Source organism: Fuscovulum sp., assembly GCA_035192965.1.
Lineage (GTDB): Bacteria > Pseudomonadota > Alphaproteobacteria > Rhodobacterales > Rhodobacteraceae > Paragemmobacter.
Genome location: CP136571.1, coordinates 3,213,805 through 3,271,475, shown reverse-complemented (window position 1 = coordinate 3,271,475; position 57,671 = coordinate 3,213,805). Strand labels below are relative to the sequence as shown.

The following is a 57,671-nucleotide window of genomic DNA, read 5'->3' as shown; positions in this document are numbered from 1 at the left end:
ATACGAAGCGCTGATTGCTGAGCTTCGACCACGGGCATCAGAGGGCGCAGGCCGGACATCAAGTTGGAATGCATGCGCGCGTGGATCACGCGCTGGATGCGCGCCAGCGCTGGGTCGCGCGGCACCTGCGCGCAAAGCGAGAGCCAAGCGTAGCAAATCGCGGGCGTGAAGATGTCCGGCTCAAAATTCCCCTCGATAATTGCGACCAACCTCTCCTGCGGTGTAGTCGCACGGGCCAAACGAGCATTCACTCGGTCCCGCAGCACCAGATTGGCCTCGCGCATCACATGCTCGAACAACTCGGCCTTGGAGCCGAAGTAATGCAGCACGATCCCCTTCGATGCACCGGCTTCCTCGGCCACTTTCTCCAGGGTGGTGCCCTGCACGCCCTCGCGTTGGAGCACGCGAAACGCCGCCGCACGCAATTCCTGTCGCCGGATGTCGCTGATCGATCTCAGGGCCAATGGAAAACTCCTTTTCCAACAGGTCAAACATCCGGCGGAAAAACTCAAGGTTTGACTTTCTGGATTCTATATTGTCCCATCGGTCAATAATGAAACCGTTCAGTCAAACCCAAAGGGAGACGCCCAATGCTTCGCCTGATGACCACCACCAGCCTGCTTGTTTGCCTTGCCAGTGCCACCCATGCCGCCGAACCCGAAAGCTGTGCCACGGTCCGTCTGGCGGAACCGGGCTGGAACGATCTGGCACTGACAACCGGCGCGGCCTCAGTTGTTCTGCAGGCCCTGGGATATGAGGTGAAATCCGACCTCCTCGGCATTGAGGTGATCTATCAATCGCTGAAGGAGAACGAGCTTGATGTCTTCCTCGGCTATTGGGACCCAGCGATGCAGACCTATGCCACCCCCTATGAGGCGGAAGGTTCGGTCGAACGTGTCGGCGTAAACCTCCCAGATGCGAAATACACCTTCGCCGTTCCCTCTTATGTGGCCGAAGCAGGTGTCCGAGACTTCAAGGACCTTGCGAAGTTCGCAGATGAGTTCGGCAAGGAGCTGCATGGAATCGAGCCCGGTTCGAACCAACTGATGTTCGACGTGATCGCTGATCCTGCTTTTGCATTGGACGGTTGGGACGTGGTGGAAAGCTCGGAAACGGCGATGCTCCTTGAGGTTCGCCGGAAGGTGGACCGCGAAGAGTTCGTCGTCTTCCAGGCCTGGGCTCCGCACCCAATGAACGCCGCCTTCGACCTTGTCTACTTGACCGGTGGTGACGCTCATTATGGACCAAACTTCGGTGCCGCTACTGTCAGCACCCAAGTGCGCAAGGGCTACCTGGCCGAATGCCCGAATGTAGGCCGGTTCCTGCAGAACCTGAAATTCGAGATCGAGTTTGAGAATGAAGGCATGGGCTACCTGATCAACGACGGCATGAGTCCCGTGGAAGCTGGTCGTGAGATCCTGATTGCACGCCCTCAAGTGATAGATGGCTGGCTCGACGGCGTTACCACGCGGGACGGTGCACCAGGGGCTGAAGCGGTGAAGGCCGCACTTGGTCTGTGACGGAACTCGCTGTTATGCCCCCCGCACGGCGGATACTTCTGCCGGGCGGGGGTTGGCTGAATATTCACGAACAGTCAGGTATTGGCCCGCCAATTCTCTTGCTTCACGGCTTTACCGATTGCGCGCACAGCTACCGCCTGATCCTCCCCTACCTGAAGGGTCGGCATGTGGTGATCCCTGACTTGCGGGGGCATGGGCAATCCGCCCGCACATCCATCAGCGGCTTTGATGATTTCTGTCGCGACCTTGAGGTAATGGCTACCGAGCTGAGACTCGAGCAAGCCACTGTTGTAGGACACTCTATGGGAGCGCTCATCGCGGTGCTCCTGACAGCGCGCGCATGTCTTTCGGTGTCGTCCCTCGTCACCCTGTCCGGCAGCCTCGCACCGGCAAGCGCCGCCCTTGCGCAGGTCAGGGCGCAGTTCTCCGCCTTGCCACATCCGCTACCGATCGATCACCCCTTCATTGACGACTGGTATGCCTGCCAGCGCCCGGTGCCAGAGGCGTTCCTCCAACCGCTCCGCAGGTCGTGCGTGGATATGCGACCCGAGGATTGGGCGTCATGTCTAGGCATGTTGCAAGTGGCAGACCTTCGAGAAGCGGCAAGGCAGGTGGGTGTATCCTCCTTGGTTATCGGAGGAGATGCCGACCCTCTCTTTCCTGAGAGCCACCAGATAGCCCTCGCATCCGCCCTGCCGAAAGCGCAAAGGCTGAACCTAACTGGAGTGGGTCATAACCCGCATTGGGAAGTCGCCTCTGACGTGGCGAACACGCTCTTGAAGTTCGAAGCGGAGGCGCAGCAAGTCAAAATTGGTAACAGGGCAGAGGCTGTCATTGCAAGACTCTAGAATGCGGCATCGGCGCATGAGCCGGTCGAGTAGCGCCGCGGTCAACTTAGCATCGCTGAGAATGGGCGTTCACCTGGGTCAATTCTAAATGGACAACCCGGGTCACTTCTCAATGGAAATCAACACCCTCTTAGCAGAAAAGGGCGGATAGCGGACATTCGCCGCGGTCGCGAGGGGCTATCCGATCTACTCGGAATGCGGACTTCGGCCCGAAGCTCAGGCCAGCAGGATTAGCATAACAGGCGGATTCCTGAGCTCCCGCACATCGAAAATTTGCGTTGCTGACGGGGCGCAATTCAAAAGACCGCGGTTACTTCCTCTGAGAAACCAAGAAGACATAACTTAGAAAACAATCGAAATTGTTCGATATTTACGCTATCGCGTAGATCAACTGCAGGATTGATTTGAAGACGACCGAAGCGATGAGCCCTTCCCCCGAGGAAAGCACGAGTTCCGAACAGAAAGGCTCCAGTCCGGTCGGGCGCGGGGGCGCCGGCACTTATATTGAGGGCCAGCTTGGCGCCTATTATCTCCTGCAGATGCTCGCTGGCAGCGACGCGCGCGGCCTCCCCAACGCCATGATCGAGCGGGTGCAGCTTCAGGGCGACAACGAAGGCTATGCCCTCGACGACCTAATCGTGCATGGTGTTTCGGACAAAGGCACTGCGCTTCTCGAGATCCAGTCGAAACGCACAATCCGCTTTTCGCCCAAAGACCCTATCTTTAAGGGCGTTTGCGAACAGATCGTGCGCAGCAACCCCGCTCAGAAGCCGACGGACCGCCATTTACTAGCGGTTGCTACCCAGCGAACCAGCTATTCTATCTCTGGCCCCTATCAGGACGTGCTCGAATGGGCGTATAGAGCGGAAAGCGGCGTTAAATTCTTCGCTCGGTTAGCCCTCCCAGGTGTTGCCAGCGAGGAGATGCGCAGTTTCGCCAAAGCGTTCCGCAGCAATCTTGTGGCTCACGGAGTGGCGGACGAGGACGAAGCCGTCTGGGCCATAATCCGCAGGTTCATGATCCTCGAGTTCGATTTCGAGTCTGCTGCACCGGAGGCGAAGGTCCATGCCCTGACACTGGCCCGTCAGGTCCTCGCGCCGGACGACGCTACACGTGCCGAGGCTCTTTGGGGCAATCTCATCGAAATCGTCATCGAGACCGGTAAGGCCGGTGGCTCTGTCACGCGCCAATCGCTCATCGAGAGGTTAACGACACGTGGCTTCCACCTAGCCGGCGATCAAAATTTCTCGCTCGCCCGCGCCAAGCTGGCGGAGATGTCGCGCCACGCACTCATGGAGATCGGGACCACTGTCGGCGGCGTCAATCTTCCCCGCCTCGGCGCGCTTGCCGATCTCGAGAAAGCGCGCGACGTCCATCGCTTCATCGAGATCACTGGTAAACCGGGCGTCGGCAAGTCCTGGGTCCTGAGACATCTTGCTGAGCGGATAGGCCGTGAGGGCCATGTCATCGTCCTTGATCCCGTAGGCACGCCAGACGGGGGATGGTCAGCGCTTGCGCAACGTCTCGATATGCGTGGGACCGCTAAGAGTTTCTTGTGGGACCTCGCGGCAAGTGGCGGCGGGATCATGTTCATCGACGGCCTCGAGATGTTCACGTCCGACGAGCGCCGCCGCACGGTGAATGACTTGCTGCGCGAGATTGCGGATGTCCCAAGCTTCTCAGTAGTCGTGTCCAAGCGGCCCGATGTCGGCGTCGAAGACACTGACTGGGTCGCACAAGACGCGCTCGCTAAGTTGGGTACGCCTTGCCAAGTGGTCGTAGACGAGCTGAACGACGACGAGGTTGAAGCTCTGAGCACTGCCGCCCCGGAATTGCGCGCTCTGCTGTCGCGGGATCATCCGGCCGCGAGCATTGCGCGCAATCTCTATCGGTTGGCACAATTGCTCAAGGTCCCGAGCTCGGCCAACATCCGTACTGAAGCGGCGCTCGCCGACCGATGGTGGAAGAGTGCCGATGGTGCAAAGCCAGATGATGTCCGCCCGGCGCAACGGCTCTTGGCCCAGCTAGCAGAAGCGGCGCTGGCAGGACAGGACCTAGTAGAGGCGTCGACGGACACACCGGCACGAGCTCATCTAATGCGTAGCCTTACCCTGTCCGAACCCAAACGCGACCGTCTCAGCTTCTACCATGACGTGCTGCGCGACTGGGCGATAGGCGCGCGCCTCAACGAAGGTATGACGTTGCTCGACGGCGTCGATCTTTCCGTGCCACCATCGCCGCGGGTAGCGCGTGGTATCGAATTTGCTGGCCGCTTCACGCTCGAACAGGGACAGGATGGCTCGAATTGGATGACCCTCCTTGGCGCTCTGTCGCGACCAGGCGCTCATGATGCTTGGCGCCGCCAAGCGCTCATGGCGATCGTTCGGTCCGAGCTGTCGTCGCAACTTCTGAACCGCTGCAGCGCTGCTTTGCTTGCAGACGGGGGCGCGTTGCTCGTCGAGATATGTACCGCCATCGTCGCAACCGAAACGATATCGGCGGCATCTGTCTTCAAACAGATTGCCGCGAAAGGCGTTGAACTTCCGTTCGAGGCACCAGGCTCCCTGCGCATCGCTACGACCTTATCTGCGCCAACTGTTCTCACGTGGTGCGCGGTGCATGCCAGCGAAATTCCAATGCAAGCGATCAGCGCTGTCGTGAAGCTCGCTGAAGTCCAGACTCTCATGATTATGGGCGTTCGCGAGCTCGCGCAGCCTACGGCGAAGATGCTCTTTGATTGGTTGATGCAGTTGAACTTGCGTGAAGCCACGATCACGATCCCAGGCGCCGGGGCTGCGCCATGGCAAGAACGCCAGGCACGCACGTCGATGATTGAAGACCTTCGAAACATGGCACTTCTCGTCGCGCCACATGCGCCGGATGCCACGAAGGCCTATTTGACAGCGATCGCGAAAGAGGACGATCACTACAAGGTCAAGGCAATTCGGCACTTCAGCAAAACCTTGGTCAGCGTCGCTCCGAATGAGCTGGCGGCGCTTATCAAGTCCAGCCTCATTGAACAGTCACGTCGAGGGAAATCCCGGCAAGACTCTCTCCACGGCGCGTTCGGTTTTGCGGATACTGACTACATGCCTGTATCGCCTGCGCAGCCACCTTTTCTTGACTTGCTCGACGCAGACCCCGAGATCGGACTTGACCTTATCCGTACACTCGTCGACGCGGCTGTCGAGCCCCACGCGGATGGCGTGAAGGCAGGAACGGACGGCTTCACGATCGTATTCGACGGAAAGCCGCGCTTCTTTCCATGGGTGCAGACCTATTACTGGTCACGCTCCAGCCAAGCTCGGGAATACGCTGCGTCTTCTGGCCTAATGGCGCTCGAAGCGTGGTCACACGAGCGCCTCGACAGGGGCGAAGATGTTGACGCGGTACTGAAGGACATACTCGGACCTGAAGGCAGCTGTGCCGCTTTTCTGCTGATCGCGCTCGACGTGCTGCTATCGCATTGGCCGGCGACGCGCGATGCGTTAGTCCCATTTGTGGCTAACCCCAACCTGCTTGCCAATGATCGCACTCGCTTGACCTTGGAGAGGCTTGGCGGCGCGTTGATGCTGCAGAAGGAGCCCAAAGGCCGCGTCATGCTCGCCGATCTTGCGAAGCGCCAGTCTCGCTCCATCTCGCTTGAGCGACTAATCCCCTATTACATCAGCGAGGATGACCCCGGACAGAAAGTGCGCTCCTTGTTGGCTGAGGCAGTCAATGCAACCGGCGCTTATGGCGACGAAGCGGACTTCGGCGATCCCGCCTTCATAGGGTCCTATTCACTCAACACGCTCGACCAAACGAACTGGGTCCAGGTCGAAGGCGGCTTCGCTTACAAGTCGCCACCTGCTGAGGCCGAGCATCTCGAACGCCTAGAGGCCCGCCGAAAGGCCCATGAGCGTTCCAGCACTATTGAGGTGAGAATTCAGCTGGCTATCAGCGAACTGGCGAAAGGCTCGCCGGAATTGGCAAGCGAGGCCGTCGAGTATGCCGCCGGCGATCTCCCCGATTACAGCGATACAGATTACCTCAAGTCGCGATCGACGCGCTTGATTTCGACGGCCATGCTTGTTGCGCGGGACGGCGACGATGCCCTCCTTGACGAGCATGAGGACTGGGTTCGAACAGTGATTGCCGCGGCCTTGGCGGAAGATGTCGACCATTACGGCTCGAACGAACGGCTGGACTTCAACCGATCAGCGCAGGGCATATGCGCCCTAATCCATCTTTGGCGCCGGCGGCAGCTTGTCTCAGACCGCAACGAGCTGCTTCGCACAGTCACTCGTCAAGATCACGCCGCCGCAATTGCGATCACCGCAGCGCGTGAGTGCATACACGAGGTCAACCCACAACTGATCAAAGCCGCGCTGCGTATCGCTTTCACCTCGTGTCGTTGGCGTAGGCATCCCTATGATGAGGACAAGTCGACTAGACAGGCTTACGAGAAGGAAAAAGCCAGACAGAACAATGACGCGATCGCTGCGGAGATCACTTGGCTTGATGGCGGGCCCGAGCCGGACTGGCCAGACCTGCCCGAAGAGAAGCCTTCGTTCTCGCGCCAACCCCTTGCGGTGATCTCACCGAACGGTACACGCACCGAGCTCAACCGTGATGATGGCTCTTTCAGGCGTCGGTCTAAGGAGGCCGTCACTCATGTTGACAGCCAAGGGCTCGCAAAGTGGGTTAGTCTCATCAGAGGCGAAGGTTGCGCTTTGCCAAGCTGGTATATAGAGATTGTCGATACCTACGCTCTTTGGTCAGCAAAGCTGATCGGTCATGGTTTTTCCGCTGATGCCGAAGTCAGCCAGACGCCCGACGCATGGATTGATCAATTCTATTCATTAGTTGCCTCAGCACTGATGGACACTCCGCAGGATCGTTTTGAGTGGATGCTGCAGCCGATCATTGAACTACCAGATCGGTCCTTCTGCGATGTGACCGAAACGCTCATTCACGCCGCCGATGTCACTTACTTTAACGAGCCAGACCGGCCGTCAGATCGCGCGGTTGCTCTGCGGCAGCGACTAGTAACGAGGACACTCGCGCTTAACCGTTGGTCCTGGGACCGTCGCCGGGGAAGCCTTGGGATCGACATCGAAACCGGCCCGACAATCGGCATGCTGCTGATGAACTTCTACAATTCGTTCTCCGGTACAAAGAGCTACCTCGTTCGCGGTGTTTTTGACCGGATTGATCCTCTTCTTCAAACGGTGCGCCCTTTGATGCCAGGCGGCCCGACAGCCTTCATCGCGCTCTGTACGATGAACACTTTGAACGTGGCGCCAACCGCGCGGCATCTCGACTTCCTCCTGTTCGCAGTCGAGACGTGGCTCGAAGTAACGAATGGCGACGGTGCAATGTGGAATGAGCTCGGTATCGGTCGCAAAGTCGCCGAATGGTTGAAGGCGGCGGCGGTCATTGACCCGTCTCTGTATAGTCAGTCCCACCCATCACGCAGTCGCATCGATACCATCCTTGGGCGCCTCGTAAGCTTTGGCGTATCAGAAGCCCACGAGCTGGAAGTAAGGATCCAAACGGAAGCGAACGGTCAAACCCCACGTTGATAAACGTTCAGACTGGACACTACGATGTTGCTGGACCAGCCCCACGAGGGATGGGCTATAAACCTTCCCCCATCCGCTACAAAAGTTCGTCCTCTCCGTCACGGTACTTCGACGACGAAGCCCTCGGGTGGTTTGTAGAGCAATGAGCGCTTGATGCATGCTTCGTCGATGTTGGTTCGCGCGACGATCTCGTCCTTGAACTTGCAGAATTTCTTGTAGCACATACGCGGGTCGATCATGAACTGGTCAAACGCGGCATGCGGGTCGAGTGCGTATTTATAGACGCCGCCGTCATGCTTTTTGTGTTGCCCTTCGAAATAGATCAGCCGGACTTCGGCCTCGTGTTCGAAGGCATCCCGTTTTTTAAGCAGGGACCTAGCAACGGCTTCGGCGGTTAGACCGTCCTTGAAGACCGTACGCGCGAATTCCTTGAGTTTGAAATCAGGCGGATAGTCAACCTTGCCGATGAAGCAGCTATCGTTGGTCACACTCTTGCTGGCAGCGCAAAGGCTGTCGATCAGTCTGCCAACCGTTGTCCTGACTCGGACGGCATCCGTTTTCGGCGAGTAGATACGCCACATCGCATCCGATCTCTTCTTGAGCGTCCAGCACTGGCCATAGACATCCTCGTGGAAGGCGAATTCTCCGGTATCGCCAGCGGCAGTGCGGACAGGCGATCTCAGGATGAAATTCTCGAACGGGTCTTCCCACATGGTCGGCCTGACCAAGGCGTTCTTTTGCTCGTCAAAGAGTTCAAAGAAACGATTGCGCGGGAACACCCTGTAGATGTTGGTGCGCCGCGTGATGTCGCCGATAATTGTGCTGATTTTTGCCATTCAGGCTCCTTTCACATCGAAGCCGAGGAATCGCAACGCTTTGGCCGTGCGTCCGTTCATCGGCGGGCATTCAGGAACTTGCTACGAGCACCTCCGTCACGTGGCTATTCTATGTGGGATATATCCATTCGGCAAAGTGTGAAGCCTTCTTGCTATTTGCTATGGAATTAACGAATGCAGCGAATGGCAGGTTCGGCATGCTGCATCGCAGCATCCTGAAGGTCAGTCGAAAGTCCGGAATGGGCCGAGTGCAACTGACCTGTCACTGATGCGCCGGCTTTACTCAGTTTCCTTTTCAATCAAATCAGATTGAATCCTCGAACGAAACACATCCGGCATAACCCAGTTTGGCTGATGCCCAAGAAGCATTTGCAGGAAACCCGAAGAAAAGCTGGCGTCCTTTGTGGTGTTTTCCTTGAATGACCACCACTGCCTTAGGTCATCTATGGACGGATCTAGTTCTGCCAGAACATCAAACTCCTGCGCCATCGCGGCACTATGCACGGACAGACAAAAGGTTGTGCAGCAGTAACCTTCGGGCCAGAAAGCCGCCGCTGAATCTGCCTTGGCAAGCCGCGCCGGACCCTCTGCCTGGATCGGCATGTCGGCGGTCAACTCCCGAAGCATCAGCGCTGCCGCGAACTCAAAGAAATCGCGGCGTTCCGCCTTGTTGGCGGGCTTTTGCTTTTCGATTGCCGTCAACCAGCGCATGAAGGCAGCCGCAAGCTTGACGTCATCCACCGCGAAACTGCAGCCCAGTTCCTGTGCCGTGGTTTCGACATAGCGCAGAAAAGCTGACTTGAACCAACGCATACGCCGCACCGCGACCCGCAGCGGTTCGTTCGTCGGCGGCAGCGCTTCTTGGTGCAGCCTTACCTCAGACATGTGGGACATACTTGTTATACAGCGCCGCGATCTGGGGCACGTCGCGCTTTGCAAAAGCGGGCGCGATTTCACCGGCCAATGCTACTGCCATATCCATAGCCGCGGCCAGAACAGATTCATTATCGGCATCTGTGCGCTCGGATTGCAGCCACAAGATCACTGCGAAAAGGCTGACCGGCTCCAACGCTGCACCCGGAACACGCGCTGCTTGTTCGGCTGTCGTCCCGCGCATTACGCGCGCCTCCAACAGCCGCAATGTCAGTTCTGCGGCGTGCAAAGCGGTTGGCACGTCTGCCTCTTGCGGGTCCATGCTGGCAAAGACCCGCCTTGCGGCCGCTTCGCTGACAAAGACCGACTCGGCCCCCAAACGGCGAAGCACGGCGGTCATGGCCACATAGAAGGCAGTGGCAAATTCGGCATCCGATTCCGGGCGTTCGATCAATTCCTGCAAAGGGGCCGCTTCAGCCACCTGTCCGCCCAGCATCGTCTTGACCACATCAGATGCTATCCCGTCCACAGACCGGGCCAGACCCTCCACTTCACGCAAGACGGCGCCGGCAAGGTCGGATGCAGGTTTCGGCAGCGTTTCAACATTCAGCGTATCGGCAATCGTTTCGCCTCCACGGCGCATCAGAAACCGAAGCCCGCGCAACGCTTCGCGCAGGGGCATCGTATCCGCGGGAATGAACTTGTGGCGCGACAAATCCGGCTCTCCGATCCTCGCCTTCAGTCTAGCTCAAGCCGATGCCGATACCAAGTTGTCCTTTGTGGCGCGCAGCGGTGTGGCCTGGATGAAGGCGAGCGTTGTGGCGAAATCCTTGACGCCTGCCTGGCTACCCAAGCCCATCGCATTCTGCGCCGATGACGCCTGCGCAATCTGCACTGCCTGAGGTAGGGAGACGCCCTTGATCAGGCCGGTCGCAAAGCCGCCGTTAAAGCAATCCCCGCAGCCGCAGGTGCATTTCACATCGACAGCAAAGGCCGGTGTCCGGAACTCGGTCCCGTCCCGATGGCGATAGAAAGCGCCCTCTGCCCCCAGAGTCAAGATCACGCAACCGGCCCCCCGGTCGATCAGGAACTGCGCCAGATCGCGGTTGTCCGCCAGCCCCGACAGGGCCTGCGCCTCTTCCTCGGATGGCAGGAAGTAATCGGTGTGGGGCAGCAACCGCGCCACCTTTGGCAGGTCATCTGCGGTCGAGGCAAAGACATCCAGCGTCGTGATCACACCACGAAGCTTGGCTTCGGCCATGATCTCCTCCGTTCGGCCCTGATCCATGCGATTCATCAGGCCCACCCCGCCAACATGCAAGATGCGGGTGTCCAACAGTTCATCGATCTGACTGTCTTCGATATAGAAGCCATCCGTCGCACCGCGCTTGTGCAGGGCAGGCCGCGCACCATCCGGGCGCGTCGTCACGATGGAGGAAGAGGTGGCGAACCCGTCACAGCGCGCCATCATCCGGGTGTCGATGCCGAACCGCTCCAGTTTCGCCAGCACCCAATCACCCATGTCATCGTGGCCAACCCCCCCGACAGCCCGCGATTTCAGCCCGTGCTTGGCCGCGACGATCACCGCGCTTCCCGCCGCGCCCGAAACGGCCAGCGTAAAATCCTCGACAAAATAGGTGCCGCCCCCGGGTGGTATCTGCGTCACCGGCCGGCAAAGCGCGTCAAAGGTGATGAACCCCATCGAGGTGTAATCGAATGACGCCGTCATCTTGCCCCCCGGATGCGCTTACCAGTTTCGTCAAAGAAATACAGATGCGCGGGATCAAGGGAGATTCCGATCGGAACATCAATGTCCGACCGATAGTCGCGTGCTGCCTTGACCTCCAGCTTCTTGCCACCGGCCAGCACGGTCAGATAGGTGACATCGCCGGTCGGTTCCACGCCATAGACAAGACCCTGCACATGTTCGCCGCCAACATGGCAATCCTCTGGCCGTACACCCAGGGTGACCTTGCCAAAGACCTGCGGCGGACAGGGCACGGAAATTCCGTCGGCGGTGAAACGGCCATCCCTTGCCACCCCGTCGATAAGGTTCATGGGGGGGCTGCCGATAAAGCCCGCCACAAAGGTATTCGCCGGATCGGAATAGATCTCGTCCGGGGTGCCGACTTGCTGGATTGCGCCTTTGTTCATGATCACGATCCGGTCGGCTAGAGTCATCGCCTCGATCTGGTCATGCGTCACATAGACGGTGGTGACCTTCAACTGCCGCTGCATATGCTTGATCTGCACCCGCATCGACTGGCGCAGCTTGGCATCCAAGTTAGACAGCGGTTCATCCATCAGGAACACCTGCGGCTGCCGGACAACCGCCCGAGCAAGCGCCGCCCGCTGGCGCTGCCCGCCCGACAGGGCAGCAGGTTTGCGGTCCAGGAACGCGCCAAGTTCCACCATGTCGGCGGCCTTCCGTATACGCCCATCATGCTCTGACGCCGGTATCCCGCGCATCCGCAAGGGAAAGCGGATATTCTCATAGATCGACATGTTCGGGTATAGGGCATAGCCCTGAAACACCATCGCAACGTCGCGGTCCCGCGCGTCGATGTCGTTCACCACCTCCCCGCCGATCACGATTTCGCCCGCGGTAGGTTCTTCAAGGCCGGCAATCATGCGCATTGTCGTGGTCTTGCCACAGCCCGATGGGCCAAGCAGAACCAGAAACTCCTCATCCGCTATGTCGAGCGAGATGTCCTGAACCCCCACAAAGCCACCATATCGTTTGACGATATTCTGAAGTTGGATCGAGGCCATGGCTTATCCTTTCACTGCGCCCATCGTCAGACCGCGCGACAGGTGCTTTTGAATCAGGATCACAAGGATCAGGATCGGCACGAAGGCGATGAACGAAACGAGGGCGATTGCATTGTAGATGATGCCGTCCGAACCGCCGGTGAAATTCGCCAGCGCCACCGACATGGTATAGGCGTTAGCGGTCGAGGCGATGAGCAGCGTGAACAGAAACTCATTGATCGCAAAGATGGCCGCGATCACGGCGGCGGTGATGATGCCGGGGAGACAAGCGGGAATGATGATTTCCCATAGGATACGCAAATCTCCTGCCCCATCTGTGCGCGCCGCATCTTCAAGTTCCTTCGGGATGTCCAGCATGTAGCTGCGGATGATCCAAGTCACCAACGACAGGTTGATCGCCGCATAGATCAGCATCAACGCCCAAACCGAATCCAGAAGCCCCATCGTCTTGAACAGAAAGAAGATCGGCACGGCCACGATCGCAGGTGCCATCATGCGCGTGGACAGGATGTAGAACCCAATATCCTCGCGTCCTTTGAACTCATACCGTGACAGGGCATAGGCCGCCGGGATGGCAAGGATCAGGTCAATGATCACAGACCCTGCCACCGCAATCACGGAATTTCGGAGGTACTGCGCGATTGGCCAATCGCTCATCAATAGGTGCCAGGCATCAAGCGACCAAGTCGGCCAATAGATCGGGACGGGCGTGATCACCTCGGTCCGGGGACGAAAGCCAATGGACAGGAACCACAGGATCGGCAGCAGGCAGACCAGCGCCCAGCCGCCCAGCACGATATAGCGAAGCAGCAGGCTTTCGCCGCGTGTCTTGCGATACTTTGCCATCTACTTCTTTCCCGAATGGAAGGCGCGTTTCACCACGGTCTGCGCGATGATGATTGTCAGGATCAGCATCAAGACCGATGCCGCCGAAGCATAGCCGAAGTTGAACATGCGAAAGCCCTGACGGTAGATGAAATAGCTCATTGTTTCCGTGGCACCGCCCGGCGTGCCCTGCGTCATGACAAAGACGTTGGTGAACATCGTCGTAATATCGATGCCGCGCAGCGTGACCGCGACCACGATCACAGGCCGCATCATGGGCAGCGAGATGTTCCAGAAGATCGACGGCCAGCTTGCCCCGTCCAGACGGGCGGCCTCTTCTATTTCCTGATCCTGCCCCTGAAGGGCGGCAACGAAGATGATGAACAGGAACGGCGTCCACTGCCAGACATCGGCAACGATCAGCGTCATTCGCGCCAGCCAGACATTTCCAAGCCAATCGACATTGCCATCGACCAGACCGACCGACATCAAAAGGTTGGAAATTACCCGCCCGTCATTGAAGGCCAGTTTCCAGATGAAGGCCACCGCCGAGGGCATGAACAGCATCGGCATCAGATAGACGATGCGCCAACCCCGAATGAAGGGGTCGCGATAGGCGAAATAGGCAATCGTCAAGGCTATGGCGGTTTGCAGGGTCAGCGAAATGCCCCCGATGATCGCAGTATTGCCAAGAGCTGCCCAGAATTCGCGGTCCTGCAGAATTGCGGAATAGTTGCCCAGTCCCGTCCATTCCCATGTCAGGAATTTCACAACGAACAGGCTTTGATAGATGGCAAACAACCCCGGATACAGGGTGATCACCAAAAGATAAGCCATGGCCGGGGCGAGAAGCAGATAGGGAAAAGCCTTGCGCAGGGCGGGGCTTCGGCGACGGGGGCCGGTGTTCCTGCGGTTGGGGGTGGCTTTCGCCACCCCCGCCGCCGAAACCAAGGGAGCTTTGGTTGTCATCTGATCAGAACGGCAGGGCTTTTCCGCCACCGACATAAAGACCCGGCGCAACATCGGCATAGGCCACCGGGCCACCGCCATCCTTGAAGCCGTTCTTCTCCATGATCGACTTCCACGCCGCCTGACCGTTATCCAACGCTTCTTTCGCGGTGATCTGCCCGGTGATGGCGCGGTTGATCTCGTTGCCCAAGGCTTGCTCCATCTCGAACATCCCTGGCAGACGTGGGCTGCACCACGCATGCTCAAGGCTGTCAGCCCAGACCTTCATCGGCTGTGAAACTGCGCGCAGACGCTCATTCGACAACACCGAACGATAACCGGGGGCCACGCCGTTGGCGTTGGCCTCGTTCATCGCCATGATCGACGAGGTGGTCAGGAAGGCCAGCATCAGGAACGCGCCCTCGGGGTTCTGGCTGGTGGCCGTCACAACCGAGGTGGAACCCGCGATATTCGGCGGGGCAAAAACGCCGCCGCTGATGCGGGGTTCGTAGATGGTGACGAAATCATCGACGATCTGGCTCTGATCCGGACGCATGGCCTGCGTGCCGCTATCCTGCCAGCTGATGTTCGCCGCCACCTGACCACCCAGCCAGGCCGCGCGGTTTTCGCCCCAGCCTGCACCAGAGACGCCCTCAATAGCGTTCTGGGCCAGCGCCAGCAGCGTTTCCATACCCTTCATGCCGGCATCGGTGTTCAGCGTCGGGTTCCAGTTGGCGTCAAAAAGCTGCATCCCGGCCTGTGCCGCGATGTGTTCCCAAGTGTAGGTCGACCAGAAGCCGCGTGCGCCAAGCAGACCGATCCCCGCCACACCACCGCCCAGCTTGTTCGCCTCGCCCGTGATGCGGATCAGTTCGTCATAGGTCGGAACCGAATTCACAAGGTCGATAGGGCCACCCAGAATCGGCTCCAGCACCGACTTGCGCAGATGCACCATCTGGATGTCGCAGTCGAACGGCAGGCCAACCAGCTTGCCACCGAAATAACCATAGTTCAGACGATAGGTGTCATAGAAATCGTCCAGCGGCAGGTTCCATTTCGCGGCAAAGTCATCCAGCGGGGCAAGGAAGCCCGGCGCAGCAAAGTCACCCAGCCAGGCCGAAAAGAACTGCAGCGCATCAAAGGACGCATTGCCCGAAATGAACTCGGAAATCGCCTTGTCATAGATGCTGTCATCCGGGATTGGCACCAGCTCCACCTTGATGCCCGAAAGCGCCTCGAATGGCTTTAGCCCTTCGGCCGCCGATTCCTGATCTGCCGCGCCGATGGCAAAGCGTACGGTCGTGCCTCCCAACTCGGACCGTACCTTTTCCCAATCAACCGTGCGGATCCAGTCCTTGGCCGGATCCCACAGCGGTTCATCCGACATGTTGTAGAGCTTGCGATAGTCTTCGCGAACATAGTTTGCGACAGAGATCCCATCGAGCGTGGCCTGAATGTCCGGCAAGCCAGACTGTGCCAGCGCAGGCGTCTTCAATCCGACCGCACCCGCGGCAACACCAAATGCCGCCCCTGTACGCAGGAACGAACGGCGGGACATGCCCCCGAAACGAATGGTCATTATGTTAGTCCTCCCTTTGACGACACTTGATCGGTTAGCCGCACTGCGCGCAAGCCGGGCGTAGAGGCTGCCGCTTACGAAAGCTCCCCCAGCCAGATTTTTGCGAAATGAACTTCCGTCTCGCAAAAATATAATGTGTGCAACGCTTATTGCCTGTCAACGAGATTTTTTCGCTGATTTTCTGCGCTGCAGCATGAACTCTTGATTGACATGCAAACAAAAGTTCAAATAGCGTGACCTGCAAATGCCAAAGGAGGAACCCCTATGCCCACCAACGTCGCCCTGACCGGCCTGGCCAAGGATCTGGCCATCCGCGCCGATGGCGGAAAGCCGATTCGCATCGGCCTCGTCGGTGCGGGCGAGATGGGCACAGACATCGTGAGCCGCGTCGCGCATATGAGCGGCATCGAAATCGGGGGGATCAGCGAACTGAAACCCGGCGCGGCGGCGAAATCCGTCGAGATCGCCTATGGCAATCTGGATCGGGTGCAGGAGGTATCCTCAGCCGACGCGGCAAACCGGGCGATGGAGGCCGGCAAGGTTGCAGTGACCGACAATGTCGATGCACTGCTCGAAGCTGGGCTGATTGATGTGGTGGTGGACGCCACCGGCGTTCCATCCGTCGGGGCTGAGATCGGCCTGCGTGCGATGGAACGCGGCAAGCATCTTGTGATGATGAACGTCGAAGCCGACGTGACCATCGGCGCTTACCTGCGGTCCGAAGCGGAGCGGCTGGGTGTCATCTATTCCCTTGGCGCGGGGGACGAGCCGTCTTCCTGTATGGAATTGATCGAATTCGTGTCCGCCATGGGCCACCGCATCATCAGCGCAGGCAAGGGCAAGAACAATCCGCTCAACATCGACGCGACCCCAGCGGAATACACCGAAGAGGCTATCCGCCGCCACATGAACCCCCGGATGCTGGTTGAATTTGTCGATGGGTCAAAGACCATGGTGGAAATGGCCGCAATCGCCAATGCAACCGGCCTGATTCCCGACAAGCCGGGAATGCACGGCCCCGCTGCGGGCCGCGACGAATTGAACAAAATGCTGATCCCGGCCTCGGCTGGCGGGCTGCTTTCCTCGGCCGAAGGGCGCGTCGATTACACCATCGGCAAAGGCGTGGCTCCGGGCGTCTTTGTAGTTGCCGAAATGGACCATCCCCGCATCTGGGAACGCATGGAAGACCTGAAGATGGGCAAAGGCCCCTACTTCACCTTCTTTCGTCCCTATCACCTGACATCGCTTGAAGTGCCGCTGACCTGTGCCCGCGTCGTTCTATACGGCAAGGCCGACATGGTCCCCCTGTCCCGCCCGGTGGCAGAGGTCTGTGCCGTCGCCAAGAAGGACCTGGCGGTGGGAGACACCCTCGATCAGATCGGCGAATACTGCTACCGTGCCTGGATCATGGAAGCAGGCGAGGCGCGCGGCGCCGGGGCAGTTCCCTGCGGGCTCCTGACCGGGGCAAAGGTCACCACGCCGATCCGCAAAGGCGAGTTGATTACCTATGCCAACGCTGCCGTACCTGCAGACAGCAAGATCGCCGCCCTGCGCTCCCGGCAGGACAGGATGCTGGGCCTGTGACCATGACCGCGCCCGACAACCGCCCCTTTGCTATCCGCACCTATGCGCCGGACCTACTGCGCGAGGCGCTGAAGCGGATGTATCTGATCCGGCGCTTCGAAGAGGGGGCCGAAGACAGCTATACCCGCGGCCTGATCCACGGCACGATGCACCTGTCCATCGGGCAAGAGGCCAGCGCCATGGCGACCTGCATGGAATTGACCGACAGCGACAAGATCACCTCCACCCATCGCGGGCATGGTCATTGCATCGCCAAGGGGGCCGATGTGGGCCGGATGTTTGCCGAATTCTTTGGTAAGGAAACCGGCTATTGCCACGGGCGCGGCGGTTCCATGCATATTGCTGATGTGAAAACCGGCAACCTTGGCGCAAACGGGATCGTGGGTGGCGGACTGCCCATCGCAGTCGGGTCCGCACTATCGGCCAAGCGATTGGGCAAAAGCGATGTGACCGTCTGCTTCTTCGGCGATGGCGCAAACAATGAAGGCGCGTTCCATGAGGCGCTGAATATGGCGTCGATCTGGAAGCTGCCGGTCATCTTCGTCTGTGAAAACAACCAGTATGGCATGTCCACATCGATCAAGCGGTCAACAGCCGTGGCACGGATATCGGACCGTGCCGCCGCCTATTCGATGCCGGGCATTACGGTGGACGGCAATGATTTCTCTGCCGTGGCCGAGGCGGTGCATATCGCAATAGCACGCGCCCGTTCCGGCGAAGGGCCGTCGCTGGTGGAAAACATCACCTACCGCTGGCGCGGCCATTCCAAATCGGACCGAAACCGCTATCGCACCAAGGAAGAGATCGAGGACTGGATGACCCGCGATCCCATCGCACGCTTCCGGGCCGAACTCGTCGCACATGGCATTCTGGACGAGGCTGGGGCCGATGCCATCGCCGCAGGTGCGGTGGCGGACATGGAAGCTGGCATCGAGTTTGCCAAGGCGAGTTCCGCCCCAAATGTTTCCGAAGTGACCCGCTACGTCTACGCGGAGGAATGAGATGAACGCCATGATCCAGGACCAGGGGCTGCGCACCCTCACCTATGCGGAGGCCATCCGCGAAGCCATGGCCATCGCCATGGAGGCGGACCCGACCGTGATCCTGATGGGCGAAGATATCGGCGTCTATGGCGGGGCTTTTCAGGTGACGCTTGATCTGGTCGACAAGTTCGGCACGGATCGCGTCATGGATACGCCAATTTCGGAATTGGGCGGTGCAGGTGTTGCCGTGGGCGCGGCGCTCACTGGGCTGAAGCCGATCTTCGAATTCCAGTTCTCGGATTTCGCGATGCTGGCCATGGAGCAGATCGTCAACCAGGCTGCCAAGCTGCGCTACATGCTTGGGGGAGAGGCATCGGTTCCGTTGGTGTTCCGCCTGCCATCGGGCTCCGGCACCGGAGCGGCGGCGCAGCATTCGCAATCCATCGAGGCGTGGTTCGGCCATGTGCCGGGGCTTAAGGTTTTGCAACCCAGCACCCCCGAGGATGCCAAGGGGATGCTGCTGGCCGCGCTGGCCGACCCTGACCCGGTGATGATCTTTGAACACAAGCTGCTCTACAAAATGAAAGGCCCGGTCCCGGCAGGCAGCTACAAGACACCCATCGGAAAGGCGATGGTGCGCCGGACCGGCACTGATCTGACCATCGTTGCTGGGTCGATCATGGTGCATCGCGCGCTTGAAGCGGCAGAGCGGCTGGCCAAGGACGGCATCAGTGCCGAGGTGATCGACTTGCGATCGATCCGCCCAATCGACAGCGAGACGATCCTTGCATCTGTGCGCAAGACGGGCCGTCTGATGGTTGTATACGAAGGGGTAAAGGCCTTTGGTGTTGGCGCGGAAATCAGCGCGATCGTGGCTGAAAGCGACGCTTTCGATTTTCTCGATGCACCGATTCTGCGCTTGGGCGCGGCAGACGCGCCTGTGCCCTACAACCCTGACCTGGAACGCGCCTCTGTGCCTCAGGTCGACACGATCGAATTCGCCGCCCGCCGACTGACGCGGCGCGAGGTATAAGGAATGCCGGTCGAAGTGATCCTGCCCAAAGTGGACATGGACATGTCCCACGGCACCCTTGCTGTCTGGCATGCTGCACCGGGCGACAGGGTGATGAAGGGCGCCCCCTTGTTCGACATCGAAACCGACAAGGCCGCAATGGAGGTAGAGGCCCCAGCCTCCGGCCGCCTGCATTCTGTCTTTGCGCAGCCCGGCGACAAGGTGGCGGTGGGCACGGTCATCGCGCTGATCCTCGGCGACGGCGAATCTGAACAAACAAACTTTGCGCTCGCCGACCCATCTGGGAAGTCAGCTGTTTCCGCCGCGCCCGTATCAGTTGGCCCGGTCGAGGTGATCTTGCCAAAGGTGGACATGGATATGTCCCACGGCACCTTGGCTGTCTGGCACGCCACCGAAGGCGATCAAGTGACGAAAGGCGCGGCGTTGTTCGACATCGAAACCGACAAGGCCGCGATGGAGGTAGAGGCTCCAGCCTCCGGCACCCTGCATCACATCACCGCCCGGCCCGGTGACAAGGTGCCCGTGGGCAGCGTGGTGGCCTATATCTATCCTGACGGCATGGCCGCGGGACGGGCTCCCGAAACGTCTATCCGCGTCGCAACCACCGGGCAGGAAGCGCCGCCTTCACCCAACCCGATACAGACTATGGCCGAGACTCAACCCTCTCCAACGATGCTTGTGGGTGAGGAGCTTCGCGCAACACCCGCCGCGCGCGCCGCCGCCCGTGAGGGCAATGTCGCGCTGGAGGGTATCCCGGGGACCGGCCCAAAAGGCCGCATCCAGCGCGACGATGTGGCAGCTTATCTGTCAGCCCGGATGGAACAAGCGGCGCCGTTGGACTCTCTCGCGGGATGGACAGCACAGACAGGCAAGCTGCATGTCAGCCATCGCAAGGGCACTGGCATTCCGCTGGTGCTTCTGCACGGCTTCACCGCCGACAGCCAAAGCTGGGCCCCACTGGAAAAGGCGCTTGGCCCAGAACGTGCCCTGATCCGAATTGACCTGCCCAGTCATGGACGTTCGCCCCGCCGCCACATCACCAGCTTTTCCGACTTGGCCCGAATGATGGTCGAGGCATTTGATGACGCCACGCGCGATCTGGGCCGCGTGCATCTTCTGGGCCATTCGCTTGGTGGTGCGCTGGCCATCGCCATGGCGGACATTCGGCCCCGCCGTGTGGCAAGCTTATCACTGATTGCCCCAGCAGGACTTGGCCCCGAGATCGACGCAGCCGTTTTGTCAGGGATCACTCGCGCAAGCCGCCCCGAAAGCTTGGTCCCGTGGCTGCGCCGCCTGACAGCTATGCCGGACGGCATCAGCGACGATTACGCCCGCGCGGCCATGAAACTGCGCGCCGATCCCGCTCTGCGTGCCGCGCAGGCCGATATGGGTGAAGTGCTGTTTCCGGATGGCGTGCAACCCTTTGACCTGCGCGCCGCGATCAACCGCCTCGAGGCGCCAACAACGCTCATCTGGGGCCGTAAAGACCATATCCTTCCGTATCGGCAGGCGCTTTCGGCAGAGGGTGATTTCGCCCTTCACCTTTTGGCGCATGCAGGTCATGTTCCGCAAATCGAATGTCCCGACCGCGTAGCGCGCATCCTTTTCCGCCATTTGGCCGCGACTTCGACAGAGTAACGATGCGCAACCAAGGGACATGTCATGCAGCCTGCCGATCCGGCATCTGCCCCGCAAAGTGAAACAGACCGCCTGCGTTCACGGGCAGTCTGGCTTTATCATGTCGAAGGCAGCACGCAAAACGACATTGCCGTCCAGCTTGGCATCAGCCGAGTCATGGTTGTGCGCTTGCTGGCGGACGCACGCCGGCGCAACGAAGTGCGGGTGATTGTTTCGTCCCCGCTGGCGGATCTCGTGGAACTGGAACGCGCTGTCGAAACCCGTCATGAAATCGCCCGTGTGATCATCGCCCCCTTTGCCGATCCAGAGGGTGACCCGGTTAAGGTGATTGCCGCAGCGGCAGGCAATTTCATCTCAGGCCTGATGAAATCCGGTATGACCGTGGGCGTCGGTTGGGGCCGCACCCTCTACAACACCCTGCCCTTCATTTCCGGCGAAACGCTGGAAGATTTCCGCGTCGTTTCGTTGCTTGGCGGGATTGCGGCAGCACGGCGCTTCAACCCGGCCGAGTTCGCGTGGCAATTCGCGGAATTGTTTCAGGCCGAAGGCTTTCTGATCCCCGCGCCCGCCGTCGTGGACAGCTCCGAAACCAAACATGCACTTCTAGAACGCTGCGGCCTTTCGGCGATATTCGAGATGGCGGAAAGATTGGATGTGGCCCTACTCTCGGTTGGCGGAATTACCACCCTTACGACCAGTTACCGCACGGGCTACATCACCGAGTCTGACCGCAGATCATTAATCGAAGCCGGGGCGGTGGGGGATGTACTGTATAACTTCATCGACGCGAGCGGTCGCCTTGTCGCGCACGAAGTCAACGAACGCGTGATCTCGGTTAATTTGTCTGTTCTGAGGCGCGCAAGCGAACGGGTGTTGATATCGGGCGGCAAAGAAAAACGTGTCGCCCTTCAAGCGGCGATCCAGACATTGCAGCCAACGACCCTAATCACAGATGAACAATCTGCGAAGGATTTGGTCGGGTTGAAATAACAAAGCTGCGATCTCTTTGCGGGCGTCGGGGCAGTGTCAGAGGAAACCGGCTTGAGGGGACCAGTTTGCCCAGATACCCTCCTGACATGACCCAACACTCACCCTTCCGCTACTTCAAGACCAGCCCCGTGATCATTCGCTTGGCGGTGATGGTCTACATCCGCTTCCCTCTTTCGCTGCGGAACGTCGAGGATCTCCTACACGAACGCGGCATCGAGATCTGCCACGAGACAGTGCGTTACTGATGGAACCGCTTCGGCCCGATCTTCGCGGCTGAGATCCGCAGAAGACGCGTCGATCAAATGAGCCAATGCCGCAAGTGGTAGTGGCACCTCGACGAGATATACGTGATGATCAACGGTGAGATGCACTACCTCTGGAGGGCGGCGGATCACGAGGGCGAAGTTCTCGAAAGCTATGTGACCAAGAGCCGGGATCGTAAAGCTGCATTGAAGTTCATGAAGAAATCCATGCGCCGGCATGGGCGACCGGAGACAATTGTCACTGACAAGCTGCGCTCATATGGAGCAGCATTAAAAGACCTGGGCCGTGGCGATGACCGCGAGATTGCGCGGTGGGCCAACAACCGGGCAGAGAACTCGCATCTGCCCTTCCGAAGGCGGGAGAGAGCAATGCTGCGGTTCCGGCGCATGCGAAGCTTGCAGAAGTTCGCAACCGTCCGCGCCTCCGTCTGCAACCACTTCAACCAGGAGAGATCGCTTGCCTCGCGCGACCACTACAAGGCCAACCGCGCCGCCGCTCTTGCCGAGTGGCGCGGCCTCCTCGTTGCATGACGGAAACCATGGGTAGGGCGAGCGGAGACGGGTTCGCATTAGTCTGACAGCATCGACGAAGGCGCTTGAAAGGCCAGCCTTCCAGAAGGCTCTTGCTGATCAGCTCGCGCATTTCATGGAGGCCGATCTCCGCGAAGCCGCCGACAAGAGTGGATAGCTCGGGCTCCAAAAGCGTCGGACAAGTCCGCACTGGCGCTGGTTTCAGATGGATGAGTTCAGGACCTCACAACAATTGCCGCACTGTTCAAGCTCAAGATGGACTGATTCGACTCTCGTTTTCTCTGAGCGGTTCTTGGCAAACTCTGATCCCAAAGAAGAGATTTCTAGTACCTGAACACCCGTTCAATTCCGTCGGACAACTCAGTTGCCAGAGCTAGACGGCCCAGCCGAGGCCGAACCCGACGCCTAGAATATCTAATATTCTCATCAGGATAACCTGGCAAAGTGGTCAAAGCTATTCCACGGAATTCTGCAACCAGGCATCAGCCGAACAGGAATGTTGCATATAGTATTACTTTTGATACCGTTGCGTTCAGCCACCCTGAGGAGAGGTTGGCGTCAGAATCCATGGGAGGATTACATGAAGCTTTTAAAATCTCTCGCGCTCGGCGCGGGGGTTGGTGGCTTGTTGCTGTCAACTGCATGGGCCGAGGGCCTGGACGGAAAAGTCATCGGCTTCTCGCAGATCGGGTCTGAATCCGGCTGGCGTGCTGCAGAAACCAGCGTCACCAAGGCCGAGGCCGAGGCGCGGGGTATTGATCTGAAGTTTGCCGATGCTCAGCAAAAGCAAGAAAACCAGATCAAAGCGATCCGAGGCTTTGTGGCCCAGGGTGTCGACGCCATCCTCGTGGCCCCTGTGGTCGCGACCGGTTGGGAAGAGGTGCTGACCGAAGCGAAAGAAGCGAACATCCCCGTCGTTCTGCTGGACCGTGGGATTGAAGCACCAGAGGACTTGTACTTGACCTCGGTCGCCTCCGACCAAGTGAAGGAAGGCCGCGTTGCCGGGGAATGGCTGGTAGGTGCCGTGGGCGACAAACAGTGCAATGTTGTCGAATTGCAGGGCACCGTCGGTTCATCCCCCGCGATCAACCGCAAGCAGGGGTTTGAAGAGGCTCTGGCCGGCAAGGCAAACCTTGCGATCATTCGCAGCCAGACGGGTGATTTTACCCGCTCCAAAGGCAAGGAAGTGATGGAAGGCTTCCTGAAGGCCGAAGGTGGTGGTGCGAATATCTGTGCAGTTTACGCCCACAATGATGACATGGCCGTCGGTGCGATCCAGGCGATCAAGGATGCCGGGTTGAAGCCAGGGTCGGATATTCTGGTCGTTTCGATCGACGCAGTGCCCGATATCTTTGCTGCGATGGTAGCTGGTGAAGCAAATGCCACCGTCGAGTTGACCCCCAACATGGCAGGCCCTGCCTTCGAAGCGCTGCAAGCCTACTGGGATGCGGGCACCGTGCCCGAGAAGTTCATCATCACGGAATCCAAGCTCTATACCCCCGCGGATGACCCGCAGGGTGAATACGACCGTCGCAAAGGCCTCGGCTACTAGGTGTCCTCCCCGAGGCCTCGTCGGGCGGTGGCGTCACACCGCCGCCCGGCGGAATTGCTTTATCCGCATGATAAGCGGACAGTCACAGGAAAGAATGGCAAGGGGGGGCGGCCATGTCCGACACAGACAAGACGCCGGTTCTAGAGGCGCGCGGGATCGTCAAAGTCTTTGGGCAGCACCGGGCACTGGACACAGTGGATTTCACCGCCAACGCAGGCGAGGTGCATGCCCTGCTGGGTGAGAATGGCGCCGGGAAATCGACCTTGATCAAGATCCTGACCGGGGCCTATCAGCCGGACAGCGGCGCGTTGCTGCTCGACGGAGAACCGATCCACCTGCGTGACCCGCTGCATGGCCAAAGCTATGGCATCGGCACGGTCTATCAAGAGGTCAACCTGTTGCCGAACCGATCGGTCGCGGAGAACCTCTTCCTTGGCCGCCAACCCACCCGTTTCGGCCTGATCGACCGCCGCCGCAGCGAAGACCTTGCCCGCGACTTGCTGGCCCGCTACGGCCTCGCTATCGATGTGCGGGCGGAACTGTCGGAGTTTTCTGTCGCAGTGCAGCAGATCGTCGCCATCGCCCGTGCGGTGGAGTTGTCCGGCAAGGTGCTGGTGCTGGATGAACCAACCGCCAGCCTTGACCGGAACGAAGTGCAACGTCTGTTCGAGGTTGTTCGCAATCTGCGTGACCAGGGTCTGAGCATCATCTTCATCACCCATTTCTTGGATCAGGTCTTTGATCTGGCCGACCGGGTGACGATCCTGCGCAACGGTCGCAAGATCGTAACGCAACCGCTGAACACGCTAAGCACCACCGACGTCGTCCGAATGATGCTGGGCAAGGATGTGGCCTTCGACCACCATCCATCAGCGCTGGGCGGGGCCGCGCGCGGAGACGTGCATGTCCAGTTCAAAGGCCTCGGCCGCAAGGACATGTCACCGTTCGATCTTGCCATCCATGAGGGCGAAGTCGTCGGGGTGGCGGGGTTGCTTGGATCTGGCCGAACCGAAGTTGCCCGCCTGATGTTTGGCGTCGATACTGCCGATCAAGGCGAGGTTGTGGTCAAGGGCAAGGCCATGACGATCCGCAACCCTGCCCAAGCTGTTGCCGCAGGGTTCGGCTTCTGCCCCGAGGACCGCAAGCTGGACGGCATCTTTGGCGATCTCTCCGTCCGCGAGAACATCATCATCGCCCTGCAGGCCAAGCTGGGCTGGTTCCGCACATTGAACCGCGATGACCAGATTGAACTCGCAGGGCGCTATGCAGAGGCGCTGGATATCCGCGCAGCCAATCACGACATGCCAGTGCGGCTGTTGTCGGGCGGCAATCAGCAAAAGGTCATCCTTGCGCGCTGGTTGGCCATAGATCCAACCTTTCTGATCCTAGACGAGCCGACCCGCGGCATCGACGTGGGTGCCCATGCCGAAATTGTCCGAACCATCAATCGACTGCGAGAGGAGGGGTTGGCGCTGTTCGTCATTTCGTCCGAACTGGATGAAGTGGTGGCCTATTCCAACCGCGTGGTCGTCATGCGCGACCGGGAAATGGTGGCCGAACTGGCTGGCGATGCGATTGCGCCGGATGGGATTGTTCAGGCCATTGCCGGCGCGCCAAGGGAGACCAATGCATGACCCGCCCCACCGCCGACATCCGGCCCAGCAGTCAGCCGCCGCATCCGCCTGCACGACCCATATATACCTTCTTTACACGACCTCAGGTCATCGCGCTGGTCGCGGTGTTGCTCGTGAACTGGCTTCTGTTTCCCGGCTTTTTCACCATCACATGGCAAGATGGACGACTGTTCGGCAGCCTGATTGATGTTCTGAACCGGGGGGCCCCGGTGGCAATACTGGCCATTGGCATGACGGCCGTCATCGCGACCAAGGGTGTCGATCTGTCGGTCGGCGCAGTCATGGCGATCTCTGGTGCCGTTGCGGCAACGCTGGTCAGTTCGGGGGTTCCTGCCACTGTCGCCGTGCTGGCGGCTCTGGCCGCTGGGCTTCTTTGCGGGTTGTGGAACGGCATCCTCGTAACGGGTCTGGACATTCAGCCCATCATCGCCACGCTGGTGCTTATGGTCGCGGGGCGAGGGCTGGCGCAACTGATAACCGAAGGGTCCATCGTCACCTTTGCCGATCCTCTTCTGGTCTTTCTTGGTACCGGATCAATACTTGGACTTCCGACGCCGGTGGTTATTGCGATTGTTCTGATGATCGTTGCCACCCTGATCGTGCGGCGCACCGCCTTGGGCCTGTTGATCGAGGCGGTCGGGGTGAACCGGTCTGCGGCGCGGTTTGCCGGGCTTTCTGCGGGAACGCTTTTGCTGATCGTCTATACCTTTGCCGGCTTCTGCGCCGCCATTGCGGGCCTCATCGTGGCCGGTGACATTCGCGGGGCAGACGCAAACAATGCCGGCCTCTGGCTGGAGTTGGACGCCATCCTCGCCGTGGTCATTGGTGGCACGTCGCTGATGGGGGGGCGGTTTTCGATCCCGCTGGCTGTTTTGGGTGCGATGATCATCCAGGCGATGAACACCGGCATCCTCATTTCGGGCTTCTCGCCCGAATTCAACCTCGTAGTCAAATCGGCCGTGATCATCGTCATCCTTGTCCTGCAATCGCCGCTTTCGGCGCGGGTGTTCCGCCGCCGTCCTGACGGCCGCCCCGGAAATCCACAATGAACCGCAGCCTGCGTCCGCTTCTTGCCACCACGGCAATCTTTCTGTTCGCCTATCTTCTGGCCGTGATCCAGCACCCCGGGATGCTGTCCACTCGCGTTTTGGGCAATTTCCTGACCGACAACGCCTTTATGGGGATCGCTGCGGTTGGGATGACCTTCGTGATCCTGTCGGGTGGGATCGACCTTTCGGTGGGTGCGGTTATCGGCTTTACGACCGTGCTGATTGCCGTGCTGATCATGTGGCTGAATCTGCATCCGCTACTGGCCTTTGCCATTGCTCTGACCGTAGCCGCTCTGTTTGGGGCGATCATGGGGGCGGCGATCCATTACCTGCGGGTCCCAAGCTTCATTGTCACTCTGGCGGGCATGTTCCTGGCGCGAGGCGGGGCATCGGTCCTTTCGCCCGACAGCATCGGAATCCAGCACGAGTTTTTCTCATCCGTTTCCAAAAGCTACATCCTGATGCCGGGGGGGGGGCGTCTGACGGTGATTGGCATGATCATGTTGGCCGTCTTTGCCGCGGCCATTCTTCTGGCACATCGCACGCGCTTCGGGTCCAACGTCTATGCGCTTGGTGGATCGGAAACTTCTGCCGCGCTGATGGGCGTGCCCGTGGCGCGGACGACGATTGCGATCTACGCTCTTTCCTCCGGTCTTGCAGGCCTCGCCGGTGTTGTATTTTCGCTATATACCTCGGCCGGATACTCACTGAATGCCTTGGGGGTAGAGCTTGATGCCATCGCCGCCGTGGTGATTGGCGGCACGCTTTTGACGGGCGGATATGGCTTTGTGGCAGGCACCTTCATCGGCGTGATGCTACAAGGACTGGTGCAGACCTACATCGTCTTTGATGGAACCTTGTCGAGTTGGTGGACCAAGATTGTCGTCGGCGTGCTTTTGTTTATGTTCATCGTGTTGCAACGGCTCGTCTTCCGGGCCGGGACGCGACGCAACTAAGCCCTTGGATCTGATGAGATGAGCGAACCCGGGAGCCTGATCCGCACGCTCTCCGGGCGGCAATCGGCGCGGAACTTCCATTCCTATGTGATAAACGAGGTTGGGCGCGCGATCGTCGCAGGCGAGATGCCCGTGGGCTCAAGCCTGCCGGGTGACGCCGAAATGATGGATCGCTTCGGTGTCTCGCGCACCGTGCTGCGAGAGGCGTTGAAAACGCTGGAGGCGAAAGGCCTTGTCGAGGCACGGGCCAAGGTCGGCACCCGCGTGCTGCCACAATCACGCTGGAACCTGTTTGACCGGCAAGTGCTTTCCTGGAAGCTCGAAAGCGGTCCCTCCCCCGCCTTTCTGGCCGCCTTCGACGTGATCCGCGAAAGCCTCGAGCTACAAGCCGCCCGCCTCGCCGCCCGAAACCGAGAAGCAGAACATCTGCGGCTGATGCATTACTGGCTGAACCAGCAATCCGTGCTGGCGCATCAGCCTGAACCTTTTGCCCTTGCCCTCTTCGAAATCCACCGCCTGTTGACCGAGGCCTCTGGCAATCCCTTCCTGCGAGCGGCTTCTTCCATCATGGAATTCGGCATCGCGGTCGCAGTTCAAAGGCGCTTAACAAGTGACGGCAGGGCACCCCCCGAAGGTCTCGCCCAAGCAGTGGAAGCAGAGTATTACGAGGTGATAAACGCAGTCGAAAGGGGTCAGGAAGACCTTGCAGCCGCAGGTATGTCAAAGCTCATAAATGCGCGTTGAAGCTCGCACTAGTTAAAGCTGCCATGTCAGTCTCATTGATGGAAGGAGCGCTTTCAGAAGAACATTGCTTGCCGCATGACAAGCCGTCGCTTTGACTAGGCCGCGTGGTAAAACGTTCGCCCTTTCGCTACAATAAGACTGTCCCTTAGCTCATTCGCCTAGCGGTGATGCTCTGCAGTGGACGCGGCGATTGTTGCGATATCGGTCACTGGTTCTACTACCTTGCCGAGAACCCGCACCTCCCTTTCGGACGAAGAGATCCGGCGATGTTGCGGTTCCGGCGCATGCGAACGCCACTGAAGTTCGCCTCGGTCGATGCCTCAGTCCACAACCACTTTCCAAAGGAGCGCCACCTGCAGTGCCGCAACACCGACAAGCAGACCCGCGCCGCTGCTATTGCCGATTGGCACGGCTTTCTAACTGCCTGATCGAAAGGTGGGATTGAGAAACGGAGACTGGTTCGCATTCGTCTGACAGCACCGCCACTTCTTGCTTTGATCGATCCTTCCCGGGGACTGCGTGGTTGGTTGGCCAACCTTGCCCGAACCCATGCCGATTTTCTGAAAACTCCACGGGAAGGTTGAGCGAAATTGGCTGCTTTGGACAGTTATCTCCACGATAAGGGCCCGGCTGGCATTGTTTTGAGGCGGCCAGTGGTCGATGCGCGGGGTTCTTTTTTCATGGGCCAAGTGCCGCGCGCTTCTTGACATTTTCTGGCGCTGCTTGGACTTTCGCGCTGCGACAGGGGCGTCCGGGACACCGGGCTGAGAAGCACCCTTTGAACCTGAACCAGATCATGCTGGCGTAGGGAGTCCGCGGCGGGTGCGTTTTGCCATTCTTGGCTGGGCATCTGTCCTCGGCCTCCTGCGTGGGCGGGAGGACAAGATGGAAAACTGCGGCGACTATCTGCATCGGATGCGCGCGACCGCGCCATTGGTGCACAACATCACGAACTATGTGGCCATGAATGTCATGGCGAATGTGCTTCTGGCGGTGGGGGCATCGCCTGCCATGGTGCATGCCCGCGAAGAGGTGGCCGAGTTTGCCGGGCTGGCGCAGGCGCTGAGCATCAATATTGGCACGCTGGATGCGCCGTGGGCCGAGTCGATGGAATTGGCCGCGGCGGCGATGGTGGCCGCGGGTCGGCCTTGGGTGCTGGATCCTGTTGGTGTCGGGGCGACACGCTTTCGGCAAGAGGTCTGTCGTCGGCTGCTAGCGCTGCGGCCTGCGGTCATTCGCGGAAATGCGTCGGAAATCATGGCTTTGGCGGGAATCGGGGCCAAGGGGCGCGGGGCGGATGCGACCGATCCGGTCGAGGCGGCCGAAGAGGCTGCGCGCGAACTGGCCCGACGGATAGGCGCGGTCGTGGCCGTATCTGGCCCGGTGGATTTCATCACGGATGGGGCGGAAGCTCTGCGCGTGTTCAACGGCCATGCGCTGATGCCTTGTGTCACCGCGCTGGGGTGTTCGCTGAATGGGGTGATCGCCGCCTTTGTGGTGGGACAACGCCCGCTTGAGGCGACGGTGGCGGCGATGGCCTGTTACGGGCTGGCGGGCGAGCGGGCGGCAGCGCTGGCCCATGGGCCGGGCAGTTTTCAGGTGGCCTTTCTGGATACGCTGCACGCCCTGACGCCTGATGCGTTGAGCCGGGACGCAAGGGTGGGACGCGCATGATTTGGCCGGTTTATGTGATCACTGATCCCGGGGCTGGTCTGCCTGTCGCCGAACAGGCGCTGGCTGCGGCGCGCGGGGGGGCGGCCCTGATTCAGATCCGCGACAAGCATGCGTCGGATGCCGACCTTGCGGCGCTGGTTGCCGGGCTGATCCCGCGCGTTGCGGCCTTGGGGGCAAGGCTGATCGTGAATGATCGGGTGGACGTCGCGCTGAGCACGGGCGCGCATGGTTTGCATATAGGGCAGGGGGATGGCGACGCGGCCGCGATCCGGCGGCGGATGCCGCCAGGTATGCTGCTGGGGCTATCGATCGAAACGGTTCGACAGGCGAGGGGCATCCCGCGCGGGTTGGTCGATTACATCGGCGCGGGCCCCGTGCGCGCGACCGCCACCAAGCCCGATCATGCCGCGCCCATCGGGTTTGACGGGCTGGCGGCGATCATCGCAGAGGCGCGGCTGCCGACCTATGCCATCGGCGGTATCGGCCCGGGCGATGCGGCGGCGGTGCGGGCGGCGGGTGCCGCAGGTCTGGCGGTGGTTTCGGCGGTGGTGCGCGCGGTGGACCCGGAAGCCGCCACAGCCGCACTGGTTGCGGAATGGGGGATGGCATGATCCCCAATACACTGTCCATCGCCGGCTCTGACCCTTCGGGTGGGGCAGGCATTCAGGCCGATATCAAGGCCATTTCCGCCAATGGCGGCTATGCGATGGCTGTGATCACGGCTTTGACCGCGCAGAACACTCAAGGCGTTGCAGCGGTTCAGATGATCGATCCGGGGTTTGTCGTCCGGCAGATCGCGGCCTTGCGGGCCGATATCCGGATTGATGCAGTCAAGATCGGGATGCTTGGCACCGCTGCGATGGTTGAGGCTGTTTTTGCGGCGCTGGCCGGGCTGGATGTGCCGGTGGTGCTTGACCCGGTCATGGTTGCCAAGAGCGGGGATCGTTTGTTGATGGCCGAGGCGGTTGCCGCATTGCGCGCCGCCGTGCCGCTGGCCACGGTCATCACGCCGAATCTGCCTGAAGCGGCCGATCTTCTGGCCCAGCCGGAGGCCGTATCGCTGGAAGGAATGGCGGCGCAGGCGCAGGCGTTGCTGTCGCTGGGGCCACGGGCGGTGCTGCTGAAAGGCGGGCATTTGCCGGGGGGTGAGTGTCCGGACCTGCTGGTCACGGCAGAGGCCACCACATGGTTGCCGGGGATACGGCATGCTTCGCACAAGACGCATGGGACGGGATGCACCCTGTCATCCGCGCTTGCGACGCAGCTTGGCCTTGGCCTGCCGCTTGCCGAGGCGGCGAATGCCGCCAAAGCCTATGTCGCCCGCGCGATCGCCACGGCGGATGCGCTGACCGTCGGTCATGGGCATGGCCCCACCCACCATTTCCACGCCTTCTTTGAAGGAGATACCCCATGACGCGCCCGCTTTCCGAATTGACCGTTCTTGTGACTGGCGCTGGCCGTGGCCTTGGTGCGGCCATTGCCCGTGCTTTTGCCCGTGAAGGGGCGCGCGTTGCCATCAACTATCGCAACAGCGAAGCAAAGGCGCAGGCCTTGGCAGCCGAGATCGGGCCGCGTGCTGCTGCCTTTGCGGCAGACGTCACCGATCCTGCGCAGGTTGCGGCGATGGTGGCGCGCATCAGCGAAACCTTCGGAGCACCGGATGTGCTGGTGCATAATGCGCTGGCGGATTTTTCGTTCAACGGGGATGCGCGGTCGCATCTGGACAGCCTGACCTGGGCCGAGATCGCGGCGCAGGCCCAGACTGCCGTAGGGGGCGCGCTGAACTGCATGCAGGTGTTGCGGCCGCATTTTGCAGCGCAGGGGTTCGGGCGGGTCATCACAATCGGCACCAATCTGATGCAGAACCCCGTCGTGCCCTATCACGACTATACTGCCGCCAAAGGCGCGCTGCTTGCGCTGACGCGCACGGCGGCGAAAGAGCTTGGTCCGTTGGGTGTGACCGTCAACATGGTGTCGGGCGGGTTGCTGCGCACGACGGATGCAAGCCGCGCCACGCCGGAGGCTGTGTTCGATATCGTTGCCAGCCAAACCCCATTGGGGCGGGTCACGTCGCCAGAGGATCTGGCGGATGCCGTGCTGTTTTTCGCCTCGCCTTGGGGGCGGGCTGTGACCGGGCAGAACCTGATTGTGGATGGTGGGCTGGTGTTCGGCTGACAGAGGCGGAAAAGTCGGCTTGGGCTCCCATTTGGCCGCCGGCCTGCAAGAGGTGCAGGCCGTTTTTCTGTTGGAGAACAAGTGTTTCGTTTCCGCCCTGCGCAGGTGGGTAGCTTGGCGACTGTCGGTCTGGCGGGTGGCCCGGTCAGTTTCAGACCAGGGGCAGATAGAGGCCGACCCAGGCCGCTAGTGTGACAAGGATCAGACCGGGCACGACGCGGAGCGCGAAGGGCCAGCCGCCGCTGGTGGCGGCCATGACGATCTTTGTCAGAGTGTTTGAGGTCAAGCCAGCGAGGATGGGGAGAACGGCATCCTGCGGGATGATTTTGCCGGAGGCCACAAGCGTTGCCACTGATATTCCCGCGGCATGCGTGTCCACCAATCCGGCGATCGCCGCAGCGAGAAGCACGCCTGTGTCACCATACCGTGTTTGGAGACCCGCCGAGATGAGGAGAACCAGTCCAAGGATGACGCCGAAAGCGAGGGCTGTGTTCAGGCTGAAGACGCCGCCAGTCTGCACTGTATCACCCCCCGCATTGCGGGCCGCAAGAAGCGTGAAAGCCAGACCATAGACCGCAGCGACGACCCCGGCCAGAAGCAGCGGCCCCGACAGGGCGATCAGGGTGGGCATGCTGGTGGCCCCAACGACCAGCGCCATCTGGGCTATCGTGGCGACGGTCGACAGGACCGCGCCCGCGACGCAGGCTGAAAGCAGGTCTTTGGATTTCTTGGCCCGCGATCCCATCGCGCCGATGGTGGCTGCGCTGGAGATGAAACCCGAGATGGCCCCGGCCAGCGGCAATCCGAACCGTGCCCCGAATAGGCGCACCGCTACATACCCTGCTGCGCTGATTGCCATGACCAGCACGATCACGACCCATATCGAGTGCGGATTGAGCGCAAGGTAAGGGCCCATTGGCCGGTTTGGCACAAGCGGCAGGACAACAAGCGTCGCCGCTGCAAAGATCAGGGCGTCGTCGAGTTCGGCCTTGGATATCACCGTGATGACAAGGTTATGCAGCCATGCCTTGGTGTAGAGCAGGACCGTCACCGCAACGGCGATTGCGGCGGCTGTCTGGGGCGATTGCATGCACATGCCACCAAGAAGCGCCGTCAGGACGAGGACGATTTCCGTGGTTAGTCCCGGATCCTGATCCTGCGCCCGCCAATACGAGATGGCGACCATGATCGCGACGCTGCCGGTCAGAACGGCGAGAAGGCCGATGCCCCCGAGTGAGAAGGCCACGGCCCCCGACAGAGAGGTGATGGTGAAGGTCCGGATCCCGGCCGGGGCGCGTGCCGGGCCTTCGCCTTTGCGCCGTTCCCGTTCCGCGCCGATCAGGGCCCCGACAGCGACGGCGCTGACAAGGTTCAGGATCGGAGGGTCGAGAAGCAGAGCAGGTTCCATGAAAATCTGGCGCGCCTTTGTTCAGGATCAATGCATAGGCCGCAGGACCTGTGCCTGTATTGATCTGGATCACCCAGGCTTGGCTGCCGGCATTCGTAGGGCGAATCCGATCAGCGCGACCTGGGTGAGAAGAACGGTAACCTGCATCAAGGCGATGATTGCGATGCGGGGGTAACATCAACTCAAGTCATGCAGGAACGCCTGTTGCCAGCATCCGCCCCATCCCCCCGCCGCAGTCGCATCAGGCGTCTTTCATTGGCCATTGCCAGTGCTGCGGGCATTCTTTTGTGTCTGCTTGTGGCCTGGCCCTTCCTTGGGGCCATCACCTGGGCGCTGACCCTGGCCATCCTGTTTGCGCCGCTCCATGCCCGGATCGAAAGGTTCGTGCGGCATCCCAATATCGCGGCGCTGCTTTCGACGGCCATCGTGATGGTTGTCGTCGTCGTGCCTGCCGTTTTCGTCGTTGAACGGCTGATCACGGAAGCGGCCTCTGGCATTCAGGCACTTCAGGCGCGGGTGGAGGGCGGCGAGCTTCAGTCGCTGCTTGACAGCCATCCTGCCCTTGCGCCGTTTGGGGCCTGGATTGACCGGCAGTTCGATCTGCCGTCGATGATGTCGGGCATTGCGACCTGGCTGAGCAATCTGGGAGCGAGTTTTGTTCGCGGGTCGTTGTTGCAGGTGGTTGAGGTGTTCATCACCTTTTACCTGTTGTTCTACTTTCTGCGCGACAGGCTGGCGGCAAGGGCGATGATCCTGACCTGGTTGCCGCTGACACGGCCCGAGACAGAGCAGGTGCTGCGGCGCGTGGAGGAAACGGTGCATGCGACAGTCTACGGGACGCTGGCTGTTGCGGCAGTTCAGGGCAGTTTGGGCGGATTGATGTTCTGGGCGCTGGGTTTGCCCACGCCTTTGCTGTGGGGTTTGGTGATGGGGCTTTTGTCCATCGTGCCGGTGCTTGGGGCCTTTATCGTCTGGATCCCGGCGGCGATCCTGCTTTTGCTGGATGGAAGTTGGGCGCGCGCGCTGGTTCTGGCCGCCTGGGGCGGGATTGTGGTTGGCAGCATCGACAACGTGCTGCGGCCAATGTTCGTGGGCAACCGTCTGCGCCTGCACACCATCCCTGCGTTCATTTCGATCATTGGCGGCCTTGTCCTGTTTGGCGCGCCGGGATTCATCCTTGGCCCGCTGGCCGCCACGATGACGATGCTGCTGGTGCAGTTCTGGACGCAGGGCGAGGCGGAGGGGCAAGAGGACGGCCACGGGTGACGCGTCTTTTGCGTGACGGTGTTCTGTGCTGCATCGGCGAAGTCGGACATTGACCGGCGAGATTCCGGGCGGTCGTACCGTCGCGCCGGAGCAAGGTGGCGTCGCCCGCGGATTGGCGCGGGCGGGCGGGGCGGTGTAGCAAAGGGCGCAGCGGGAACTGGAGCCATGACATGCCGGAGGAACAGACGCGATCAGGGACGGGATTTCCGCATCTTTTCGCGCCGTTGCGCATTCGCGGCGCAACCCTGCGCAACCGGATCATGTCGACCGGGCATGACACCGTGCTGCCGGTGGATGGCACGGTCAATGAAGCGCTGATCGCTTATCATCTGGCGCGGGCGCGGGGTGGTGTCGGGCTGATCGTGACGCAGGTGGCAGGGGTGCATGAGACGGCGCGCTATACATCGCATCTGCTGATGGCGACGACGGATGCGTGTATTCCCGGCTATCGGCGGCTGGCGGATGCCCTGCATGCCGAAGGGGTGACGGTGTTTTCACAGCTGTTTCACCCGGGGCGCGAAATCATGGAAAGCGCGGATGGGCTGCTGGCAGTGGCCTATGCGCCATCCGTCAGCCCGAATGAGCGGTTCCATGTGATGCCGCGCGCCCTGACCCTGCCGTTGATTGATGAGATCGTGGCGGGCTATGCGGCGGCGGCGCGGCGGATGCGGGCGGCGGGACTGGACGGGGTGGAGGTGGTGGCAAGCCATGGCTATCTGCCGGCGCAGTTCCTGAACCCCCGGGTGAACCGGCGCAGTGATGGCTATGGCGGGGATGAGGAGCGGCGGCTGCGGTTCCTGCGCGAGGTGCTGCAGGCCATCCGCGCGCAGACGGACGAGGATTTTGTCATCGGGCTGCGGATCAGCGCGGGCGAGCGGGATGATGAGGGGCTGACCGGGGAGGAGGCGCAGGCGGCCTGTGTCGCGCTGGAGGCGGACCTTGATTATGTGAATGTGACGACAGGCACATCAGCCTCGGTCGGGGGGGCGGTTCATATTGCGCCGCCGATGGCCTATGCGCCGGGTTATGTGGCCCCGGATGCAGGGGCGTTCCGCAAGGCGTTGAAAGTGCCGGTCTTTGTGGCCGGGCGGATCAACCAGCCGCAGGAAGCCGAGGCCATTCTGGCCGCGGGGCTGGCGGATGTCTGTGGCATGACGCGGGCGTTGATCGCCGATCCGGAGATGCCCGCCAAGGCGGCGCGGGGGGCGGTGGACGACATCCGCGCCTGTATCGGCTGCAATCAGGCCTGTATCGGGCATTTCCACAAGGGTTTGCCGGTGTCCTGCATCCAGCATCCTGAGACGGGGCGGGAACTGGTTTACGGGCAGTTTGTGCCTGCGCCGCGGCAGAAGCGGGTGATGGTTGTGGGCGGTGGCCCGGCGGGGATGAAGGCCGCCGTGACGGCGGCGAAGCGCGGGCATGCGGTCACGCTCTATGAGGCGGCGGCGCAACCGGGTGGGCAGGCGCTGTTGGCGCAGTTGTTGCCAAGGCGGGCGGAGTTCGGCGGGATCGTCACCAACCTGCTGCGCGAGATGGAACTTGCACAAGTGCGGGTGCGCCGGGGGCAGCGAGTGACGGCTGAATTGCTGGCGTCGGAGCGACCGGATGCGGTGATCCTGGCCACGGGGGCGGTGCCGCATGTGCCAGCGGACATGCCCCAAGATGGAACGGTGCAGGTGGTGACCGCATGGCAGGTGCTGCGCGGCGAGGTGAAGGTTGGCGCACGGGTGGTGATTGCGGATTGGCGCTGCGACTGGATCGGTCCGGGCGTGGCGGAGGGGCTGGCGAAGGCGGGGTCCGCGGTGACACTTGCAGTCAACGGGCTGCATGCGGGTGAGGTGCTGCCGCTCTATGTGCGCGACAACATCGCTGCTGAGTTGCACCGTTTGCGGGTGGAGGTGCGGCCTTACATGCGGCTGTTCGGCACGGCTGGCGGTAGTGTGTTCCTGCAACATGTGCCGTCGGGGGAGGCGGTTGAGGTGGAGGGTGTTGACACGCTGGTGCTGTGCCTTGGCCACCAACCGGTGGATGACCTGTCAGAGGCTGTGACAGCGCTGGGGATCGAGTTGCACATGGCGGGCGATTGTCTGGCCCCGCGCACGGCGGAAGAGGCGGTTTTTGACGGTCTGCGCGCCGGGGTTGCCGTCTGACCCCGACGCGCGGATCTGGCGTCAGCTGCGGCAGGTGGTGGCAAGATCGAGACTGTCATCCCGCACCGTGGTGACCACGTCCATCAGGCCAAGGACGGTGTGGAAGACGTTGTCCTGGCTCAGTTCCGTATCAGCTTTGATCTTCAGGCAGGCTTGGTCGACCTTCAGTTCCTGCTGATAGAGCGGGGAAAGCCACATCACCATCGGCACCTGCGTTTGCGTGTCCGGGGCAAGGAAATAGGGCGCGGCATGAAGGTAGAGGCCATCTTCACCAAGGGATTCCCCGTGATCTGACAGGAAGAAGACGGCCGGAATGACATCGGATTGCGCGGCCAGAAGGTCGATCGTCTGGGCGATGACGTGATCGGTAAAGCGGATGGAGTTGTCGTAGGCGTTGACGATTTCATCGGTTGTGCAATCGGCAAATTCGGCGGTGCGGCAGGCGGGGGCGAAGACCTCTGCCTCGGCTGGGTAGCGGAGGTAATAGGCGGGGCCGTGGCTGCCGATCATGTGAATGAACAGGACTGTGTCACGTTTCAGGGTGGGCAGGGCCTGTTTGAGTGGGTTCAGGAAGACCGCATCGGTGCATTCGCCCTGTGCGCAGGCGGCGGGATCATCGGCAGCAGTCATGCGGCGGGCCTTTGCCACGCGGCCGGCGGTGCCCTGGTCGCCGGTGTTGTTATCCCACCAGAGAACGTCGATGTCGGCGTGGGACAGGACATCGGTCAGGTTCTCCTGCCGGATGCCATTGTCATAGGAATAGCCGTCGCGGGTGAGGTTCGACAGCATGCAGGGCACTGACACGGCGGTTGAAGTGCCGCAGGAGGAGACGTCGGTGAAGTTCACAACATCGCGCTGGGCCAGTTCGGGGGTGGTGGGGCGGTCATAGCCGTTCAGGCCGAAATTCTGCGCCCGCGCGGTTTCGCCCACGAAGACAACGGTCAGAACCGGCTTGGCCGCGGCGGTGATCAGCGGGCCCTTGCGCGCATCGGCACCCAGCGGGGCCACGGTAACGTTTTTGGTGCGCAGCATCATCTTGGAATAACGCGCCGCCCCGGCGATGGCGGCGCCGGGCTGATAGCTGGCCAACACATCCTTGCGTTCGCGGGCCACGGCGGAATAAGCCTTGAAGTCGCTGAACAGCGCGCCGGCAAAGATGGCCAGTGCCAGGATCACCGTGAGCGCCCAGCGCCAGATATTCGTGAACAGCGGTGTCGGGCGGATGCGGACCCACAGCACGGCGGCAGCGGGCAAGAGGCCCCAGATCGCGACATGCGTGAGGAACCCGAGGGTAATAAGATGTTTGGATTCCGTCATCGTCGTGAGCATGGCGTTCTGGATCATCTCGCGGTCGATGATGATGCCGAGGCTGTCCATGTAATAAGATGTCACCGCCGAAAGGATCAGCAGGAAGGCTGCGACGGGTTTGAGAAGCCAGCGGAAGCCGAAGAACGACACCGTGAGCAGTGTGAGCATCCAGACGGCGATGCCCCATCCGGCGACCTGACGGATATTGCCGTCAAAGACGATCCAGGCGCGGTGCCAGAAGGTGAGGTTGTGAGCCGCCATGATGAACAGCGACACGCCCAGAGCAAGGGCGAGCGCCGGGATTTCGGGCCGCGTCGGGCGGAAGCGGGGGGTGGATGCGACCTGATCCGGCGCAATCTTTGACAAGTTCTGCAAGGGAAACGATCCTGTGCCTCATGGCGCTGCCGATTGTTCGGCGTGCCTTTTTCTGGCCACTGGAATAGGGCCCTTGGGCGCAGGCGGATATTCTACCCCTGTCATGGACGAGCGGTCTGCAACGCAAGTTATAGGCGTGGAAAGATGATCTGGCGGCGACTGCCGGGAGGGTTGCACGCTTGGGTGGTGTTTTGGGGCAGGTGCCAGCCCTGCTGCGAGAAGTATGCCAAAGGGGCAAAAGAGGCCGCCATGAGTCGGTCGACTGTGTCGACAGGCTGCGGCGGGGTGTTCGGGGGTTCACGCAGGGCGTTTGGCTTGATCCAAGCTGATTTCTTGCTTTTCAGATTCGAACGAAATTTGTCGTCGTGCGGAGCAAATTTGCACTGATGATTTCACTTTTCCATCATGGGGTCAGAAGAGAGGGTGGCAGGAGGGCCGCAATCTCGCGCCGGAAGGAAAGCGCATCGCCGATGTCAGGTTGATCCAGTTCTTCGGCATAGCGCCGACCGGCATAGGTGGCCCAGGCGATGGGGCCGGGGGAGGCAGCATCGCCGATCAATTTGAGCGAGGCGATGCCTGCCCCTTTCCAGTCGCGGGCCTTCAGGTCATGGAAGAGGGCGTCTTCTGGGATGCGCGCGGTGACCATCAGCACAGCATCGCAGGCGATCTGGCGGGTTTGGTCGTTCCAGGTGCAGGTGACATCAGCCCCGGTTGCGTGGATCCGGTCAGGCGCGTGCGACAGATGCAGGCGCACACCAAGGCCGGCCAGGCGGCGCTGGATCGTGGCCTGTTCAAGGGTGTTGTCAGTCCATTCGGCGACCTTCACCGCAGGGGTCACGAAATCCACCGTGCAGCCGCGTGCGACCAGAAGTTCGGCCATGACCGAGCCCATGTAGAAATGGTCATCGTCGTAAAGCAGGACATTGCTGCCTTTGGGGCCGCCGCCTGCCATCAGATCATCCGGGGTGAAGATCGGCATGTTGGGATCGGTGGGGATCGGGTGGAGGTGAAGGCGCGCCACCGCATCGCGCCGCCAGTGGCAGCCTGTGGCGATGGCAACATGTTCGATGCCGAAAGACAGGATGTCATCGGGCGTCAGGCGGCTGTCGAGATAGGTTTGTACATTGGGCATGGGGGCGATCTGGCCCGCGCGGTAATCGGCCACGCGGCCCCATGCGGAAAGGCCCGGAAGGATGCGTTCACGGGCGACGCGGCCGCCAAGGGTGGTGGTGGCCTCGGCCAGCGTAACCTGATAACCGCGCTTGCCAAGGATATGCGCAGCCTCCAACCCCGCCGGGCCTGCGCCCACGATCAGCACGCTTTCGGATTTTCCCTTGGGGTGGACCCGTTCGGGGTGCCAGCCTTTGCGCCATTCCTCCATGAAGGCGGTGTTCTGGGTGCAGCGGCTGATGCCTTGGGTCATGTCGCCCGAGACGCAGATGTTGCAGCCGATGCATTCGCGGATGTCGTCGAAGCGGCCTTCCTTGATCTTCTTGGGCAGGTAAGGATCGGCGATGGAGGGGCGGGCAGCGCCGATGAAATCGAGTACGCCGGACCTGATTTGCCGCACCATGGCATCGGCAGAGGTGAAGCGGCCGACGCCGACGACGGGTTTGCTGGTGAGCGTCTTGATGCCCTTTACAAGGTCTTCCTGCGCGCCTTCGGGTTTGAAGCGGGAGGTGCCGGAGCAGGCTTCCCACGTGCCATGGGCGAGATCCCAGATATCGGGAAGGTCGCCATGCATTTCGATGAAGTCGCGGAGTTCAGTGTTGGAAAAGCCCATCTCGCCTGCTTCGTGCAAGGAAAGGCGCAGGGAAATGGCAAGCTCGCCCTTGGTTTCTTCGCGCGCCTCGTCGACGATCTCGCGCAGGAAGCGGGCGCGGTTCTCCAAGCTGCCACCGTATTCGTCGGTTCTGTGATTGGTGTTGCGGGAAAGGAAATGTTGCAGGATGCCAAAGCCATGTGCGCCGTAGAGGCAGATCAGGTCAAAGCCTGCGGTCTGTGACCGGCGAAAGGCGTTGCGGAACCAGCGGCGCAAGTCGCGGATATCTTCCCGGTCCATGGTGCGCGCTTGCACGGGATCAGAGGTGAAGGTCAGGATCGGGCCACCCGAGACGGCGAGGGGAACTTCGCGGGAATAGAGGTTGGGGCCGTTGATGCCGGAATAAGCAAGCTGGATGCCTGCGAGTGCGCCGTGGGATTTCATCGCCTCGGCCATCCGGGCCAGCGCGGGGATGTCGCGGTCATCCCAGAGATGCTGTTCGATAAAGGGGGTGATCTCAGAGGTGGGGTGAATCTCGGTCTGTTCGGTGAAGATCACGCCCCAGCCGCCTTCGGCCTTGGTCCGGCGCATTTCGACCACGGCTGATGGGTCGCGGTAGCCGCCGCCGTTGCAGTGGGGAACCTGATAGAAACGGTTCTTGGCCAGTTTCGGCCCGATGCGGAGGGGCTCGAACAGGATGTCATAGCGGCTGTCGCGCGTGTCCTTGGGCATGGTGTACCTCAGAGCGGGCGGTAATCGTGAAGCTGGGTCTGCATCAGGGCGGGATCGGGCTGATGGTCGATATCGGCGATCAGCAGGGCCGGGCCGGGGCCGGCAGAAGCGAGGATCGCTGCATCGGGGGCGGCGATGACCGAGGCGCCGCAATAGGTGATGTCGCCCTCGGTGCCGCAATAGTTGGCATAGGCGATGGTGACGGAATGGTTGATGGCATGGGCCGGAACGACGATCCGGCTGACATGGGTGTTGGGTTCGGGGTTCGCCGTGGGAACAAGGATCAGGTCTGCCCCGGCCTCGGCCAGAGAGCGGACGAGGGGGGCGAATTCCACGTCATAGCAGATCAGCATGGCGGCGCGCAGGCCGCCAAGATCGAAGGTGGACACTGCATCACCGGGTGCGAAGATGGATTTTTCGCGCGGGCCGAAAAGTTGTACCTTTCGGTAATGGCCGATCTCGCGCCCGTCGGCGTTGAGGGCGACAGCAGAATTGTAGACGCCATCGCCGTCACGTTCGGCATAGCCGATGACAATGCCGCAGCCATGGGCGCGGGCGAGGGTGGCTAGGCGCTGGTGCCAAGGGCCGCCGCGCGGTTGGGCGCGGGCGGGGATGTCGGGCTGGTTGTAGCCGGGAAGGAAAATTTCTGGCGCGACCAGGGTGATCGCCCCCATCGCGGCGGCGGCGCGCAGCGCGGAGTCGAGGGCGGCGAAGGCAACGTCATCCGATCCGCCGGGCGATGGGCCCTGCCAGAGAGCGATGGGAAAGGACATGGAGCCTCCTGTCCCCTGCGGGCAGGGGGGTGCGGTGCTTGGGTGGGTGCAGGGGGCCGGGTTGGCCCCCCGCGGGGCTGACGTTACTTTTTCAGGTTGGTCCAGATGGCATCATAGAGCTTCTGGGTTTCCGCATCGCAGGCCTGGGCAAAGACGCCCGGGGTGGCATCTGCGGGCGGGTTGTTTTCCGGGCTGTTCTTGATGGCGTCATCGAGGAACGGCTCTACCCCCGCGACGCCGGATGTGTAGGCGGCGTAGTTGGTGACGGCGGCGGCGTTTTCAGGATCCAGCAGGAAATTCATGAACTTGATCGCGTTGTCGCGGTTGGGCGCGTCCTTGAGCAGAACCATGTTGTCCATCCACAGGACGTGGCCTTCCTTGGGGTAGGAATATTCGACATTCGCGCCTTCGGCCCGGGCCTTGGCGGAGAAGCCATTATAGATCATGCCCGCCGCCGCATCGCCCGATACCAGCACGTCCTTGGCAGTGTCAGACCCGAAAGATGCCCAGTGCTGCTTGGCGTTCAAGAGCATGTCGTTCAGCGCCTTGAGCTGTTCGCGGTCGGTCGAGCATTGCGGGATGCCGAGGTAGAGCGAACCGAGGATCAGTACCTCATTCTGGCTGTCGAGCACGTTGATCTTGCCCTGCAATTCGGCGGGCGGATCGAAGATGATGCCGAGCGAGGAGATGTCGCCCGCATAGACATCGCGGTTCACGGAGAATGAGGTTGAGCCCCACTGATAGGGGATCGAGGATTTGCGGCCCGCGTCAAACGGGACATCCACCCATTGCGGGGCGATATTGGCGAAGTTGGGCATTTCTTCGGGCGTGAAGGTATCGAGCATGCCTTCCTGACCCATGATCTGCACCATGAAATCGGCGGGAACGGCGACGTCGTACTGGCCCAGCTTGCCCGCCTTGAGCGAGGCAAGCATGGATTCGTTGCTGTCATATGTGTCGATCGTGACGGCGATCCCGGTCTCGGCGGTGAATTTGTCCACCAGTTCCTGCGGGATGTATTCGAACCAGTGATAGACCGAGAGGGTTCCCTCGGCCTGGGCCGCGCCTGCGAGCAGGGCGAATGCGGTGGCAGTGGTCAGCAGCTTTTTCATGGATGACTCCCGTTGGGTTCAGGATCGGGTTCTCTGCCCGATGCGGTTGGCAAGGTAGGATAGGGTCACGAACAGCACGGACACGGCAAGCATCATGGTGGAGATCGCCATAATATTGGGTTTGATGCCTTGCTTGACCGAACCGAAGATGGCGGTGGGCAAGGTTTCCATGCCAGCGCCTTTGACGAAGTTGGTGATGATGAAATCGTCAAGCGAGATGATGAAGGCGAGAAGGAAGCCCGAAATGATGCCGGGCATCATCAGGGGCATCAGGATCAGCCGGAACGCCTGTGCGCGGCTGGCGTAAAGATCACGGGCGGCCTGTTCGTAAACTTCTTCGATGCCCGTAAGGCGGGCGGCGATGGGCAGATAGGCGAAGGGGATGCAAAAGGTGATATGGGCCAAGAGGATGGTCATATAGCCGGTGGTCAGCCCGATGGTGGAAAAGAAGATCAGGCAGGCCACGGCGGTGACGATTTCGGGCACCATGAGGGGCAGGTTGATCAGCGCGAAAGTGGCGGATTTGCCCCGGAAGCGCCCCCCCCGGATCATCGCGACGCTGGCTGCGACGGCAATCGCGGTGGCCGTGGTGGCCGCGATCAGCGCGATGGTGAGGGAGTTCCACGCAGCCGCCTTGAAGCGCGGGGCTTCGGGGCCGGTGAAGACATCTGCATACCAGCGCCAGGAAAACCCGCCCCATGTGGTGATCGAGGCGGAGTCGTTGAAGCTGTAGATCGTCACCACGATCAGGGGCGCGTAAAGGATGACAAGGCAGCCCACCGCCATGGCCAGAAAACCTGGATAGTGGCGGACGCCCTTCATCGCGCCTCTCCCTTGGCCTGCGCGCGGGCATAGGCCAGCAGCACGATCAGGACGAGTGTCATCAGGATCATCGCAGCAGCCGCGCCGAAGGGCCAGTTGCCTTGTGATCCGCGGAACTGTTCGTCAATAAGTGAGCCGATCATGAAGGTCTTTGCCCCGCCCAGCAGATCGGGTGCAAGGAAGGCGCCGAGCGACGGGACAAAGACAAGGATGCAGCCCGCAATGATGCCGGGTTTCACTACGGGCAGCACGATTTCCCGCAAGGTGACCCAACGGCTGGCGTAAAGATCGGCCGCCGCCTCGGACAGGGCGAAGTTGTACCGTTCGACTGCCGCATAGATCGGCAGCACCATGAAGGGCAGGTAGCTGTAGAACAGCCCCAGTTGCACGGCGAGGTTGGTGTTGACGAGGGGCAGGGGCCCGTCGATCAGCCCGATGGACATGAGGCTTTCGTTCAAGGGGCCGTTGTCGCGGATCAGGAACTTTAGGCTGACTGTGCGGATCAGCAAATTCACCCAGTAGGGCACCGTGATCAGGAACAGCCAGACCGCGCGGCTGCGGGCGGGGCGGGTCGCGATGAACCATGCGGTGGGAAAACCCACGATCAGGCAGATCACTGTGGCGACGCCTGCCTGCCAAATCGAGCGCCAGAAGATGGTGATATAGGTCCATTCGATGGTGGGCGGTTCATCCCCGAATAGGCCACGGTTCAGGAAGAACTGGTCATAAGCGGCAAGCGTGAAATCCCAGATCACGCCGCCACGGAATTCTTTGGTAAGAAAGGAATAAACGGCCATCAGCAGGACGGGGATGACAAGAAAAATACCGATCATCGCCCAGGTTGGCAGCAGCAACGGCCCGACGATGTTGCGGTAGCCTGTTCCGCCGCCCTTGCCGCCTTGGGGGGTGAGCCCGGCCATCAGTCGGCCAGAAGGCGGGCCGCGCCTTCCTCTAGATGCAGGGCGACGCGGGTGCCGGGGGCGGGCACGGCGATGCGGGCGGAATTTTGCAGGCGAACATGGAATTCCTCGCCCGTGCCGAGACGGGTCAGGAGTTGCAGATCGGTGCCGAGGTAGACCACGCGTTCGACGGTCACCTCCAACTCGCCATTCTCTGCGATGGACAGACGTTCCGGGCGGATGGACAGGTGATGCTTACCGAGGGTTTCTGAGGCGGCCGGGCAGGTGATCCTGTGGCCGCCCGGCAGGGTGATGCTGGCCTGACCGCCGCTGATTTTGTCGACTGTCACTTCCAGAAGGTTCGTCTCACCGATGAAATCGGCGACGAAGCGGTTGACCGGGGCCTCGTATATATCGCGGGCGGTGCCGATCTGCTGGACATGGCCTTGGGACATGACGGCGATGCGGTCTGACATGGTCAGCGCTTCTTCCTGGTCATGGGTCACGAAGATGAAGGTGATGCCGGTTTCTTCTTGCAGGGATTTCAGTTCCACCCGCATCGCCTGCCGCAGTTTCAGATCGAGCGCCGAAAGAGGCTCATCCAGCAAAAGGACCTTTGGCTCTGGGGCCAGCGCGCGGGCAAGCGCCACGCGCTGCTGCTGGCCGCCCGAAAGCTGGGCGGGGAGGCGGTCGGCGAAGGCGGAAAGGTGGACCATCTCTAGCATCTGGCCTGCCCGGCGGCGGCGGTCATCGGTGCCCATTCCCTTCATCTTCAATCCGAAGGCCACATTGTCGAGCACGGACATGTGGGGAAACAGGGCGTATTGCTGAAAGACGGTGTTCACGGGGCGGTGGTTCGGCTCCAGCCCGGCGATGTTTTCCCCGAACAGGCGTATCTCGCCTTCGGACACATCTTCGAACCCGGCGATGCAGCGCAAAAGCGTGGTCTTGCCACAGCCAGAGGGGCCGAGCAGGGTGAAGAATTCGTTATCAGATATGGTCAGCGAAATGCCGTGCAGGGCGGTCGTTGTGCCATAGCGTTTGACCACATTGCGGATGTCGATGGCGGTTGACATGCGGCCCCATACCCCTTGGACTAGGGTCAAAGGTTAAGTTTGACGCGAAGCGGGGGTATATACCCCCAGAGAGGTATGATGCAGCCCTTGCCGAACAGTGCCGAGGCGCAATTGGCGCAGGTGATCCGCCGTGTCGGCGCGCCGGGGTTCGAGAGCGCCTTGATGGGCTGGTTTCGGCGCTGTGTGGCCCCGGACAACCTGATCGTGCTGGCCTATCGCGATGTGGGGCCGCCTCAGGTGCTGTTTCGGCAAAGCGACCATCCGCAGGTGTTTTCGCAGCTGGATGATACCTATCTGGCCGGGGCCTATCTGCTGGACCCCTATCACGATCTGCATATGTCGGGGGTGCCTGCCGGGGCGTACCGCCTGCGCGATGTGGCGCCGGATGCCTTTCACCGCAGCCGATATTACAGCGAGTATTACCAGCAGACGACCCTGCTGGATGAGATCACTTTCATGGTCTATCCTGCGGAGAATGTGTCGCTGAACCTGTGTCTTGGGCGGGATGCAGCATCGGGCCAGCCGTTCACGGCGCGCGAGGTGGAAGTGTGCCACCGCATTGCGCCGGTGGTCATCGCCTTGGCCGAGGCGCATTGGCGGGGGTTATCGGCCGAGTCTGCCGCGCCGGGAAATGTGGTGGCGCAGTTGGTGCGTGCGCTGGGCGATGCGCATGGGATCCGGCTTTCGCCCCGGCAGGCCGAGGTGGCACTGCTGATCCTGCGCGGGCATTCGACGGTGTCGATTGGGCTGCGGCTGGGCGTCAGCGGCCAGACGGTGAAGGTGTTTCGCAAGCAATTATATGCGCGCTGCGGGCTTTCCTCGCAGGCCGAGCTGTTTGCTTTGATGTTGCCGCTGCTGACAGTGGGACAGCGCGAGGCAAAGCTGCATGGTGGACATCCGGCCTATCAGGACATGCTGACGTAACGGCAGGAATGGAAGATCGCCCTTGGCCATGCGATGCGGGCAGCATCGGTATTTCGCGATTTTCGAGCGTCGGGGTGGATTGAAATCAATAAAGAAACAATCCGTTCCCTGAAACCGGAGACATTTATGAATGGGGTGATTGACGCGGCGTCAGTCCATCGTCACCCTCTGACATAGGCGACGGTTGGGGATAGCCGGATGCCTGGCGCTGCGGGGGGTGCCGATGACTGGATTGAACCGCATCCTGCACGTCGAAGACGATGAGGATATCTTGATGATTGCCCGCCTTGCGCTTGCCGATCTCGGCGGGTTTGAGGTGATGCAGTGTTCATCCGGCGCGCAGGCCATAAGCGATGCGGCTGCATTTGCACCGGATCTGTTCTTGCTGGATTACATGATGCCCGAGATGAATGGCATGCAGACGCTTAAGGCGCTGCGAGAGCAGCCGGAATTCGCGCGCACCCCGGCCATCTTCATGACGGCCAAGGCGATGGACATGGTGGAGGCCGAGTTTGCGGAGATGGGCGTGCTTGGGCGCATCACCAAACCCTTTGATCCCGTCGCGCTGCCTGCCGATATCCGACGCATCTGGGCCCAGCGATCGGCAGGCGCGTAGACGCCGGATCAGACCGGGATCATCGTCGTTTCAATCTCTTCCAGCAGTGCAGCGAGTCCTGCGATGATCTGATCGGTCACGGGATGGGCTGCGTCCGAGTCGTGCCACGGATCGAGAAGTTCATCCGCCACAGCGGCAGCGCGCCCCAGCCGTTCGAAGCCCAGTGTCGGGGCCACGCCGCGGATTTTGTGCGCGTCTTCCTGCAATTGCCGCAACATGGCAGGCGGTGCAGCGTTCGGATGGGCCAGACCGAGGAACACCGACAGGCGATCGCGACGCGGCGGCAGCGTTCCAATGAAATGGGCACGGATCGGCGCCAGACGGGCGGCCATATCAGCATGTTGCGGAACGTCGGCATGAAACGTCATTTTCGGTCAGTCCTTCATCGGAAAATCTATCACGAAGGTGCTGCCTTCGCCGAGTTTGCTTGTGTAGGTTACGGTGCCACCATGAGCGGCCATGATTTCCTGCGCGATGTTCAGGCCGAGGCCCGTGCCGCCATGGCTGCGCCGATCCGAGGAATCAACCTGGGTGAACCGGCCAAATACCTTTTCGCGGGAGTCCGGCGGGATGCCGACGCCATGATCTTCGACCTCAACCAGAATACGGTCGGCTTTGGTCAGGATGCGCAGGATCACGGTTTCGCCGCGGCGAGAGAACTTGACGGCGTTGGACATCAGATTGTCCAGCACCTGATGCAGACGATCGCGGTCAGCGTGGACGATGACCATTTCTTCGGGCGGCGTGAAATCGAAGGTGATGCCATAGGTCTGCGCAAAGGTTTCCATGGAGCCGATGCATTCCTCGACGATCGAGGCCAGATCGATTTCATCGAAGTTATAGCTCATTTGACCGGATTCGATCTTTTGCAGATCCAGCAGGTCGTTGATCAGGGCAGACAGGCGGATGCTGTTTTTGTGCGCGATCTCAAGGATGTTGCGGGCCTTGGCCGGGTCATTGTCATAGGCGCCGGTGCGGAGCAGGCCAAGCGCACCGTTGATCGAAGTAAGAGGTGTGCGCAGTTCATGGCTGACGACGGATACGAATTGCGACTTCACCTCATAGGCGGCCTGCACGCGGTCGCGTTCAAGGCGCAGTTCGTCAAGCTGGTCGAGGCCGCGGCGATAGAGGCGCAAGAAGATGATCGAACATTCGATCACGAAGAACAGCACGAAGACGACAGTGAAGAGTTGCAGCCACAGAAAGCTTTGGATCGGCGGCATCACCTGAAGCAGGTCGGCAATCGGGATGTAAAGAAAGACGGCCGCGTACATGACGAGACGCAGCAACAGGATTTGCGGGATCTGGTGATTGTTCACGGCGGCAAACAGACCGGCTGCGAACAGGAAGAACAGCGGCATGAAGTGAGAGGAAATCCCCTCCATATAGGCCACGATGGCGGCCCAGAGCACGATGGCCGTGGTGCTTTGCACGGCTGATAGCAGAAGAAGATCGCGATAACGCCGCGCCTCGCGCAGGCTGCCGCCTTGCCATTTCACGATGCGCAAGGACAGCCACGTGTCGCAGAATTCGGTGAACTGGATGAACAGGTAGCACAGCACGGCGACCTGAAGGTTGTAATAGAACCCGCAGAGCAGGGCGGCGGCGGCGTAGATCGTCTGGCGTTTCCAGAACAGCTCGAGGCTGCCATTGACGTAGTCTCTGACCTGCTTCTCAAGCCGGGTCGCGCTTGTTTCCATCCGCAACGCCGAACGCAGATACCGGCGCACGCGCATCGCCGCCGAAAGGCGTTGATTGCGCGGCGTCGCCGGGGCTGCGGTATAGGGGGCCGATGTCATGCTCTGGTCGAGCCTCTTGTTCAATGCAGGCGCATCCGACGCAGGGCGTCCTTGGCGAATTCGGCCGGAGCCGGGATGAGCTGTTCGGGGTCAGCCAAGCGGCGGAAATCCAGCAACAGGAAGGTTGTGTCGATGCAGGTCGTGCGATGAGGGACATAGTCCGTTTGCGCAAAAGTGCCTTCGGCGTCAATGGCATCGCCAATGGCGAACTCGGACAGGAAGCGTTCCATCAGGCCGGGGTCTGTGAGGCAGAAGGTCGTGCGATGCGGATAGGGGTTGCGGCCCGGTTCATGCAGGGCGGGTTCCAGCGAAATGTCGATCAACAACCGCCGCTCGGGGCGTTCAAGCAGCAAGAGATCGGCAACTTCGCCATAGACCTTGAACGACTGAAAGTAGCGCGGCATTGCCAAACCCCCGGATCCTGGCCGCGCCTGCCTTACCCTTGCGGGGCAGTCGGGCAGAAGGGCCCGGACAGCGCGGTACAACCATCCGAATGGACGTGCAGTTGGACCATTTTATGGTGCTCTTGCGGTGATTTATGGCGATCCTGCGGAACTGTGCCGGAATTCGCGTAAAAGATGAATTCACCCTTGATCTTTCGCGCGTAGGAAGATTGTTTACCGAATGTGAACAGTGCAGTCAGAGGGCGTGGTGATTCATGTTGCCAAATGTAAAGGCTGTCCGACATGGTGTGCCTGAGCTTGCGACCACAATATGTTGTAAGCTAAGGATTTTTTCGGTTTGCGGAATTGCCACAGTTTTGCCAGATTCCCCGATTTCGGCTGAAATGGGTTGGATTTTCCGGAAGGGCGTGACTGTAGTTTGTTAATGATTGTTTATACTTGAGAGCGCCATGGTCAGTCTTCCTCCGCATCGTCGGGATGCAAGGTTCGCAGAAATGCCTGTGACCGAAGGGCCCGAAGGGGGTGCAACCCCTCGTTTGACCGGCGACGACGAGGCCATGAGACCAGGACAGGCAATGCTGACGACGACGCTATCTTTCCAGAACATGCATCAGCACGGCGACCTTTTCGTCAATTTGCTGCGTGCAAGGCGCAAATCCTTTATTGTCAGGAACAACTGGCGTTTGCCCGAAGCCGAGGGCATGGAGTTTGACCAGTACGATACCCCAGCCAGCCGTTGGATCGCCGTGCATGAAAAGGGCGAGGTTCTGGCGGGCGTGCGCCTGACGCCGACCACGGCGCGGGTGGGGATGTACACCTACATGATTCGCGATGCCCAGCGGGGCATGCTGGATTCGATCCCATCTGATCTGATGGATTTCGAGGCACCGGTTGATCCGAAGATCTGGGAAGCCTCGCGCATCTTCGTGTCGAATGCGGTGCCCGCAAAGCTTCGGAAGAAGGTTCAGGGCGATCTGATGTACGAGATGATTCGCACCGCACGGTCGTTGGGTGCCCAAAAGATCATCGCGTTCGGTCCGGCCGTTTGGCCGCGCTGGATCGGTCGTCTGGGCCTGCGGGCGGACCCCGCAGGTCCGATCATGGAACTTGACGGTGTGAGGGTTCAGGTCGCTGTGATGAACCTCGACCCCCGCCTGCATTGAGTTCGCCCCGCAGGCGCGCGAGGTCTTCGCTCAACACCTGACGCAGCAAGCCTTCATAAGCTGACCGCTCTTGCTCGCCGCGATAGCGCGCAAGCGAACGTTGCGGCAGGGAACGGGGCAGGGCAGGCGTCTTTCCCACGGTTTCCAATTTGCGTTCCACCGCGGCGGCGGCCTTGTTGATGGATTGCAAGGAGCCGAAGCGCGTGAGAGCGCCCAGCGAAGTGCGATCGCCGACCATGACCGACACACCCTGACCGACAAGAATCGAGTCATTGATGTGAATCTGGATGTCTTCGGGCGTCAGGCGGCTGCGGTTGTGGCTGACACAGAGAAAGGTGCCATTGCCACGGTAAGACAGGATGCTGCCTTCGCCTTCGGTCGCCTCGGCCAGCGCCTGCGCGACAAGGCGCAGGTGGGCCATGAATTCGGCCGGGCGGTTTTCAGCGTGGATGCGTTCAATATCGACAATCTTGACCGCCATCACATTCGACGTGAACAGCTTGGCGCGGGTCAGCGACAGGATGTAGTTTTCGAAGGACAGATAGGCGATGGTGCGCGGAACCTGACCCAGGTCAAGCGGATCGGTCAGGGACAGGGCGGGAAGCGTGCGCAATTCGCGTTTGAGCCGTTCAATCGTGGTCAGGCCATCCTCGACCCGGTTGCGTTCTTCGACAAGGCGGTAAGCCATGCCGATCCGCGCGCTGAGTTCCAGCAGGTCAAAGGGTTTGGTCACGTAATCCGTGGCCCCCGCCATGAAGGCGCGTTCGATGTATTCGCGCTGTGACATCGCGGTGAGCATCAGGATCGGGGTATGCGTGTAACCCGACAGGCTGCGGATTTCACGGCACAAAGCGATCCCGTCCATGCCGGGCATCTGGATATCCAGAAGCAGGCAATCGAAAGGTGTGGTCGTTGCGGCGATCACACCCAAGGCTTCATGCGCCGAACGGGCGCGGGCCATACGTTCATGCCCAGACAGGGCAAGCGCCTCTGCCAGCAGATCAAGGATTGTATCGTCGTCGTCGACGGCAAGAATTTTCATGCTGAAACCAGCTGCCTGAGGGCGTCCGCCTGTACTGGCACACAACGCAAGACGCACGGCCGGACTTCCGCACGGGACACACTTCACCAACATCACGTAACGGCTTGTCTTCGGGCAAATGATGGCCACAGCACGGCAGAAATCCGGCGATTTGGCTTTCTGGGCGGGAAATCCTGTCTTTGGGGGGCGTTTGTTTCGTGTTGAGGCGGCGGCATCGGGATGCCTTGCACCCCTAAGGGCGCCTTGTTCCGGGGCTATTTGTGCGGGTGGTGGTGCCGGGGTTCGTTAAGCTGAAGCTCAGGTAAACAATTTCATGCAAGGAAAATAATTTGACGCGCATTGCTTGCCGCGTTTAGCCTTTGGACCAGCACAACGAAGAAGAATGCACATGGAGGGTAGATTGAAAAAGCGTGTTGCAGTCATTGGTGCCGGACCGTCTGGACTGGCCCAGCTGAGGGCGTTCCAGTCGGCCAAAGCCAAGGGTGCCGAGATCCCGGAAGTGGTCTGCTTTGAAAAGCAGTCGAATTGGGGTGGTCTGTGGAACTATACGTGGCGGACCGGGCTGGATGAGCATGGCGAGCCGGTTCACTGTTCCATGTATCGCTACCTTTGGTCGAACGGGCCGAAGGAAGGGTTGGAATTCGCCGACTATTCCTTTGAAGAGCATTTCGGCAAGCAGATCGCCAGCTATCCACCGCGGGCGGTGTTGTTCGACTATATCGAAGGCCGGGTGAACAAGGCCGGCGTCCGGGACTGGATCCGCTTTTCGACGCCGGTGCGTTTCGTGCGCTATAACGCGGATACGGGCATGTTCACCGTGACGGTGCATGACATGAAGGCGGACCATGTCTACGAGGAAGAGTTCGACAATGTCATTGTCGCCTCGGGCCATTTCTCGGTGCCGAACGTGCCGGAATATCCGGGCTTTGACAAATTCAACGGGCGTCTGCTGCATGCCCATGATTTCCGCGACGCGCGCGAGTTCAGCGGCAAAGATATCCTGATCCTTGGATCATCCTATTCTGCCGAGGACATCGGGTCGCAATGCTGGAAATACGGGGCGAAGTCGATCACGGTCGCCTATCGCAATGCGCCGATGGGGTTCAACTGGCCGGACAACTGGAAAGAAGTGCCGAAGCTGGATCATGTGGATGAGGACACGGCTTATTTCACGGATGGCACGTCGAAGAAGGTGGATGCCATCATCCTGTGCACCGGGTACAAGCATCACTTCCCCTTCCTGCCCGATGACCTGCGGCTGAAGACCAAGAACCGGCTGGCGACGGCTGACCTCTATAAAGGGGTGGTTTGGGTGAACAATCCGAAGCTGTTCTTCCTGGGCATGCAAGACCAGTGGTTCACCTTCAACATGTTTGACGCGCAGGCCTGGTGGGTGCGCGACGCGGTCATGGGGCGGATCGAGATTCCCACGGACAAGGCCGTGCTTTTGAAGGATGTCGAAGATCGGGTGGCAGGTGAAGATGCCGGTCAGGATGCCCATGACGCCATCCATTATCAGGGCGACTATGTGAAGGAGTTGATCGCGGAGACGGACTATCCATCCTTTGACGTGGATGGTGCCTGCGAGGCCTTCTTCGAGTGGAAAGAGCACAAGAAGAAGGACATCATGGGCTTCCGCAACAATGCCTATAAGTCGGTGATCACCGGAACAATGGCACCGGTGCATCACACGCCCTGGAAGGATGCGCTGGAAGATTCGATGGAAAGCTATCTGCGGAACTGACGCGCCAAACTGCGCTGACGCAAAGGCCCCGGCAGCCCAGCCGGGGCCTTTTTTGATTTCGGCGTCGATAAAGAACGTGATCGGTTTTTGTGCAAGAGACTGTTGATCGGGGCGCTCGCAGGCCAATCCGTAGGCGACAATTGGAGTCAGCGGAAACAAATTTGCCCCTGAGTAAGAGTCCGCGTCCGGATGGCCAGACCCTTGTGGTTTACTTTGTGGCGCAAGCTGCCCTGCACGTAACAGAGCGGCAGCGCCAACAGGGGAAACAATCATGGAAGAACAGATCGCCGCCCTAGCGGCAGAAGTAGCGACCTTGAAAGAAAGCTTGGCGGGGACGAACCGGACGACCGCCGAGACATTCTACTATCTGACCATCCCGCTTATGGTTCTGATCCATGCGGGCTTTCTGTCCTATGAGATTGGGGCGTCGCGGGCCAAGAACGCGCTGGCGTCGGGGATCAAGAACATCCTCGCCTTCGCTTTCATCATCCCGACCTTCTACTATGCGGGCTGGTTCATCTATTGGGCCTTTCCCACTGGCTTTACCATGGCTCCCGGACCGGTTGGAACGTCGGGGTTGGAATATGCCATCGGGGCGGCAAATCCGGCAGGTTCGGTGATGGGGCCAAACGTGGCCGACAGCGCAACGGGCGTGTTCTTCGGGGCCTTTGCCATGTTCGCTGCGACGACCGCGTCGATCATGTCAGGCTCGCTGATCGAGCGCATCCAGATCGTCGGCTTTACCATTCTTGCCATCGTGCTGGGCAGCTTTGTCTGGATCCTCGGTGCAGCCTGGGGATGGCATGCGGATGGCTGGCTGGTCACCTCGCTTGGCTATCACGATTTTGGCGCATCGGGCGTTGTGCATGCCATCGCGGGCTTTTTCACGTTGGGCGTGCTGATCAACCTTGGCGCGCGCGTGGGCAAGTTCAACCCGGACGGATCGGCCAATGCGATTGCCGGACATTCGATGCCGGCGGCGTTGGTGGGGTTGATGCTGATCATCGCAGGGTTCTGGGGCTTTCTGATGGGATGCGTGATCTTCCCGGGTGAGCCGTGGTCCTGGGGGCAGGGAGTGTTTCATTCCATCTACGGCACGCCGGTTACGCTTTCGGCGATGACTTTCAACATCCTGATGGGGTTTGCCGGAGGGTCCATTGCCGCCTGGGTTTTGACGCATGATCCGTTCTGGATGATGTCGGGCGCGCTGGGCGGGATCATTTCCGTCGCAGGCGGGCTGGATCTCTACTGGCCGCCGATGGCCTTTGTGATCGCTGCCATCGGTGGTGCGATCATGCCTTTGGTGGCGAGATACGTGGAAAAGATGCAGATCGACGATGCGGTGGGTGCGGTGGCACTGCATGGCGTGGTCGGGATGTGGGGGGTGATTGCTGTTGGGATCTTTGCCAGCGGCTATCCCGCGCTGACAAGCGAAGGCGCGCCGACGATCACATTGTATGGGCAGGTGATCGGGGCGTTGGTCATGGCGGTGTTGGGCTTCGTTCCCGGCTATGTCGTGTCTCTGATCCTGAAGAAACTGGGGATGCTGCGCGTCCCGAAAGAGGCCGAATTGCTGGGTCTCGACAAGGTGAAGGTTCCGGTCGAGGCCTATCCGGAATTCTTCGGCGTAGGTGGCGCGTCCAAAACCCCGGCTGAATGACCGGATGCAAAAGGAAGGATCATCATGCTGATTGGAACCAATATCACGGACTGGAGCGCAGTTGACGGTGCCTATTACGCAGGGGCCGGAACCGAACTGATCTGGCTGATCGCGTCGATCGTGCTGTGTGTCGTCGCGCTTGTGGCAGGATCACGCCACGAAAAGGCAGCCTATGGGAAGGTGAAGTAAGGCGCGAACCTTCTGCTGAAGCGCTGAGTATCCGACAGGAAAGGCCCGGGCATAACCCGGGCCTTTTCAGTTTTCCACCGCAAGGCGTAGTTGAGGGAAACAAATTTTAGTCTGAATGAAATTTTTCTCGCCTTGTGGGATGGGCCGTGTTTACTTCTGCGACAGCGGGACGCAGGCGCAGAGCCTGCGGATTGCCGGTTCCACGCGCCGCAGCCTGCGGCCATTGGGCGAAAAGGACCATCCGACCGCCGGGCTGATCGGCGGGCGTGACACAGCAAAGGCTGCCCCGATGCAGACTGCCGCATCGGTACGGCCGTCAAAACACCGGCACAGAGGGTGGCTGAACACCCCGGAGCCGGACCAACAGGGAACGAGGGAGTAATTCGATGTCTTCAACTGAAAACTCCGGCGAGCTTCACCGCGCGCTGGACTGGAAGGGCGCGTTCTGGGTCGCGGCCGGTGTGCCGCCGCTGGTACTTTTTTCTATCGGCGGTATCGCGGGCGTGGCGGGACAGGCGGCCTTTGTCGTCTGGATGCTGTCCATGTGCATGGGCTTTTTGCAATCCTTTACCTATGCCGAAATGGCGGGGATGTTCGGCAACAAGTCGGGCGGTACCTCCGTCTATGGCGCGACGGCTTGGCTGCGTTATTCCAAGATGATCGCACCGCTGTCGGTGTGGTGTAACTGGTTCGCATGGTCACCCGTGCTGTCGTTGGGGTGCGTGATCGCGGCGGGATACATCCTGAACGCGCTGTTCCCGATTCCGTTGGCGGAAAGTCAGGCGGTCGTGGACTGGGTGGCGGCAAACATGGCCGCGTATACTGCAGAAACGCAGTCCGTGATCGACTATATGGCGGCGAATGAAGGCACGGCTGTCGCGGATGCGATCGCGGCTGTTGCCTCGGCGGATGGTGTTGCGGCCCTGACACCGGCGTTCCGGGTGTGGGAGGCCTATGCCGTTAGCGTTCCGGGACTTGGCACGCTGCATCTGAATTCGACCTTCCTCATCGGCGCGGTGCTGATGTCGATCATCTTTGCGATCCAGCATCGTGGGATTGCCTCGACAGCGTCGGCGCAAAAGATTCTGGCGATCATCGTGCTGGTGCCGCTGTTTCTGGTGGGGATCGTGCCGATCCTGACCGGGCAGATCGACAGCATGAATGTCACCAACATCGTGCCGCCAACGGCGGCCTATTCGGGCGTCAGCGGCGAATGGAATATCGGCGGCTGGACGCTGTTTCTGGGCGGCATGTACATCGCGGCCTGGTCCACCTACGGGTTCGAAACGGCGGTTTGCTATACGCGCGAGTTGAAGAACCCAAAGACCGATACGTTCCGCGCGATCTTCTATTCCGGACTTCTGTGCATCGTGTTCTTCTTTCTGATCCCCTTCTCGTTCCAGGGGGTGCTGGGCCATTCCGGGATGCTGGCCACGGGGATTGTGGATGGCACCGGTATCGCCGAGGTTCTGGGCGGGTTTCTGGGTTCGTCCAATCTGGTGATCCAGATCTTTGTGATCCTGATGATCATGGCGCTGTTTTTGGCCATCATGACGGCGATGGCGGGGTCTTCGCGCACGCTCTACCAAGGGTCGCGCGACGGGTGGCTGCCGAAATACCTGAGCAAGGTGAACAAGAACGGCGCGCCGACCGGGGCGATGTGGACGGATTACGGCTTCAACCTTATCCTGTTGGCGCTGGCGTCGGACGTGGGGGGATATTTCTACGTTCTGGCGATTTCGAACGTGGGCTACATCCTGTTCAACTTCCTGAACCTGAACGCGGGCTGGATCCATCGCATCGACTCGCCGCATATGGAGCGGCCCTGGAAAGCACCGACCGTGCTGATCGGGATCAACACGGTACTGGCCTT

At 60.6% G+C, this 57,671-nt stretch carries 47 protein-coding genes, 1 pseudogene and 1 riboswitch (2 of these 49 only partly in view); of the genes and pseudogenes, 27 read left to right on the top strand and 21 right to left on the bottom strand.

From position 1 onward, the window contains the following. Positions 1-464 carry the 5' portion of a transcriptional regulator BetI gene (gene betI, locus RSE12_15940; protein ID WRH61845.1) on the bottom strand. The gene continues 103 nt to the left of window position 1, outside the view, so the window shows 464 of its 567 coding nt (coding positions 1-464); it begins with the start codon at positions 462-464; its stop codon lies off the left edge, out of view. 126 nt (positions 465-590) lie between these two features. Here betI and choX point away from each other — a divergent pair, with 126 nt between their 5' ends. From choX to RSE12_15925, 3 genes are all read left to right on the top strand, one after another. Then, positions 591-1,520: a choline ABC transporter substrate-binding protein gene (gene choX / locus RSE12_15935; GenBank protein WRH61844.1), complete on the top strand. Its 930-nt coding sequence runs from the start codon at positions 591-593 to the stop codon at positions 1,518-1,520. 98 nt (positions 1,521-1,618) lie between these two features. Then, entirely contained in the window at positions 1,619-2,368 is a 750-nt protein-coding gene (locus tag RSE12_15930; GenBank protein ID WRH61843.1) for an alpha/beta hydrolase, read from the top strand. 404 nt (positions 2,369-2,772) lie between these two features. Beyond that, complete coding sequence (locus RSE12_15925) at positions 2,773-7,935, top strand: hypothetical protein (GenBank protein ID WRH61842.1); 5,163 nt, start codon at positions 2,773-2,775, stop codon at positions 7,933-7,935. Positions 7,936-8,033: 98 nt separating this feature from the next. Here RSE12_15925 and RSE12_15920 read toward each other — a convergent pair whose 3' ends face one another. From RSE12_15920 to RSE12_15885, 8 genes are all read right to left on the bottom strand, one after another. Next, positions 8,034-8,771 carry a hypothetical protein gene (locus RSE12_15920; GenBank protein WRH61841.1) on the bottom strand — a complete coding sequence of 246 codons (738 nt, stop codon included), beginning with the start codon at positions 8,769-8,771 and terminating at the stop codon, positions 8,034-8,036. 279 nt (positions 8,772-9,050) lie between these two features. Beyond that, the gene (locus RSE12_15915) at positions 9,051-9,656 is read right to left on the bottom strand and encodes a hypothetical protein (protein WRH61840.1); all 606 of its coding nucleotides are present in this window, start codon (positions 9,654-9,656) and stop codon (positions 9,051-9,053) included. Continuing rightward, positions 9,649-10,326: a hypothetical protein gene (locus RSE12_15910; GenBank protein WRH61839.1), complete on the bottom strand. Its 678-nt coding sequence runs from the start codon at positions 10,324-10,326 to the stop codon at positions 9,649-9,651. The genes RSE12_15915 and RSE12_15910 overlap by 8 nt, the downstream gene beginning before the upstream one ends. Positions 10,327-10,392: 66 nt before the next feature. Beyond that, on the bottom strand, positions 10,393-11,373 hold the full coding sequence (locus tag RSE12_15905) for a sugar kinase (GenBank protein ID WRH61838.1): 981 nt from the start codon (positions 11,371-11,373) through the stop codon (positions 10,393-10,395). Continuing rightward, positions 11,370-12,416 carry an ABC transporter ATP-binding protein gene (locus RSE12_15900; protein ID WRH61837.1) on the bottom strand — a complete coding sequence of 349 codons (1,047 nt, stop codon included), beginning with the start codon at positions 12,414-12,416 and terminating at the stop codon, positions 11,370-11,372. The genes RSE12_15905 and RSE12_15900 overlap by 4 nt, the downstream gene beginning before the upstream one ends. A gap of 3 nt (positions 12,417-12,419) precedes the next feature. Next, positions 12,420-13,262: a carbohydrate ABC transporter permease gene (locus RSE12_15895; GenBank protein WRH61836.1), complete on the bottom strand. Its 843-nt coding sequence runs from the start codon at positions 13,260-13,262 to the stop codon at positions 12,420-12,422. Continuing rightward, positions 13,263-14,210, bottom strand: coding sequence for a sugar ABC transporter permease (locus RSE12_15890; GenBank protein WRH61835.1), 948 nt, complete (start codon positions 14,208-14,210; stop codon positions 13,263-13,265). A 4-nt stretch (positions 14,211-14,214) separates the two neighbouring features. Beyond that, positions 14,215-15,768 (bottom strand): extracellular solute-binding protein, encoded by a 1,554-nt coding sequence (locus RSE12_15885; protein WRH61834.1) that lies wholly within the window; start codon positions 15,766-15,768, stop codon positions 14,215-14,217. A 264-nt stretch (positions 15,769-16,032) separates the two neighbouring features. Here RSE12_15885 and RSE12_15880 point away from each other — a divergent pair, with 264 nt between their 5' ends. The 15 genes and pseudogenes from RSE12_15880 (at position 16,033) to RSE12_15810 (ending at position 32,574) form a co-directional block, all read left to right on the top strand. Continuing rightward, complete coding sequence (locus tag RSE12_15880; protein ID WRH61833.1) at positions 16,033-17,352, top strand: NAD(P)H-dependent oxidoreductase; 1,320 nt, start codon at positions 16,033-16,035, stop codon at positions 17,350-17,352. A gap of 2 nt (positions 17,353-17,354) precedes the next feature. Next, on the top strand, positions 17,355-18,353 hold the full coding sequence (locus tag RSE12_15875) for a thiamine pyrophosphate-dependent dehydrogenase E1 component subunit alpha (GenBank protein WRH61832.1): 999 nt from the start codon (positions 17,355-17,357) through the stop codon (positions 18,351-18,353). 10 nt (positions 18,354-18,363) lie between these two features. Then, positions 18,364-19,368: an alpha-ketoacid dehydrogenase subunit beta gene (locus RSE12_15870; protein WRH61831.1), complete on the top strand. Its 1,005-nt coding sequence runs from the start codon at positions 18,364-18,366 to the stop codon at positions 19,366-19,368. Positions 19,369-19,371: 3 nt separating this feature from the next. Beyond that, a complete protein-coding gene (locus RSE12_15865; protein WRH61830.1) occupies positions 19,372-21,006 on the top strand; it encodes an acetoin dehydrogenase dihydrolipoyllysine-residue acetyltransferase subunit in 1,635 nt (544 codons plus the stop codon). A 24-nt stretch (positions 21,007-21,030) separates the two neighbouring features. Next, entirely contained in the window at positions 21,031-21,996 is a 966-nt protein-coding gene (locus RSE12_15860; protein ID WRH61829.1) for a sugar-binding transcriptional regulator, read from the top strand. 86 nt (positions 21,997-22,082) lie between these two features. Beyond that, positions 22,083-22,790, top strand: a pseudogene (locus RSE12_15855) (IS6 family transposase). Between the two features lie 580 nt (positions 22,791-23,370). Further along, positions 23,371-24,342 carry a galactofuranose ABC transporter, galactofuranose-binding protein YtfQ gene (gene ytfQ / locus RSE12_15850; protein WRH61828.1) on the top strand — a complete coding sequence of 324 codons (972 nt, stop codon included), beginning with the start codon at positions 23,371-23,373 and terminating at the stop codon, positions 24,340-24,342. Between the two features lie 113 nt (positions 24,343-24,455). Next, positions 24,456-25,976 (top strand): sugar ABC transporter ATP-binding protein, encoded by a 1,521-nt coding sequence (locus tag RSE12_15845; protein WRH61827.1) that lies wholly within the window; start codon positions 24,456-24,458, stop codon positions 25,974-25,976. Continuing rightward, positions 25,973-27,025, top strand: a complete 1,053-nt coding sequence (locus RSE12_15840) for an ABC transporter permease (GenBank protein WRH61826.1) — start codon at positions 25,973-25,975, stop codon at positions 27,023-27,025. Before RSE12_15845 ends, RSE12_15840 begins: the two co-directional genes overlap by 4 nt. Next, on the top strand, positions 27,022-27,981 hold the full coding sequence (gene yjfF, locus RSE12_15835; GenBank protein ID WRH61825.1) for a galactofuranose ABC transporter, permease protein YjfF: 960 nt from the start codon (positions 27,022-27,024) through the stop codon (positions 27,979-27,981). The genes RSE12_15840 and yjfF overlap by 4 nt, the downstream gene beginning before the upstream one ends. A gap of 18 nt (positions 27,982-27,999) precedes the next feature. Then, positions 28,000-28,725 carry a FadR/GntR family transcriptional regulator gene (locus RSE12_15830; protein WRH61824.1) on the top strand — a complete coding sequence of 242 codons (726 nt, stop codon included), beginning with the start codon at positions 28,000-28,002 and terminating at the stop codon, positions 28,723-28,725. A 733-nt stretch (positions 28,726-29,458) separates the two neighbouring features. Beyond that, a riboswitch (TPP riboswitch) is annotated at positions 29,459-29,554 on the top strand. 56 nt (positions 29,555-29,610) lie between these two features. Continuing rightward, positions 29,611-30,399: a hydroxyethylthiazole kinase gene (gene thiM / locus RSE12_15825; GenBank protein WRH64843.1), complete on the top strand. Its 789-nt coding sequence runs from the start codon at positions 29,611-29,613 to the stop codon at positions 30,397-30,399. After that, positions 30,396-31,010 (top strand): thiamine phosphate synthase, encoded by a 615-nt coding sequence (gene thiE, locus RSE12_15820; GenBank protein ID WRH61823.1) that lies wholly within the window; start codon positions 30,396-30,398, stop codon positions 31,008-31,010. The genes thiM and thiE overlap by 4 nt, the downstream gene beginning before the upstream one ends. Further along, entirely contained in the window at positions 31,007-31,813 is an 807-nt protein-coding gene (thiD, locus tag RSE12_15815) for a bifunctional hydroxymethylpyrimidine kinase/phosphomethylpyrimidine kinase (protein ID WRH61822.1), read from the top strand. The genes thiE and thiD overlap by 4 nt, the downstream gene beginning before the upstream one ends. Continuing rightward, positions 31,810-32,574 carry a 3-oxoacyl-ACP reductase gene (locus tag RSE12_15810; protein WRH61821.1) on the top strand — a complete coding sequence of 255 codons (765 nt, stop codon included), beginning with the start codon at positions 31,810-31,812 and terminating at the stop codon, positions 32,572-32,574. The genes thiD and RSE12_15810 overlap by 4 nt, the downstream gene beginning before the upstream one ends. A 151-nt stretch (positions 32,575-32,725) precedes the next feature. On the opposite strand, the gene RSE12_15805 is transcribed toward RSE12_15810, so the two are convergent. Beyond that, complete coding sequence (locus RSE12_15805; GenBank protein WRH61820.1) at positions 32,726-33,982, bottom strand: MgtC/SapB family protein; 1,257 nt, start codon at positions 33,980-33,982, stop codon at positions 32,726-32,728. A gap of 297 nt (positions 33,983-34,279) precedes the next feature. Here RSE12_15805 and RSE12_15800 point away from each other — a divergent pair, with 297 nt between their 5' ends. Both RSE12_15800 and RSE12_15795 read left to right on the top strand, forming a co-directional pair. Beyond that, positions 34,280-35,248 (top strand): AI-2E family transporter, encoded by a 969-nt coding sequence (locus RSE12_15800; GenBank protein ID WRH61819.1) that lies wholly within the window; start codon positions 34,280-34,282, stop codon positions 35,246-35,248. Between the two features lie 170 nt (positions 35,249-35,418). Continuing rightward, a complete protein-coding gene (locus RSE12_15795; GenBank protein WRH61818.1) occupies positions 35,419-37,398 on the top strand; it encodes an FAD-dependent oxidoreductase in 1,980 nt (659 codons plus the stop codon). A gap of 21 nt (positions 37,399-37,419) precedes the next feature. Here RSE12_15795 and RSE12_15790 read toward each other — a convergent pair whose 3' ends face one another. The 7 genes from RSE12_15790 to RSE12_15760 all read right to left on the bottom strand — a co-directional run bounded on the left by RSE12_15790 (position 37,420) and on the right by RSE12_15760 (position 46,257). Further along, positions 37,420-39,081, bottom strand: coding sequence for a phosphoethanolamine--lipid A transferase (locus tag RSE12_15790; protein ID WRH61817.1), 1,662 nt, complete (start codon positions 39,079-39,081; stop codon positions 37,420-37,422). A gap of 403 nt (positions 39,082-39,484) precedes the next feature. Beyond that, positions 39,485-41,575 carry an FAD-dependent oxidoreductase gene (locus tag RSE12_15785; GenBank protein WRH61816.1) on the bottom strand — a complete coding sequence of 697 codons (2,091 nt, stop codon included), beginning with the start codon at positions 41,573-41,575 and terminating at the stop codon, positions 39,485-39,487. An 8-nt stretch (positions 41,576-41,583) separates the two neighbouring features. Then, entirely contained in the window at positions 41,584-42,348 is a 765-nt protein-coding gene (locus RSE12_15780) for a carbon-nitrogen hydrolase family protein (GenBank protein ID WRH61815.1), read from the bottom strand. An 83-nt stretch (positions 42,349-42,431) separates the two neighbouring features. After that, a complete protein-coding gene (locus tag RSE12_15775; protein WRH61814.1) occupies positions 42,432-43,460 on the bottom strand; it encodes an extracellular solute-binding protein in 1,029 nt (342 codons plus the stop codon). A gap of 18 nt (positions 43,461-43,478) precedes the next feature. Beyond that, the gene (locus RSE12_15770; protein ID WRH61813.1) at positions 43,479-44,282 is read right to left on the bottom strand and encodes an ABC transporter permease; all 804 of its coding nucleotides are present in this window, start codon (positions 44,280-44,282) and stop codon (positions 43,479-43,481) included. Then, positions 44,279-45,202 carry an ABC transporter permease gene (locus RSE12_15765; GenBank protein ID WRH61812.1) on the bottom strand — a complete coding sequence of 308 codons (924 nt, stop codon included), beginning with the start codon at positions 45,200-45,202 and terminating at the stop codon, positions 44,279-44,281. Before RSE12_15765 ends, RSE12_15770 begins: the two co-directional genes overlap by 4 nt. Further along, positions 45,202-46,257: an ABC transporter ATP-binding protein gene (locus RSE12_15760; protein WRH61811.1), complete on the bottom strand. Its 1,056-nt coding sequence runs from the start codon at positions 46,255-46,257 to the stop codon at positions 45,202-45,204. Before RSE12_15760 ends, RSE12_15765 begins: the two co-directional genes overlap by 1 nt. A 75-nt stretch (positions 46,258-46,332) precedes the next feature. On the opposite strand from RSE12_15760, the gene RSE12_15755 reads away from it, so the two are divergent. Beyond that, entirely contained in the window at positions 46,333-47,181 is an 849-nt protein-coding gene (locus RSE12_15755; protein ID WRH61810.1) for a helix-turn-helix transcriptional regulator, read from the top strand. 223 nt (positions 47,182-47,404) lie between these two features. Next, entirely contained in the window at positions 47,405-47,797 is a 393-nt protein-coding gene (locus tag RSE12_15750; protein WRH61809.1) for a response regulator, read from the top strand. A gap of 8 nt (positions 47,798-47,805) precedes the next feature. On the opposite strand, the gene RSE12_15745 is transcribed toward RSE12_15750, so the two are convergent. From RSE12_15745 to RSE12_15735, 3 genes are read right to left on the bottom strand one after another with little or no spacing between them, the layout of a single operon-like run. Further along, positions 47,806-48,165 carry an Hpt domain-containing protein gene (locus tag RSE12_15745; protein WRH61808.1) on the bottom strand — a complete coding sequence of 120 codons (360 nt, stop codon included), beginning with the start codon at positions 48,163-48,165 and terminating at the stop codon, positions 47,806-47,808. Between the two features lie 6 nt (positions 48,166-48,171). After that, a complete protein-coding gene (locus RSE12_15740; protein WRH61807.1) occupies positions 48,172-49,620 on the bottom strand; it encodes a HAMP domain-containing sensor histidine kinase in 1,449 nt (482 codons plus the stop codon). Beyond that, the gene (locus tag RSE12_15735) at positions 49,617-50,000 is read right to left on the bottom strand and encodes a hypothetical protein (GenBank protein ID WRH61806.1); all 384 of its coding nucleotides are present in this window, start codon (positions 49,998-50,000) and stop codon (positions 49,617-49,619) included. The genes RSE12_15740 and RSE12_15735 overlap by 4 nt, the downstream gene beginning before the upstream one ends. A gap of 494 nt (positions 50,001-50,494) precedes the next feature. Between RSE12_15735 and RSE12_15730 the strand changes: the two genes are divergently transcribed. Then, positions 50,495-51,163: an acyl-homoserine-lactone synthase gene (locus RSE12_15730; protein ID WRH61805.1), complete on the top strand. Its 669-nt coding sequence runs from the start codon at positions 50,495-50,497 to the stop codon at positions 51,161-51,163. Here the strand turns inward: RSE12_15730 and RSE12_15725 are convergent. After that, a complete protein-coding gene (locus RSE12_15725; protein ID WRH61804.1) occupies positions 51,099-52,205 on the bottom strand; it encodes a response regulator in 1,107 nt (368 codons plus the stop codon). The genes RSE12_15730 and RSE12_15725 overlap by 65 nt on opposite strands. A 400-nt stretch (positions 52,206-52,605) precedes the next feature. Here RSE12_15725 and RSE12_15720 point away from each other — a divergent pair, with 400 nt between their 5' ends. The 4 genes from RSE12_15720 to RSE12_15705 all read left to right on the top strand — a co-directional run. After that, positions 52,606-53,949, top strand: a complete 1,344-nt coding sequence (locus RSE12_15720; GenBank protein WRH61803.1) for an NAD(P)/FAD-dependent oxidoreductase — start codon at positions 52,606-52,608, stop codon at positions 53,947-53,949. A 271-nt stretch (positions 53,950-54,220) separates the two neighbouring features. Then, complete coding sequence (locus RSE12_15715) at positions 54,221-55,609, top strand: ammonium transporter (GenBank protein WRH61802.1); 1,389 nt, start codon at positions 54,221-54,223, stop codon at positions 55,607-55,609. Positions 55,610-55,633: 24 nt separating this feature from the next. Then, a complete protein-coding gene (locus RSE12_15710) occupies positions 55,634-55,798 on the top strand; it encodes a hypothetical protein (GenBank protein WRH61801.1) in 165 nt (54 codons plus the stop codon). 386 nt (positions 55,799-56,184) lie between these two features. Beyond that, on the top strand, positions 56,185-57,671 hold the 5' portion of the coding sequence (locus RSE12_15705; GenBank protein WRH61800.1) for an APC family permease. 280 nt of this gene lie beyond the right edge of the window; the window shows 1,487 of its 1,767 coding nt (coding positions 1-1,487); the start codon lies at positions 56,185-56,187; its stop codon lies off the right edge, out of view.

Excerpts from the sequence above, each read along its gene's own strand:
- RSE12_15915 (WRH61840.1), bottom strand. The coding sequence starts at position 9,656 with ATGTCTGAGGTAAGGCTGCACCAAGAAGCGCTGCCGCCGACGAACGAA.
- RSE12_15840 (WRH61826.1), top strand. The coding sequence starts at position 25,973 with ATGACCCGCCCCACCGCCGACATCCGGCCCAGCAGTCAGCCGCCGCAT.
- RSE12_15895 (WRH61836.1), bottom strand. The coding sequence starts at position 13,262 with ATGGCAAAGTATCGCAAGACACGCGGCGAAAGCCTGCTGCTTCGCTAT.
- thiD (WRH61822.1), top strand. The coding sequence starts at position 31,007 with ATGATCCCCAATACACTGTCCATCGCCGGCTCTGACCCTTCGGGTGGG.
- RSE12_15830 (WRH61824.1), top strand. The coding sequence starts at position 28,000 with ATGAGCGAACCCGGGAGCCTGATCCGCACGCTCTCCGGGCGGCAATCG.
- RSE12_15810 (WRH61821.1), top strand. The coding sequence starts at position 31,810 with ATGACGCGCCCGCTTTCCGAATTGACCGTTCTTGTGACTGGCGCTGGC.
- thiE (WRH61823.1), top strand. The coding sequence starts at position 30,396 with ATGATTTGGCCGGTTTATGTGATCACTGATCCCGGGGCTGGTCTGCCT.
- RSE12_15755 (WRH61810.1), top strand. The coding sequence starts at position 46,333 with ATGATGCAGCCCTTGCCGAACAGTGCCGAGGCGCAATTGGCGCAGGTG.
- RSE12_15870 (WRH61831.1), top strand. The coding sequence starts at position 18,364 with ATGATCCAGGACCAGGGGCTGCGCACCCTCACCTATGCGGAGGCCATC.
- RSE12_15710 (WRH61801.1), top strand. The coding sequence starts at position 55,634 with ATGCTGATTGGAACCAATATCACGGACTGGAGCGCAGTTGACGGTGCC.
- RSE12_15795 (WRH61818.1), top strand. The coding sequence starts at position 35,419 with ATGCCGGAGGAACAGACGCGATCAGGGACGGGATTTCCGCATCTTTTC.
- RSE12_15735 (WRH61806.1), bottom strand. The coding sequence starts at position 50,000 with ATGCCGCGCTACTTTCAGTCGTTCAAGGTCTATGGCGAAGTTGCCGAT.
- RSE12_15890 (WRH61835.1), bottom strand. The coding sequence starts at position 14,210 with ATGACAACCAAAGCTCCCTTGGTTTCGGCGGCGGGGGTGGCGAAAGCC.
- RSE12_15785 (WRH61816.1), bottom strand. The coding sequence starts at position 41,575 with ATGCCCAAGGACACGCGCGACAGCCGCTATGACATCCTGTTCGAGCCC.
- RSE12_15900 (WRH61837.1), bottom strand. The coding sequence starts at position 12,416 with ATGGCCTCGATCCAACTTCAGAATATCGTCAAACGATATGGTGGCTTT.
- RSE12_15725 (WRH61804.1), bottom strand. The coding sequence starts at position 52,205 with ATGAAAATTCTTGCCGTCGACGACGACGATACAATCCTTGATCTGCTG.
- RSE12_15765 (WRH61812.1), bottom strand. The coding sequence starts at position 45,202 with ATGGCCGGGCTCACCCCCCAAGGCGGCAAGGGCGGCGGAACAGGCTAC.
- yjfF (WRH61825.1), top strand. The coding sequence starts at position 27,022 with ATGAACCGCAGCCTGCGTCCGCTTCTTGCCACCACGGCAATCTTTCTG.
- RSE12_15805 (WRH61820.1), bottom strand. The coding sequence starts at position 33,982 with ATGGAACCTGCTCTGCTTCTCGACCCTCCGATCCTGAACCTTGTCAGC.
- RSE12_15730 (WRH61805.1), top strand. The coding sequence starts at position 50,495 with ATGCCTGTGACCGAAGGGCCCGAAGGGGGTGCAACCCCTCGTTTGACC.
- RSE12_15885 (WRH61834.1), bottom strand. The coding sequence starts at position 15,768 with ATGACCATTCGTTTCGGGGGCATGTCCCGCCGTTCGTTCCTGCGTACA.
- RSE12_15920 (WRH61841.1), bottom strand. The coding sequence starts at position 8,771 with ATGGCAAAAATCAGCACAATTATCGGCGACATCACGCGGCGCACCAAC.
- RSE12_15845 (WRH61827.1), top strand. The coding sequence starts at position 24,456 with ATGTCCGACACAGACAAGACGCCGGTTCTAGAGGCGCGCGGGATCGTC.
- RSE12_15880 (WRH61833.1), top strand. The coding sequence starts at position 16,033 with ATGCCCACCAACGTCGCCCTGACCGGCCTGGCCAAGGATCTGGCCATC.
- RSE12_15905 (WRH61838.1), bottom strand. The coding sequence starts at position 11,373 with ATGACGGCGTCATTCGATTACACCTCGATGGGGTTCATCACCTTTGAC.
- choX (WRH61844.1), top strand. The coding sequence starts at position 591 with ATGCTTCGCCTGATGACCACCACCAGCCTGCTTGTTTGCCTTGCCAGT.
- RSE12_15715 (WRH61802.1), top strand. The coding sequence starts at position 54,221 with ATGGAAGAACAGATCGCCGCCCTAGCGGCAGAAGTAGCGACCTTGAAA.
- RSE12_15770 (WRH61813.1), bottom strand. The coding sequence starts at position 44,282 with ATGAAGGGCGTCCGCCACTATCCAGGTTTTCTGGCCATGGCGGTGGGC.
- RSE12_15750 (WRH61809.1), top strand. The coding sequence starts at position 47,405 with ATGACTGGATTGAACCGCATCCTGCACGTCGAAGACGATGAGGATATC.
- RSE12_15860 (WRH61829.1), top strand. The coding sequence starts at position 21,031 with ATGCAGCCTGCCGATCCGGCATCTGCCCCGCAAAGTGAAACAGACCGC.
- RSE12_15780 (WRH61815.1), bottom strand. The coding sequence starts at position 42,348 with ATGTCCTTTCCCATCGCTCTCTGGCAGGGCCCATCGCCCGGCGGATCG.
- thiM (WRH64843.1), top strand. The coding sequence starts at position 29,611 with ATGGAAAACTGCGGCGACTATCTGCATCGGATGCGCGCGACCGCGCCA.
- RSE12_15910 (WRH61839.1), bottom strand. The coding sequence starts at position 10,326 with ATGCCCCTGCGCGAAGCGTTGCGCGGGCTTCGGTTTCTGATGCGCCGT.
- RSE12_15865 (WRH61830.1), top strand. The coding sequence starts at position 19,372 with ATGCCGGTCGAAGTGATCCTGCCCAAAGTGGACATGGACATGTCCCAC.
- ytfQ (WRH61828.1), top strand. The coding sequence starts at position 23,371 with ATGAAGCTTTTAAAATCTCTCGCGCTCGGCGCGGGGGTTGGTGGCTTG.
- RSE12_15875 (WRH61832.1), top strand. The coding sequence starts at position 17,355 with ATGACCGCGCCCGACAACCGCCCCTTTGCTATCCGCACCTATGCGCCG.
- RSE12_15745 (WRH61808.1), bottom strand. The coding sequence starts at position 48,165 with ATGACGTTTCATGCCGACGTTCCGCAACATGCTGATATGGCCGCCCGT.
- RSE12_15760 (WRH61811.1), bottom strand. The coding sequence starts at position 46,257 with ATGTCAACCGCCATCGACATCCGCAATGTGGTCAAACGCTATGGCACA.
- RSE12_15775 (WRH61814.1), bottom strand. The coding sequence starts at position 43,460 with ATGAAAAAGCTGCTGACCACTGCCACCGCATTCGCCCTGCTCGCAGGC.